This is a genomic window from Pseudoalteromonas sp. Of7M-16 (assembly GCF_022347805.1).
Classification (GTDB): Bacteria; Pseudomonadota; Gammaproteobacteria; order Enterobacterales; family Alteromonadaceae; genus Pseudoalteromonas; species Pseudoalteromonas luteoviolacea_F.
The window spans coordinates 57,672-115,342 of record NZ_JAKRFY010000013.1 but is presented as its reverse complement, the minus strand read 5'-3'; the positions used below and the strand labels follow the sequence as shown (position 1 = coordinate 115,342).

The 57,671-nt window shown below is 40.8% G+C and carries 45 protein-coding genes (2 of these 45 cut by a window edge); 15 read left to right on the top strand and 30 right to left on the bottom strand.

Going from position 1 to position 57,671, the window contains the following annotated elements:
- Together MHN81_RS14680 and MHN81_RS14675 are read left to right on the top strand one after the other, a co-directional pair.
- Positions 1-3,589: the 3' portion of a phage tail protein gene (locus MHN81_RS14680; RefSeq protein ID WP_239426112.1), read on the top strand. It extends 3,158 nt beyond the left edge of the window; the window shows 3,589 of its 6,747 coding nt (coding positions 3,159-6,747); its start codon lies beyond the left edge, outside the window; it ends in the stop codon at positions 3,587-3,589.
- Positions 3,590-3,595: 6 nt separating this feature from the next.
- Positions 3,596-6,193 (top strand): hypothetical protein, encoded by a 2,598-nt coding sequence (locus MHN81_RS14675; protein ID WP_239426067.1) that lies wholly within the window; start codon positions 3,596-3,598, stop codon positions 6,191-6,193.
- Positions 6,194-6,225: 32 nt separating this feature from the next.
- Here the strand turns inward: MHN81_RS14675 and MHN81_RS14670 are convergent, their stop codons facing one another.
- The 12 genes from MHN81_RS14670 to MHN81_RS14615 form a co-directional block, all read right to left on the bottom strand.
- Positions 6,226-6,435 (bottom strand): hypothetical protein, encoded by a 210-nt coding sequence (locus MHN81_RS14670; RefSeq protein WP_239426066.1) that lies wholly within the window; start codon positions 6,433-6,435, stop codon positions 6,226-6,228.
- A gap of 5 nt (positions 6,436-6,440) precedes the next feature.
- Positions 6,441-7,811 carry a tetratricopeptide repeat protein gene (locus MHN81_RS14665; protein ID WP_239426065.1) on the bottom strand — a complete coding sequence of 457 codons (1,371 nt, stop codon included), beginning with the start codon at positions 7,809-7,811 and terminating at the stop codon, positions 6,441-6,443.
- A 222-nt stretch (positions 7,812-8,033) separates the two neighbouring features.
- Positions 8,034-8,183 carry a hypothetical protein gene (locus MHN81_RS14660; protein ID WP_239426064.1) on the bottom strand — a complete coding sequence of 50 codons (150 nt, stop codon included), beginning with the start codon at positions 8,181-8,183 and terminating at the stop codon, positions 8,034-8,036.
- A 234-nt stretch (positions 8,184-8,417) separates the two neighbouring features.
- Complete coding sequence (locus MHN81_RS14655) at positions 8,418-8,609, bottom strand: hypothetical protein (RefSeq protein ID WP_239426063.1); 192 nt, start codon at positions 8,607-8,609, stop codon at positions 8,418-8,420.
- A gap of 5 nt (positions 8,610-8,614) precedes the next feature.
- Positions 8,615-10,213 carry a tetratricopeptide repeat protein gene (locus MHN81_RS14650; RefSeq protein WP_239426062.1) on the bottom strand — a complete coding sequence of 533 codons (1,599 nt, stop codon included), beginning with the start codon at positions 10,211-10,213 and terminating at the stop codon, positions 8,615-8,617.
- A 349-nt stretch (positions 10,214-10,562) separates the two neighbouring features.
- Positions 10,563-12,011, bottom strand: a complete 1,449-nt coding sequence (locus MHN81_RS14645; RefSeq protein ID WP_023399128.1) for a hypothetical protein — start codon at positions 12,009-12,011, stop codon at positions 10,563-10,565.
- A gap of 253 nt (positions 12,012-12,264) precedes the next feature.
- Positions 12,265-13,200, bottom strand: coding sequence for a hypothetical protein (locus MHN81_RS14640; protein WP_239426061.1), 936 nt, complete (start codon positions 13,198-13,200; stop codon positions 12,265-12,267).
- Between the two features lie 156 nt (positions 13,201-13,356).
- Positions 13,357-14,673, bottom strand: coding sequence for a sphingomyelin phosphodiesterase (locus tag MHN81_RS14635; protein WP_239426060.1), 1,317 nt, complete (start codon positions 14,671-14,673; stop codon positions 13,357-13,359).
- A gap of 300 nt (positions 14,674-14,973) precedes the next feature.
- Positions 14,974-15,852, bottom strand: coding sequence for a hypothetical protein (locus tag MHN81_RS14630; protein ID WP_023399131.1), 879 nt, complete (start codon positions 15,850-15,852; stop codon positions 14,974-14,976).
- A gap of 322 nt (positions 15,853-16,174) precedes the next feature.
- Entirely contained in the window at positions 16,175-16,627 is a 453-nt protein-coding gene (locus tag MHN81_RS14625) for a hypothetical protein (RefSeq protein ID WP_239426059.1), read from the bottom strand.
- A gap of 499 nt (positions 16,628-17,126) precedes the next feature.
- Positions 17,127-17,519 (bottom strand): hypothetical protein, encoded by a 393-nt coding sequence (locus tag MHN81_RS14620; RefSeq protein ID WP_239426058.1) that lies wholly within the window; start codon positions 17,517-17,519, stop codon positions 17,127-17,129.
- Between the two features lie 130 nt (positions 17,520-17,649).
- Positions 17,650-18,663 carry an NAD(P)-dependent alcohol dehydrogenase gene (locus MHN81_RS14615; RefSeq protein ID WP_239426057.1) on the bottom strand — a complete coding sequence of 338 codons (1,014 nt, stop codon included), beginning with the start codon at positions 18,661-18,663 and terminating at the stop codon, positions 17,650-17,652.
- A gap of 168 nt (positions 18,664-18,831) precedes the next feature.
- Here MHN81_RS14615 and MHN81_RS14610 point away from each other — a divergent pair, with 168 nt between their 5' ends.
- The 10 genes from MHN81_RS14610 to MHN81_RS14565 all read left to right on the top strand — a co-directional run bounded on the left by MHN81_RS14610 (position 18,832) and on the right by MHN81_RS14565 (position 32,517).
- A complete protein-coding gene (locus MHN81_RS14610; protein WP_023399135.1) occupies positions 18,832-19,728 on the top strand; it encodes a LysR family transcriptional regulator in 897 nt (298 codons plus the stop codon).
- Positions 19,729-20,067: 339 nt separating this feature from the next.
- Positions 20,068-21,006, top strand: a complete 939-nt coding sequence (locus MHN81_RS14605) for an aspartyl/asparaginyl beta-hydroxylase domain-containing protein (protein ID WP_239426056.1) — start codon at positions 20,068-20,070, stop codon at positions 21,004-21,006.
- A gap of 813 nt (positions 21,007-21,819) precedes the next feature.
- The gene (locus MHN81_RS14600; protein ID WP_023399137.1) at positions 21,820-24,567 is read left to right on the top strand and encodes a zinc dependent phospholipase C family protein; all 2,748 of its coding nucleotides are present in this window, start codon (positions 21,820-21,822) and stop codon (positions 24,565-24,567) included.
- Between the two features lie 288 nt (positions 24,568-24,855).
- On the top strand, positions 24,856-25,740 hold the full coding sequence (locus MHN81_RS14595) for a hypothetical protein (protein WP_023399138.1): 885 nt from the start codon (positions 24,856-24,858) through the stop codon (positions 25,738-25,740).
- Between the two features lie 209 nt (positions 25,741-25,949).
- The gene (locus MHN81_RS14590) at positions 25,950-26,333 is read left to right on the top strand and encodes a response regulator (RefSeq protein WP_023399139.1); all 384 of its coding nucleotides are present in this window, start codon (positions 25,950-25,952) and stop codon (positions 26,331-26,333) included.
- Complete coding sequence (locus MHN81_RS14585) at positions 26,330-27,241, top strand: AAA family ATPase (protein WP_023399140.1); 912 nt, start codon at positions 26,330-26,332, stop codon at positions 27,239-27,241. The genes MHN81_RS14590 and MHN81_RS14585 overlap by 4 nt, the downstream gene beginning before the upstream one ends.
- The gene (locus MHN81_RS14580) at positions 27,241-28,191 is read left to right on the top strand and encodes a DUF58 domain-containing protein (RefSeq protein ID WP_023399141.1); all 951 of its coding nucleotides are present in this window, start codon (positions 27,241-27,243) and stop codon (positions 28,189-28,191) included. Before MHN81_RS14585 ends, MHN81_RS14580 begins: the two co-directional genes overlap by 1 nt.
- A complete protein-coding gene (locus MHN81_RS14575) occupies positions 28,181-30,130 on the top strand; it encodes a DUF3488 and transglutaminase-like domain-containing protein (RefSeq protein ID WP_023399142.1) in 1,950 nt (649 codons plus the stop codon). The genes MHN81_RS14580 and MHN81_RS14575 overlap by 11 nt, the downstream gene beginning before the upstream one ends.
- Before the next feature lies 1 nt (position 30,131).
- On the top strand, positions 30,132-31,454 hold the full coding sequence (locus MHN81_RS14570) for a Na+/H+ antiporter family protein (RefSeq protein ID WP_239426055.1): 1,323 nt from the start codon (positions 30,132-30,134) through the stop codon (positions 31,452-31,454).
- 205 nt (positions 31,455-31,659) lie between these two features.
- The gene (locus tag MHN81_RS14565; protein ID WP_023399144.1) at positions 31,660-32,517 is read left to right on the top strand and encodes a 2-phospho-L-lactate transferase CofD family protein; all 858 of its coding nucleotides are present in this window, start codon (positions 31,660-31,662) and stop codon (positions 32,515-32,517) included.
- Positions 32,518-32,544: 27 nt separating this feature from the next.
- Here MHN81_RS14565 and MHN81_RS14560 read toward each other — a convergent pair whose 3' ends face one another.
- The 10 genes from MHN81_RS14560 to MHN81_RS14515 all read right to left on the bottom strand — a co-directional run bounded on the left by MHN81_RS14560 (position 32,545) and on the right by MHN81_RS14515 (position 44,529).
- On the bottom strand, positions 32,545-33,537 hold the full coding sequence (locus MHN81_RS14560) for a substrate-binding domain-containing protein (protein WP_231105416.1): 993 nt from the start codon (positions 33,535-33,537) through the stop codon (positions 32,545-32,547).
- Positions 33,538-33,679: 142 nt separating this feature from the next.
- Entirely contained in the window at positions 33,680-34,357 is a 678-nt protein-coding gene (locus MHN81_RS14555) for a hypothetical protein (RefSeq protein WP_023399146.1), read from the bottom strand.
- Between the two features lie 108 nt (positions 34,358-34,465).
- The gene (locus MHN81_RS14550) at positions 34,466-35,602 is read right to left on the bottom strand and encodes a glycosyltransferase (RefSeq protein ID WP_023399147.1); all 1,137 of its coding nucleotides are present in this window, start codon (positions 35,600-35,602) and stop codon (positions 34,466-34,468) included.
- 150 nt (positions 35,603-35,752) lie between these two features.
- Positions 35,753-36,205 carry a GNAT family N-acetyltransferase gene (locus MHN81_RS14545; RefSeq protein ID WP_023399148.1) on the bottom strand — a complete coding sequence of 151 codons (453 nt, stop codon included), beginning with the start codon at positions 36,203-36,205 and terminating at the stop codon, positions 35,753-35,755.
- Between the two features lie 18 nt (positions 36,206-36,223).
- Positions 36,224-37,615, bottom strand: a complete 1,392-nt coding sequence (locus tag MHN81_RS14540) for a HAMP domain-containing sensor histidine kinase (protein WP_023399149.1) — start codon at positions 37,613-37,615, stop codon at positions 36,224-36,226.
- Positions 37,612-38,277, bottom strand: a complete 666-nt coding sequence (locus MHN81_RS14535; protein ID WP_239426054.1) for a response regulator transcription factor — start codon at positions 38,275-38,277, stop codon at positions 37,612-37,614. The genes MHN81_RS14540 and MHN81_RS14535 overlap by 4 nt, the downstream gene beginning before the upstream one ends.
- Before the next feature lie 18 nt (positions 38,278-38,295).
- Entirely contained in the window at positions 38,296-41,328 is a 3,033-nt protein-coding gene (locus MHN81_RS14530) for an efflux RND transporter permease subunit (protein ID WP_239426053.1), read from the bottom strand.
- Entirely contained in the window at positions 41,321-42,403 is a 1,083-nt protein-coding gene (locus MHN81_RS14525) for an efflux RND transporter periplasmic adaptor subunit (protein ID WP_239426052.1), read from the bottom strand. The genes MHN81_RS14530 and MHN81_RS14525 overlap by 8 nt, the downstream gene beginning before the upstream one ends.
- Positions 42,393-43,136, bottom strand: a complete 744-nt coding sequence (locus MHN81_RS14520) for a MipA/OmpV family protein (protein ID WP_023399153.1) — start codon at positions 43,134-43,136, stop codon at positions 42,393-42,395. The genes MHN81_RS14525 and MHN81_RS14520 overlap by 11 nt, the downstream gene beginning before the upstream one ends.
- A gap of 265 nt (positions 43,137-43,401) precedes the next feature.
- Positions 43,402-44,529 (bottom strand): hypothetical protein, encoded by a 1,128-nt coding sequence (locus MHN81_RS14515; protein ID WP_239426051.1) that lies wholly within the window; start codon positions 44,527-44,529, stop codon positions 43,402-43,404.
- Between the two features lie 371 nt (positions 44,530-44,900).
- Here MHN81_RS14515 and umuD point away from each other — a divergent pair, with 371 nt between their 5' ends.
- From umuD to MHN81_RS14500, 3 genes are all read left to right on the top strand, one after another.
- Complete coding sequence (gene umuD, locus MHN81_RS14510) at positions 44,901-45,314, top strand: translesion error-prone DNA polymerase V autoproteolytic subunit (protein WP_023399155.1); 414 nt, start codon at positions 44,901-44,903, stop codon at positions 45,312-45,314.
- Positions 45,302-46,558, top strand: a complete 1,257-nt coding sequence (locus MHN81_RS14505) for a Y-family DNA polymerase (RefSeq protein ID WP_239426050.1) — start codon at positions 45,302-45,304, stop codon at positions 46,556-46,558. Before umuD ends, MHN81_RS14505 begins: the two co-directional genes overlap by 13 nt.
- 231 nt (positions 46,559-46,789) lie before the next feature.
- Positions 46,790-47,659 carry a hypothetical protein gene (locus MHN81_RS14500; protein ID WP_239426049.1) on the top strand — a complete coding sequence of 290 codons (870 nt, stop codon included), beginning with the start codon at positions 46,790-46,792 and terminating at the stop codon, positions 47,657-47,659.
- A 246-nt stretch (positions 47,660-47,905) separates the two neighbouring features.
- Here MHN81_RS14500 and MHN81_RS14495 read toward each other — a convergent pair whose 3' ends face one another.
- The 8 genes from MHN81_RS14495 to MHN81_RS14460 form a co-directional block, all read right to left on the bottom strand.
- The gene (locus MHN81_RS14495) at positions 47,906-48,175 is read right to left on the bottom strand and encodes a hypothetical protein (RefSeq protein ID WP_023399159.1); all 270 of its coding nucleotides are present in this window, start codon (positions 48,173-48,175) and stop codon (positions 47,906-47,908) included.
- Between the two features lie 187 nt (positions 48,176-48,362).
- Positions 48,363-48,545 carry a hypothetical protein gene (locus tag MHN81_RS14490; RefSeq protein WP_023399160.1) on the bottom strand — a complete coding sequence of 61 codons (183 nt, stop codon included), beginning with the start codon at positions 48,543-48,545 and terminating at the stop codon, positions 48,363-48,365.
- 854 nt (positions 48,546-49,399) lie between these two features.
- On the bottom strand, positions 49,400-49,558 hold the full coding sequence (locus MHN81_RS14485) for a hypothetical protein (RefSeq protein WP_023399161.1): 159 nt from the start codon (positions 49,556-49,558) through the stop codon (positions 49,400-49,402).
- 555 nt (positions 49,559-50,113) lie between these two features.
- Complete coding sequence (locus MHN81_RS14480; protein WP_023399162.1) at positions 50,114-51,046, bottom strand: DUF5050 domain-containing protein; 933 nt, start codon at positions 51,044-51,046, stop codon at positions 50,114-50,116.
- 194 nt (positions 51,047-51,240) lie between these two features.
- Complete coding sequence (locus MHN81_RS14475) at positions 51,241-52,425, bottom strand: response regulator (protein WP_023399163.1); 1,185 nt, start codon at positions 52,423-52,425, stop codon at positions 51,241-51,243.
- Positions 52,412-52,768, bottom strand: a complete 357-nt coding sequence (locus MHN81_RS14470) for an Hpt domain-containing protein (protein WP_239426048.1) — start codon at positions 52,766-52,768, stop codon at positions 52,412-52,414. Before MHN81_RS14470 ends, MHN81_RS14475 begins: the two co-directional genes overlap by 14 nt.
- Positions 52,752-55,388, bottom strand: coding sequence for an ATP-binding protein (locus tag MHN81_RS14465; RefSeq protein ID WP_239426047.1), 2,637 nt, complete (start codon positions 55,386-55,388; stop codon positions 52,752-52,754). The genes MHN81_RS14470 and MHN81_RS14465 overlap by 17 nt, the downstream gene beginning before the upstream one ends.
- Before the next feature lie 504 nt (positions 55,389-55,892).
- Positions 55,893-57,671, bottom strand: partial view of a GH92 family glycosyl hydrolase gene (locus MHN81_RS14460; protein WP_239426046.1) — the 3' portion only. 744 nt of this gene lie beyond the right edge of the window; 1,779 of the gene's 2,523 nt are visible here — the last part of the coding sequence; its start codon lies off the right edge, out of view; the stop codon is at positions 55,893-55,895.

Sequence of the window (57,671 nt, the reverse complement as noted above, 5' to 3'; positions counted from 1 at the left end):
TGCAAACGCGACTATTCGAAATCAAGTCATTGGCTATCTCAATGAAGAAGACGGCGTTAACCAAAAGCTCGCTACCGCAGAACAAAATATAGATGCGCTGACTGGTGAAATTCAGCAATCCGTTACGCAAATTCAAGGCATTCAGCTCGACTTGGCCGACAAAGATTTAAACCAAGTATTAGATGCGTACAACCAACTATTACGCGACAACGCTTTGGCTGAGCAGTCTATCACCCTCGCCCATGCAGAAGATAAACTCTCTGCGATAACAGATGACGTCAGCGCCCTATCTTCGCAATCCACCCAGCTTATTGCACTGCACAACCAAAGTGCTGCCAGCATCAATATTTTGGGCAAAGCCTTTGGTAATGAACGACAAGCAAGCGTTGAGCGCTCAGAGACACTGCGCGCTGAAATCTTAAAAGAAGGCGAAAAGTCCATTGCTGAAGCGAAGGACTTTACCCGTGCAATTACAGGTTATTGTGTGGATAGTGATGGTAATCGCACTAATGAGCAAGACGCCGCTGCCTGTGAATTAGCTGGCCATACGTGGGTAGATGGCCCAGTGGTTGAGCGCTCAATGAGCCTCACCTCTTTACTTGTCGATAGCCGAGGCTATCAAACATCTAGCCAAGTGAACCAGGCTCTCTCAACTTTCGATGCAGTCTATGGTATCACTGCCGCGCTACAGTCATTTTACGACAATGGCACATTAGAAAAAGCCAACGCCGCCGAGCGATTCATAGCCGGTGCTGCCGGTTATATCAAAGACCAAATCACGGTATTTAACGCCCAAGAAGATGGTGTGGATGAAAAGTTTTCTAACGTGTCTAATACACTCGATGCCATTCAAGGCGAGATAAACCGTAATATCGTGCAAGTTCAAGGCTTGCAGCTGGGCGCTGATGCAAAGAGTCTCGATGAAGTCATTACCGCTTATAACGCCCTACTTCAAAATAACGAGCTGAAGCAATTAGACATCAAACTTGCCCAGGCAAAAGACCAGTTAAAAGCCACCACCAGTGAGCTTGAAAGTGTGGCCAGTTACACACTTGAGCTAGGCGCAATACACCAACAAAACCGCGCCATTATCACGTCTGTTGCCAAGGCTTTTGCCAACGAACGCCAAGCCAGTGTCACACGAGATGAGCGCTTTGCTGCGTTTACGCAATCAACACAAGCGGCGTTTAGTGATGTAACCGAAGCCTTTGCAGATATAGACCATGCGAACATTGTGCGAGACCAAACATTCACCGCATTTGCAGCAAACACAGAGACCGCATTTGCGGACACCACTCAGCTAATCTCCAACCTTGATTCAGCGATGGCCAGCCAACGCCAAGACCTAGTTGCCAAAATAGAACAAGATGATACGGCTACTTTAGCCAGCGCCATCACCTATACACGCGCTGCTGTTGGCTACTGTATAGACAGCGATGGCAATCTCACGAGTGAGACCGATGCCACCCTGTGTGTTGCGGCTGGCCATAGCTGGGTGGATGGCCCACTCGCTGAGTTCATCCGCAAACTTCAAATTGAAAGCGCGAATGGTGACACAGCCAGTATTTCAGATATTCGCCAAGCATTTGAAACACAGGACGGTAGGCTTATCGCTCGGGGCGGGTTTTTGATCAACAACCAAGGCCGTGCCACTGGCGTAGTTGGGTTAAACGATGGGCAAATCGGTAACTTGGATTTAGTCGGTGATGTTATCCGCCAAGGGGTCATGGTTGGCGATACCTTCATCCCCACATCGTTTATTGATAATCGCGACCCAGCAAATCCTGTTCACGTGTTTCGTGGGCGGTTAGAGCTGGGTGATTTTGTGGTTGAGTCCGAAAGCGATATTCGAGGCCTTGATGGAAACGATGGGCAAAATGGACTGCCCGGCCCGCCCGGTCGAACCTATTACACTTGGATCAAATATGCAGATGACGCACAAGGAAATGGCTTAAGCGACAGCCCGGATGGCAAAGCATACATAGGCGTCGCTTATAATAAGCTGTCGCACCTTGAATCAAATGACCCAAACGACTATGCATGGTCAAAAATAAAGGGGGAGCCAGGCAATCAAGGTATCCCCGGCGATAAAGGCGAAGACGGGAAAACTCTCTATACATGGGTGGCATACAGCGATAACGCCAATGGCACAAACCTATATCAAACCCCAAGAGACTCGACTCAATACATTGGGATCGCAAACAACAAAACAACGGCGGTAGAATCAACAAACCCCGCTGATTATCACTGGTCGAAAATCAAAGGCGCTGATGGCACGGACGGCATTCCCGGTGATAAGGGCGAGGATGGCCAAACGCTATACACTTGGGTGGCATACAGCGACAGCGCCAATGGCGCGAGCATGTATCAAGTGCCAACCAGTAATACCCAATACATGGGCATTGCGGTAAATAAACTGACCTCGACTGAATCAACCAATCCCGGTGACTATACCTGGGTCAAGTTTAAAGGCGCAGATGGCACCGATGGCAGTCCAGGCGAAAAAGGTGATAAGGGAGATAAAGGTGAAACCGGTGCTACGGGCAATACAGGTGCGCGTGGTGCAGGTCGATTCGTGTCCTCAACCAGCACAGGGAATTGGTCAGACGCACTGGCCCATGCAGCCTGCGGCGGGCGCGCCGTTGTGCATGATGTTGTAACGCTCTACAAGCAAAGCGACCCTTCAATTCAGCATACCAAACATTGGACCGGCTCTGCGTGGCATGACTTTGCGCTGCACATCCATGGCGATCAACTAGTCGATGGCACTGTTATCGCACATGAATTAGCGGCAGCTACAGGCACATTTAGCGGTCGCCTTTTAGTCAGCGCTAGTAATACAAGTGCCGATGTTATTAACGTTAGCGCAAGTCGCAGTGGTCGAGCCGCAATCATTGCAAACTTAGGCAGCTCAACACTTTCAACCGCTTTAGTCCTTGGCAGCAACAGCGGTAATGGATTAGAAGTCAGCGGCGCAAAACACGCTATTCGCGCTATTGGTAATGGTGGTAATCATAACGTCATTGATGTTAGAGCCAACAGCAGTGGGGCAACGGCACTCTGGACGCCACTAAAAGTGTACGCGGCTAACGGCTTTAAACCATTTACGGGTGTTCACGAAGGCCTGCTCTCTAAGCGTATTCAATTAACACCTGGCGATATCGTGTGTGATGATTTACTCGTCAATATGTCCGATATCTCAAATGCCATCTTTGAAATGGTTCCTTCTACAAAGTCAGCACAACGCAATGTGCGAGGTGTTTTTGTCACTCGAAGGGCGTTAACGAATGAGCATTTGCCTGCGGGGCTCAATGGTTTTAACGGCTCGCTTAAGTTCAATGAGTATAAACACAGTCACGACACCATCGAATTCAATGCACTCGGTGAAGGCCTACTCAATGCTTGCGGTCAAGGTGGCGACATCGAAGCCGGTGACTATCTGTGCTCAAGCGATATAGCTGGCAAAGCCATGCGCCAAACTGACCAAAATGTTGAGCGCCCTTTTACTATCGCACAAGCACGCCATAGCGTGACATTCACATCATCAATTCAAATCAAAAAAATCGCAGTCATCTACTTACGAGGATAATAAAAAATGACCTGGTTTAACTCTACAAACGCCAATGTAACAAACGGCAGTAACATCATCAAAATCAATGACAATCAGAGCGTTGCGAACATACGAGCAAGCGATGCATTAGTGTTGGGTGCATTTGCGCCTGTTGAAATATCCAAAGCCTACGTCACAACCCATGGTACATTCATCGAACTCATCAAGCCTTGGCCAAACGCAACCCAAAGCCAAGTGCCTTGTGTGGTTTTGCCCACATCAGGGGATTTTAATACCGCTGTCTTAGCACTGAATAACGCATCGAAAATGGTCAATGACAATTACAAAACCATGATTGATTGGCAAACAACAATGGGGTCGGTACAGTTCAGTGATTTAGACGGAAATACACAAACAGTCAAAACGCTACGGCAATTGCAAAGCGAAATCGATGCTGTAAACCCCTACCCTTGGGCTATGCGAAAGGCCGAGTTTGAAGCACGTCGACAACAAAACTTAAATCAATATGTCGCAAGTGGCTTTGTGCATTTTGGTAAGCACTTAGGATCTGCTAATACCGTCAATGAAGGACTGTGGGAACGTACAACTGAGTCGAATGTTTTACGACTCGGGGCGAGTTATTCAAATGCCGGTGCCTCAGTGACTGATGAACCCGTTCTGCATATGGCTGGTGTCATCGTTCATTTATCTCAGCTATGCAATACCGACGAAGCGTTTAACGCGGTTAAGTTACCCGCTGCGGAGGCAGGCTTGCGAACTTACGATAGTGCCACAGGGTTAAGTGTCACTCATTCATCGCCAGACGTTGCGTTTGCCAGTGAGACCAGCACCAATACAGTCGTCACTGAGCGCTCTGATATGTATGGTTTTGAGTTGTTTCTTAGAGAGCTTAACGACACAGATCCATTTGTCTATAAACATGGCATTATCCAAAGCCAATCTAGCAATATCAATGGCGTCGCCACAATTGCCGATACTGTCCGCCCAGCTACTTATTTTGCGTGGTTTGAAGGAGACGAGACAAGTACAGGAAAAGGGGTTAATTGGATACAAGCCAATGAAGCGCAGCGCGTAGCAATCGCAAGTGACCCGAAAAACAACCTCTATTTTGATGATTCGACGGGGAAATTCTATCAATGGTGTGTACGTGGGCGTAGCTTTGCAGGTTATGACAATGGAGACTGGCTGTTTATCAATTCAACAGAGGCTACCGCCCTATCACAACAAAATGCCAACAGAACACGAGTTGGTGTCCAAGGGTTTGGCAATGCACCTCAAGATACAGCTTCAGGCGCACGCTTTTTTGCATCGACGAACTTCAGCGACCATAATGCACGGCCTTACAAGGGGCTGTATACCGCAAAGACAGACTCTAATGTCTTAGGCGCTGATTGTTTTTTCATAGTTTGCAACACAGTCAATAGATTAAATCGAGGGGCGTATCATCCGAGCTTTAACCCCATGGGCTCGGCATATGTGTGGAATGGCAGTACAACCATTGCATGGCACAACGCATATTTTAAATTAACCCCCAAACAACACGCGTTTACTGACATCGCATCCAATACCGGTGCCATTTCATCTGGCAGTAGTGGACGCCCCGATGAGCGACTACACGATGCCATTTATATAAGTGGGCCAGGTGGCGTATGTCGAGACTTACGCTATCGCGCAAAAGCTTTAACGGATATCGCACTGACGCACGTCGATTTACAGGTGAAAACAGGCCAGTACCGGGGATTACAAACATGCCCTTTCACACAAATTTTTGCCTCTGTGAATGACGTGCCAAGCGGCTTTACTATCATCAATCAAGACACCCCAACAGCTATTGTGGCACAAACCACTATGGGCCCAAGTGTATCTGGAAACATCCCTCATATAGATGTGTTTGGCCCTCCCGCCAAAATTTTACAGTGCCCGGACTTAAAAAATGGCTGGTATGGCCACTGGGTGCCCCATGTCTTACAAGACAATACTGCAACCACTCTACATTTATCTCGTCCGGCAACCAATATATTGTCTGGTATCTTGACTAACGACTCAGGCGCAACTTGGCAAACATGGAGCCCGGCGCTCGATAGTATCAATAACACCACTTACCTCAGTGCCAGCATGACATCCAGCCAATGCATTTACTTGGTGTACTACCACACCCAAGCCTCGATGACCATACACGCAAACAATCAAAGAGCAACGAGTTCTATACAGCCTCGCTCAGTATTTGTGACTGACAGCTGTGAACCTCACTCTGGGCGCGACTTATTGTATTCGCTGACGAATTCAGTGGGCACGTCAACAACGGCGCATAATAAAGCGATTGATTATGCCATCACCAGCATACCTCTCGACCCCTCATCCAGTATCACCCACCCCCCGATTAGCCATACCGCGCCGAGCAATAACAGCAAAGGCGTTAAAGCGCTTCCATACTTTGTGGTGCGAAACAATCAGGTGTTTATCAACTTTGCGTACACCCAACTCATTCATAACGGTTCAAATTGGGGCGACAACAACACGGTTCATATGATTGACGGCCAACAAACACAGTTAGATGCAAATGGCCAAGAGGTTTTATGTGGTACAGCTCAATTGGTAGAGCCATTAGGTTGGATAAACTGAAAAAAGGTTGATTTAACATAAAAACGTAGCTGCTACTTTTTCGGCAGCTCACCTTTATTATCCCCGCCTATTTGTACGGCGTTATTAATATTGTTACCCGATATGCTCTGGTTAACGGATTTTTGCGGCTCACTGCGCCCTGATTTTTTGAAAATAGCGACAAGTACCCCGATAATGCTCACCAACAGAGACAAGGTGCCAATTTGTTCACCGATACTAAGTGAAGTAAACCATTCAATCATAATGATTACTCCTTTGTATTCTCTAGTCCTGCAAGCCATCTAGAAACTTGCGCTATTTGGAGCTGTGCACCCACTTGCTCGAACAATGCTAAGGCCTTTTCCCAATACGCTTTTGCTTGCTTGAGGTCGTCCTGTTGTTCATATATAGCCCCCATATTTGCATACTGAATGGCCAAGCCTTCTTTGCGCCCTAGGTATTCATTGATTTCAAGGCTCTTTTGATAATGCTCAAGCGCCTTATCCAGCCTGCCTTGTATTTGGTAAACATTACCCATATTGCCATAATCTTTGGCCATACCTTCTTTGTTACCTAGAGATTCATCGATTTCGAGGCTCTTTTGGTAATATTCAAGCGCTTTATCCAGCTCGCCTTTTAGGCAATAAACGTTCCCAATATTACCATACTGAATGGCCAAGCCTTCTTTGCGCCCTAGGTATTCATTGATTTCAAGGCTCTTTTGGTAATATTCAAATGCCTTATATAGCTTGTCTTGTATTTGGTATACATTCCCAATATTCCCATACTGGCTCGCCATACCTTCTTTGCGACCTAGAGACTCTTCAATTTCAAGGCTCTTTTGGTGATATTCAAGCGCCTTATCTAGCTCGCCTTGTGTTTTGTAAACAATCCCAATATTCCCATACTGGCTCGCCATACCTTCTTTGTTACCTAGAGATTCATCGATTTCGAGGCTCTTTTGGTAATATTCAAGCGCCTTATCCAGCTTGCCTTGTGTATCGTAAACAACCCCCATATTGCCATACGATACAGATTTTCCTTCACTGTTACCTGCCTTTTCAGCCAAGCTTAAAACATGTTGATAAGCTTGCAATGCGCAGCCTAACTCACCAATGCGATTATACATATGCCCAGCCCTAGTCCAAGCATTTCTATGCTCAGGGTTTAATTGCGTTGCCCTGACAAAATCATCTAGTGTCTGTTGAGACTCATGAAGATAAGTTAACGAACCGCGTTGATAATAATACTCGGCCTGTTTGAGAATGGTGTCTTCGTTAGCATCAATCAGCTTTGAGAGTAGCGTTCGTGCTTCATCAACATCGCCACTATCTATGATTGCTTGTAATGCGGCATCAACATCCTTTGCGGGTAATTCATTATTTTGTTTGCTTTCACTCAAATTCAAGATGATTTCTTCATGAGTTTTTCGCTGCTGCTCGTATTCAGAAATTTCAATGCGTTTTTTATCTAGTTCTACTTTTAATACTTCATTCAATGCTTCTAGCGCTTTTATAGCCTTGCTATCAGACAAGACAATATCACCTGAATTATTTCCTGCAATTTGAACCACAGTTGAGTTATCAGCGCGTGCTGTTTGGAATACGCCGCTTAATTTTTTGAATAGAGATACTATCAACGTTATATCCTTGTATTGCTTCACAATACAACTCTACTCAACTGGATACTAAAATCAATGTAAACATGAAAGATTTAATGCAGAAATGAAATGGTAAACGGGAGAAGGTTTAACTCACTTTGGGATGTCTAAAAACAAATGTATTTTTATCCAAACTCGAAACGCGCGTTACACTGGATACTAAAATCAATGCAAACATGAAAGATTTAATGCAGAAAGGTTTTAACTTACTTTGGAATGTCTAAAAGCAAATGTATTTTTATCCAAATACGAAACGCGCGTTACAGCCATACTGTCAGAGAGGACAATATTGTCTGAATTATCTCCGGCAATTTGAACCAGAGTTGAGCCATCTGTTTGTATTGTGTTCATCAACGCTATATCCTTGTATTGCTTCACAATACAACTCTACTCAACTGGATGCTAAAAGCAATGTAAACATGAAAGATTTAATGCAGATATGAAATGGTAACCGAGGAAAGGTTTTAACTTACTTTGGGATGCTTATAAAACGAATGTATTTTCATCCAAATTCAAAAGGCGCGTTACACCAAGTGGTAATGATATCGTTCAGTACAGAACGGCTAAATTAGTTGAGCCCATTCATTAGGCTGGATTAAGTGAAAAACATACGGCATTACTAATATTGTCACCTGATATACTCTGGTTAACAGATTTTTGCGGTTCACTGCGCCCTGACTTTTTGAATATAGCGACAAGCACTCCAACAATTGTCACCAATAGCGTCAATGCACCAATTTGCTCTCCTGTATCTAGTGAGGTAAACCATTCCATCATAGTTCTTACTCCTGTGCGCGCTCTAGTTCTGCAAGCAAGCTAGATACTTGCTCTATTTGAGGCTTTGCGCCCACTTGCTCGAATAATACCAAGGCATTTTCCCAGTGCGCTTTTGCTTGATTGAGGTCGCCCTTTTGTACATATAGGTTCCCTATATTTCCATGTTGGCTGGCCATACCTTCCTTATGACCTAGACATTCATGGATTTCAAGGCCCTTTTGAAAATACTCTAGTGCCTTATCCAGTTGGCCTTTATGTTTGTAAACAATTCCCAAATTACAATACTGGGTAGCTATATTTTCTTTGTTACCTAACGACTCATTGATTTCTATGCTCTTTTGGTAATATTCACGGGCCTTGTCTAGCTCGCCTTGTGTTTGATAAACAATCCCCATATTACCATACTGATTTGCTATACCTTCTCTACGACCTAAAGACTCATCGATTTCAAGGCCCTTTTGATAATATTCAAATGCCCTATCTAAATCGCCTATTATCCGATAAATATTACCTATATTTCCATACTGGTTAGCCATACCTTCTTTACGACCTAGAAATTCATCGATTTCGAGGCTCTTTTGACAATATTCAAGTGCCTTATCCAGCTCGCCGATTATTCGATAAATATCACCTATATTGCCATAGCTACTAGCGATACCTTCTTTATGTCCTAGAGATTCATCGATTTCAAGACTCTTTTGGTAATATTCGAGTGCCTTTCCTAGTTCGCCCTGTGTTTTATAAATTATTCCCATATTGCCATAGTTCATGGCTATCACTTCTTTGCGGCCAAGATCTTTTTCTATATGTAAGCTCTTTTTGTAATATTCAAGTGCCTTATCTAGTTCGCCTGTTATTCGATGAATATTACCTATATTCCCATAGTCACTGGCCATACCTTCTTTATGACCTAGTAATTCATGGATCTCTAGGCCTTTTTGGTAAAATTCAAGTGCCTTATCTAGCTCGCCTTTTGTTTTATAAATAATCCCCATATTGCCAAATGATCCGGCTTTCCATTCATTATCGCCTGCTTTTTCAGCCAAGCTTAGAACATGTTGATAAGCTTGCAATGCACCGTCTAATTCACCAATTCTGGCATAAATATGGCCAGCCATAGTCCAGGCTCTTATATGCTCAGGGTTTAACTGCGTCGCCCTGACAAAATCCTTTAGTGTTTGTTTAGACTCATGAAGATAAGTTAACGAACCGCGCTGATAATAATACTCGGCCTGTTTAAGAATGATGTCTTCGTTATCATTAATCAGCTGTGAGAGTAGTGCTCGTGCTTTATCAACATCGCCACTATCTATGATTGCTTGTAATGCTGCATCAACATCCTTCGCGGGCAATTCGTTATTTTGTTTGCTTTGGCTTAAATTTGATATTATTTCTAGATAAGTTTGAAGCTGTTGCTTGTATTCAGAAATTTCAATGTGTTTTTTATCTAATTCAGCTTTTAAAGCGTCGAATGCTTTTTTTGCTATTGGATCATTAACGACAATATCACCCGAATTATCCCCTGCAATTTGGATCACAGTTGAGCTATCAGTGCTTGCTGTTTGGAATACACCGCTTAATTTTTTGAATAGAGATGCTATCAACGTTATGTCCTTGTATTGCGTAACAATACAACTCTACTTAACTGGATACTAAAATCAATGTAAACATGAAAGATTTTATGCAGAAGTGAAAGGTAAACGGGAAAAGGTTTGAACTGGTTTTTGGATTTCTAAAAGTAAATGTATTTTATCCAAGTTCGAAACGCGGATTACGAGTGTTCCAATAACCGACTATCAAAACTTCAAATCAACTGGTATTGAAATCGCTCATTACGGAACGGCTAAAATAGTTGAGCCATTAGGTTGGATAAAAAGTTTAGCTCAAATTTAAACTTACAGTCATCGCTGGAAATACAGCCTAACTGTCAGTTCAAGTATGAGCTAGTAAATCTTAGCTCTTAGCTTTAGCTTTTTCTTTGTTTGAAAAAATGTACACACAATCAGAGAAGATCCCCTTCATGTCCTTGAATGATTGAGCTATCTTCTCATCTAATGCCATTCTTACATAATAAGCCAATGCGTTCTGATCCATGGTGATCGTTGTTCCTTTCATATTGTAATCATACTTGTTTGTAACAGCGTCGCGAACCTTGGATATATTTAAAGTGGTGTAGGCATATTGATTTACATCGTCATAGTCTTTCAATACGTCTTGCCACTTTATAGATGAAGCGTACATGGATAAGTCATTAACCTGGTAAATATCTAAAGATTTAGTAAACAGCGGCCTGATTTGTGTTACGCCCTCAGGTGTAACATAAGGTGCGATATTACTCTCAATAATCTCTTCTGTAGTTTTGGATTTAGCATAAAATTGACATTGTTCAATAATCCCATCATCAAAAACTTTGGTCACTAAGTTTTCTACGGACTCGGCTAAATCGGCTACTTGAGAAGCATGTTGGCTACTTTGTGTTGTGGGCAGTGTCGTTACTGAGTTTTCTATCGATAAGCTTGAGCTGTGTTTAAGGTTGTTATAAACATTGAGCCATTCAGCTGCATCCTTTTTTGCTATGTCTAAGCTGGTCTTTGCCAATATTTTCTGATCATGAGCTTCCTTGTATTTTTTACAGCTTTCTTCAAGCGAACTGTCTGGGCTTTCACATTTTTCGTTAGCATCGGTTATTGCTTGTTCACGTTTGCTATTATCAGGCGGCGTATTGTTCCCAGGGTCGCCCAATCCACCCGACTTGATAGCTTCAAAAAAATTAACTTCTGACTCGTCGTAGTTTTCTTGTTTGTCAGCCAATTCACTATTAGCCTTATCAAGATAAACTTTCGCTTCAAAGAGTTTACTGCTGGCTTGTGCTCTAGCGGTTGATGATATCGACAATTGGGAGGGCTGAGTAGCTTGGGTCAATTGCTCTATTGCCACTAAAACGACCATACTTCGCTGGTATTTCTCCAGCATGTCTTTATAGTCTTCTTTCGTAATACCGCCAGAAATAAATGCCTCACAATTGCGATACATTGCATCGCGCAGCAATTGAATTGCTTGCGTACGAATACCAATAGCTGCACTATTTTCTCCCGTGGCTAACTTCAATGCGGCGGTTAATTGTTCAGCTTTATCAGCCGATGCTTCTATTGCAGCGCTATAGGTCGAAAATGTATCTGGGCTTGGCTCTGCACAGACGCTAAATAGGTGCTCCTCAATTGCATTACCATTGCTGCTATTAGTCTTAGGGCTGTTGCTTCGATTAGTGATTAAGAAACGCTGTTTGGCATCAACACTAATAACTTTTCCTTTATCATTGAGTGGTGTCGTTCTATGGATTGAGTTGATATGAGCACATCCTGACATTACTAACATTAGCGGTAGGATTGCGTAAATCTTCATATAAGTTCCTGCTTCATTAATGTTCCTATTACTAGAGTGTTATATTGGTAGTTTGAAAAATCAATAGTTAACAGCTTTCATTGGTAAGTTTGAATCGTCTTCCGTGCCTTAATCTTTTAGCTGTAGTGTTTACAAATCAACAATACCAATATTTATTTTATTGTAGCTAGGTGGCCTAGGCGGAGTTGTTGATTGGTGTTAACTATACCGCCGCAATTGTCACTCCACCAGCAGTAGCTTATATGCTTGTCATTCAATTACGTTGGAAAAACGCTTTTCTAAATGACTTTAGCTCGGTGTCATAATGGGTTTGCCACTGCTGCGCTGACAAATGCGCATATTCCGAACCTTTGAGCATTTGTAACTGTGCTTTCTTTTCACTGAGTGCTTGTCGGTAGCTGAGTACGGTCTCTTGTTGGTTAAGGATTTGCTGTTGGCGAACTAAAACTGCTTGCGCTTGTTCATGGTCGAAGTAACGCCGAGCAAGCTGACTACGTAGGTGTGATAGCTCATTTGGCGTCATGCTCGTGCCTAAAATCTCAATTGCGATGCTATATTGTTCTTGTGCATCTGACGAGACTTTGCCTTGTTGGCTCAAGATATCAAGTTGCTCAATAAATTCATCGGGTGTCATTTCCTGACTTAAGTCGGTTAATTCGGCAAGCGTTGCTCTGGTGTTGTAAAAAGCAAATTCTTCATGAAATAGCTCAGTGGCTAGGTCACCCCAAACTTGAGTGTAGATACGCTTGATCCTGCTGACCTTTTCAACTGTGGTGGTGTTAAAGTCTTCACTTGCAGTCAATTGATCAAATTCTTGTTTTTTGGCTGGGTATTCAGCAACTAAAAGGTATCTATGCGAGCTTGCGTGAGTATGGAGTTCGGCAAGTAGTGCGTCACATTCTGATTGTCGCAAGCAGTTTTGCCAAAATGACTCTATTAGTGGTTTCAACTCATTTAAATTAGTCTGGGCTAATTTATTGAGTAGCTCCTCGCTGCTATTTTCGTCGTACGCAGGTGGTAATTTTTTGGGTGTTTCAGATAGTGGGTTGGGTTCTTGGTCCTTGGTATTTTGAATCGCCTGTATGTTGTGGGCATTGTGCTCTGTTGTCTCATGTACTTCGTTTTGATAAATAGCGCCAGTGGCAGCTGCAAGGACGGCAAGACTCAAGAAAATGTTTGTTTTGTTCACTGTGTCACCTTGGTTAAAAATCTCGGCTTCTCATTCTAATAGTTAGGCACAACTGTCATTATGCAAAAAATGCTGGGGTTAACCTTTAGGGTTTTACCTTTTCGTTTCAATTGTGTTGGAGCGAGCTTTTTAATAAGCCCACTCCAATAAGCTAAGTTACTTGATCACTGCTTTTACTGGGAAGTGATCAGACAGATCCCAATGCTCCCAAATACTCTGATCAGTGCTGCGAGGCACTTTGACTTCATTCACATTGCTTTGAGTTGCTTTGTATTCGTCACTGACAACAATGTAATCGAGATACTCAACCGTATCGCCCGCTTTTTTTGCAAATGAATTTACACGAGGATCAAAAGTTGAGCTGGTATAGCCAGCGTATTGAGGAGCGGATGCAGCTAAATTTGCGAGCATATTGGTATAGTCTCCAGGGAACTTAAGTTTATTGACGTTAAAGTCGCCTCCATAAACAACAGTTTCATTGCTTGGAATATTTAAACTCGTTGCCAAACTGCGTATTTGTTTAAACTGTAATTGTCGGTGTTGACGCGCTGTATCTGTATCACTCGACGCAGTATGAGTCGCAAACAGATGGTACGCTTCGCCGTCTTTTATGATTTCTGCGTAATTAACGCCTTTATCAGCAAAACAATCTGTACTAGAGCAGTCAGGGAAAACATATTGCGCTTGGTTGACGATTGGATAACGGCTGACAATGATCACCCCTCCGTCGTAAATATTGACGCCAGACTTATCTAACATTTTGGTTTGGTATGGATACTCAGTGGCGATTTCGCGCAGGAAAGATTCTCGTTGTGAATGAAAGACTTCTTGAAGTAGCAATGCATCGTACCCTTTTAGATAATCAGGGATTAAAGTCATGCGATCGGAAATATGGGACGCAATCACAGGGAGCGCCCAAATGTTGTATGTCATGACTTTAAGTTGCTCTGGTGCTGGGTTGGCAGTTTCGTCTTGGTTTGATGGTGTAATGGAATAATAAAAGTCGTCATATCTGGCCGTTGCTTTGGCCTTAAAAGCGACTTCTGCCGGTAATGATGATACGCCTAGGTTTGATTGATATCTGTGGATGTTTCTATCGCTAAAATTGCCGGAGCTAAAATCTTGTCCATGTGCACTGTGCGTGATCGTGGAGCCGTACCAAGTGCCCTTCATATTTTGTTGCAAGTTGATAACCTCGCCTGATTGCGTTGTCACCTTTGTTTTAAATTGGTAATTGTGACCAGACTTAGCGCCATAATAGCGATTAAAGCTTAAAACCATACGGGTTTCATAAGGGTTTAACTGCGTTGTGTGTTGAGACCATTCATCTCCATACTCCATTAAATCGGAGCCAGTATGTTCGACCGAGATATTTAAAACTTGGTCGCTATTGTTCGTTACATAGATGTCACTGTCGGCAAGTACCGACGTGGAAAGCATTGCTGCTACAAGACATAATGATTGAAATTTCATATATTTTTCTTTTTAGTGGTTAAAGTTGCGAAGAATTATTCACAAACAATATTTCAATATCATGTCTTTTCTGTGAATTGGTATAGACCAGCTTGTATTTGGGATTAAAATTTACGGGTATGTTGGGTTTACTTGTATAGTTATGATTTATTTGAATTATTTTTATCTACTGACAGGTTTAACTAACTTTAAAATATAAAGCTTTTTCTGCCATGAGTTTTTGTATGAACTCGAAAAGGTTTTATACCTCAAAAGTGAGCCTTACGAGGGGGCGAGGACTACCTATTTTGAATCAAGGTTTTACTTCTTTTCGTCCAATTTATATCTGTACTTTTCAATGATAGATTGCGTAACTGTGTATTCGCTCGGTGGCAAAAAATTCAAATGGGCGGCGACAAAAGGCTCTGTCTTGTATATTTTGCGCATAGCTTTATTAATTGTTTTTATTAGCGCCTGACTGCTAGGTGTTTTATTACACATGACGTGGCCGAGGATAATAGTCGGCGTCCCTGCTATTTTATACGTACGATACCTTGCCCCATCATTTTTAACATGGCGAAATACCTCTGCCGGGTATCCAAGTAGATAGTCGACTCGCTGTAAGCGGAACATTCTGTATATGGTTTCGTATTGTTCACTGCCACTTCGTATGACTTTGTTACTGCTATCGACTTGCTTTAATTGGTCATCTAAAAAAGGCCCGTAAGACATATTGTCAGACAGTGCGATCAACTTACTGCTGTATACTTTGAACAAGGTTTGCAATGAGCGTATTTCACCATTTGAGTTGAGCACTGCATTTGTCAGTTTTCTTGCCGATTCATGCTGATATAACCTCCGGCTGAGGTAAAAGTTTACCGGCAAACTAAATAAAAAAGAGGCTTCGCGTTCAGCCGTTTTGATGCGATTAATGGTGCAAATCGCGCGGGTCTTAGACTGCATCTCTCGCAGTGCTCTGTTGTAACTCGATAGCACGAATTCTATTGAATCATTGCCTAATGCATCAAATAGCAACTTATTTGTTGCCCCGGCAATGTTTGAAGGTGCAGTTAATGAAGTAAATACTTTAAGTTCATCTTCCTCATCAAGGTATATGCGGGCTTTATTGGCCAAGCATTCATTTGTCCACATAAAAAAAGGTAGCATACATGCCCAAGCCCATCTCTTGGCGAGTCTCATTTTCCCACTCCTTTTCTCAGTGAAAGCCGCAAGTGCTTTCGTTCAATTACAAAGGCGTAAGATAGATACCAATCATTAGTTTAGTTAACGTATCGACAATTTAAAAGGCGGCAGTTTGGTTACTGGGTTAAGGTATTTTGGTGTACTAAACGAAAATGCTACGCTGAATTACAAGATCCGAATATTTGGTCCGCACAGATTACTTAGCGAAAAGGATTAGCCAATTCCCCTTTTTCTTCTCGCTATTCAAGTGGTTGATTCGCAGTGTTCCTTGTTTAGAGCTGCTGAGCATGTTTTCAGTGCTCAGCTGATATTGACAAGGTTAGTGCCATACAGAGACTGGGAACGACAACCTCATAAATGTACGGGAGATTAAATCAAGTTTAACGCCAAAGTCGATTATTTCTTCGCAAGTCCAACCGTCCGGGTGCAACCAGTTCTCCTCTTCCAAAGCACATAATATTGCTAAATCCTGGTCTATATACCCTAATGGTGCTGCGGCTAACCCCCACAGCATCACTAGTTTGCCCTCTGTCTCATGGTTTCGCGGGTTGTTAGACTCGAGTGTGCGAAAGTACTTTTTGGTTTCCATTAAAGCTTTTGATACTTCAACCAATATCGCGTCTCTAATGTAGTGATTATCCATCGGAATTGCATATAACTTGACTGCCACCTCATTGAGTTTTTCGATAAGTTCGTTATGAGACTGACTATGATGTCTTTCAAAAAGCTCGATGTAAGCATCTTGTGCGGTTGTGGTCGCTTTAAGAGCCATATCCCTACTCCCAGTTTAGTTGGCATACTTGTGAATAATCGTGATTTACACCCTTATGTTTAGCAACAAGGCTAGTAAAGTTACAAATAAAACTATTAAATTATTTCGAGCAATTTGCGAGAAAGATGTAGGCAATTGAAATTACGACAGTAGTTTTTTGGGGACTCATTTAAGATACGAGCACCCCTGTGTAAGTCTGGTCTCAATCCAGTTCGATGGGGTTGGTTGTAGGAAAACGAATGCCAACATTTAATGTTTATAGATATGCAATACACTCTCTTTGCATTTTATCTGTCCAGCATCAAGTAGTATGTCTACTAACTGCGCGCTGTTTACTTCCCCGTAAGGCGTCTCATGCTGATGACTGACACTAAACGCAGCAAGCTTGAAGCAGTTCAAAAGTGAAAATTATATGGGGAGCTGTATTCGTAGCTATGCTGTCTATGGTTTGATTTGTGCTTTAACGTGTAGCTAAGTGTATTTACGACTTTTAAAGATTCTACTGTTCGTAAAACATGCCCTTGTGCGCTAGCCAAGATTTAGCGTCACCTAAGTTTAGAAAGATTTGTGTATCAACATTAGGCATTGCTTCGTGGATCATTTCAACTAAGGCTTGCTGATATGAAGCGCCACAAACAACAGCTTCGTACTGCTGATTTTGCTCATTACTCCACTGGCTATAGCGTTTTATATGCGCCCAAGCCTCTGGGACCAATAGTTCAAATTGTGTTAAGTTGACTAAACACGCCCATGGTTTGCCAGCAAGTAGGTGAACATTTTTTTGGTACTCATCGCTCCAACGCAAAGCGGTCTCAAGATTCCAAGCACCCATGGCGTCAACAACAATGGTTTGCCCTTTAATGTACATCTCAAAGTTACCATGTTCACGCATGCAGTCCTCCCAAGTGATATCAAAACACTGACATGAGCGTCATTTTGGAGCTTATGCCAGTGTTAGTGAAAATGCAAAGAAGGCGCTGTGTAAATTGCTTAGTTGAGGTGAGTTCAGTTGTGAGTTTTAGTTACCACTGAACACAAATTTTACCAAAATGTGAGCCTGATACTTGATATCGAAACGCATCGGCAAGAGAGTCGTAATCGAAGACTTTGTCTATTACAGGTCTCACATTATTGGCTTCGAGTGCTTTTACATAATCTTGTTGTTGGCTTCGACTCCCCACCAGCAGACCTTGTAGTCGTGCCTGTTTAAACATCAATTGTGCAGTTGGCAGATTGCCTTCAAAGCCAGTTAATACGCCTATTAGGTAGATATTTCCGCCAACAGCAACGGATTCAACAGATTGGGCAAGTGTGCCCGGTCCACCTACCTCAATTATGTGTTCTGCGCCCTTCCCATCTGTGATAGCTAATACATCTTCAGCCCATAGCGGGTTAGTTTTATAATTAATGATGTGATCTGCACCTAGTGCTTTTGCACTTTGCAGCTTTTCGTCAGAGGAGGAAGTGACAATCACCTTAGCGCCAAACATTTTACCGATTTGCAGTGCTGCTAAAGATACACCGCCAGTTCCCAAAGTAACGATTGTTTCACCGGCTTTTAAGTTACCGTCGCTCACCAGTGCGCGCCATGCAGTTAAGCCTGCGGTGGTTATCGTTGAAGCTTCAAGGTGAGACCACCCCATAGGAGCGAGCGTAAATGCAGAGGCTTCCCTCGTTACATACTCAGCAGCCATACCGTCTACTCCATCACCTGGCGTCTTAGCAAAATCTCCAACTGCGTGGGTTGGGCTTCCCGAAAGCCATTGTGGGAAGAATGTCGAAACGACATGATCGCCCTCTTTAAATTCAGTAACACCTTGGCCGACTTCAACAACCACACCCGCACCATCTGAAAGCAGCACTCGCTCTTGATCGAGTGGTAATTTTCCGTCTGCAACTAAGTAATCATGATAGTTCAGAGAGCTTGCCAGTATCTGTACTTTGATCTCTCCTTTTGCCGGAGCTGGAGATTCTGTATCTTTAGATACATATATGTTTTCCAATCCACCCGCTTTTTTTACCTTTATTGACTGCATTTATTTGTACTCCGAACATTTAACTTAGTTGCTTTAAGTGGTTTATGAATTGGCAAGCCTGAACTTAGACCAACCAAAGTAAGGCCATTTTAATAAAACAAAATAACTAGAAAAATATTGTGCTTATTGTAATATTAACAAGTAAATAATTGTGAGTTGATGTGGTAAATGACTGAATTGGATAAGCTGGATGTCAAGCAAATGCGCTTGCTTCTTTTGCTACTCGAAAAGCAAAGTATTAGCAGAGTAGCCGAATCTTTGAATGTCAGCCAACAAGCTGTGAGTATTCAACTTAAGTCTCTAAGAGCAATTTTTAACAATCAACTTTTTGTGCGTCATGGTAGAGGTATTGCGCCCACGCCTAAGGCATTGTCGTTAGGTAAAATGCTTGAGGGGGTTTTAAACGTATTGGAAGGCGCGGTTCTTACTGATGACTTTGATCCAAAAGAAGTTGAGAGGACAATCGTGATTTCGTCCACTGATTACGCACAGCAAGTTGTGACTACGGCGTTGTTTTGCCATTTCAGGAAAATAGCGCCAAATATCAAACTCATTATTAAAGACCTAGAAATTGAAACTCTAACCGAGTCGTTGACAAAGGGCACAGTCGATTTTGCAATCACTATACCTGAGTTTTTGGACCCAAATATCCCGTATAAACGCCTCTACAATGAAAGCTATCAACTCGTGACCAGTGCAAGGAGTGCATTGAGTGAGCGTATCAACATTCAAGAGCTTAATAACTTGAATCACTTAATTGTGTCTCCTGCCCGTGCAAATCTAAGAGGTTCCTCCAGCGAATGGTTTAAAAAGTATCAGGTTGAGCGGAATATTGTCGCATCGATTCCATCATTTAAAATTATGAGTGAATATGTGTACCAATCTGATGTAGTAGCATTTATTCCAAAAAGAATGTTGCCGGATCCAAAGCTTAAAGAAATAGAATTACCAGACTACCCACCTGGTTTCAATGTAGTGCTTGCTTGGCACCAAAAAACAGCAAATGATCCTTTTTATAAATGGGTTGTAGAACAAATCGCCGTGATTTGCAGCAAGCTAGATTAAGAGTTTAGGTCAAGCCTATTACTGTTTTATTCGTCCAGCAGATACCTACTTATTTCTAGGAATATATGGTCCCCGTATTTTCTTAGGTCACCTTTAGCCCGCACTTATTAAAAGTTAATCAAACTGAGCGTATTGTCTGAGACATACATGCCCTGAGGCCCATGGTGATCCAACGTACAAAACTGTCCATGTGTAAGTCTCTAGAAAGGTTCAAAGGTTATGTTTAGGTAAAACATAGTATGAAACGGGCACTTACTTAGGAAACTAAATATGTGTGAACTTTGAATTATCTGTTCTGGCGGTGGTGGAATGATTAGTTTTTATATATTGATTCTTATAATGTCTTTTACAACCTTATCAATATTATATGTATATAAGTTTAGGGGCCAAGCAAGGTTTGTTAGTTTTGTTGAATATTTGCGTAAGGGCTGGCCGATATTTGCTCCATTAAATGTGCTTTTATATCTCTCTACAAAACGAGGCGCGAGAAGTGCTTTTGTTGACCCAAGTCAGTTTAAAGGGTTAGCAGAATTACAAGATAATTGGCAAGAAATAAGTAAAGAAGTGAATAAATTATATCACTTAGGCTACTTTGAAAAGACGACTAGCAAAGACAATTTAAGCTTTTATGATGTCGGGTTTAGGACATTTTATAAATACGGTTGGAGTAAATTCTATTGCACTTGGTATGGTACAACCCTAAATTCAGCTAAAGATTTATGCCCAAATACAATAAAGCTGCTAGAGCAAATTCCAAGTGTCAATGGGGCAATGTTTACAATTTTACCAGCCGGGTCAAAGTTAACCCGTCATCTCGACCCAATTGCTTGCTCGTTTAGGTATCATTTGGCACTAGACACGCCAAATAGCCCAGACTGCTTTATTAATGTCGACGGAAAAAAGCAAGTATGGCGAAATGGTGAAGCATTTATTTTCGATGAAACCTACCTACATTTTGTCGAAAATAATACTGACAAACCTCGACTAATTTTAATGTGTGATATCGAGCGACCATTGGGCTTGTTTGGCAGAGTGTTTAATCGACTATACAAAAAGCTAGTGAGAATGATGTTAGTGCCCAACTTGCCAGGCGATCAAGCAGGTGCAGTCAATGGTTTGTTTAGTAAAATTGCGCCTATTTTAAACAGTGCAAAGCGGTTAAAACAGACCAATAAAAAAATATACTACCCTATAAAATGGGCATTTAATACTTTGCTCATAGTTATCTTAATGGCGCTTATTTATGCCTCTTTGACTTTGCTAGAAACGGTATTTTAGATTTTGAGCCTAGCCAAATAGCATATAACATGTGTTGTTTGGCTTTGACACTAGCGTGCCTTTTACAAGACTGTGTGTCGGCTGTAGTGTTGGTCGATCAAATGGATGGCGAAATAAGAGAAGGTAAACCCCGTTAGGATGTGGTTACAGATTCCGCAGCAAGTCGCGTACGGCTTGTAATGAAGGAAGCTCTAACAACTGTGCTAGGTGTTACTCCATTGGTGTGGGATGTATTCTTTTCGTCTATGGCGGTGGTAATTGCCTTTGGATTAACCTTTGCTACTGTACTTACTTAAGTATTGCTACCAGTGATATATGCTGTGTTTATTAATACTCAATCTCACGAGATGTCTAACACCAACAAAACAATTAAACACTCATAAAAGAAGTATGTTGTCTAAAACGAGCAACACTTTATCAATTATTGGAAGCACCTTTAATACAAAATAATGCGAATTAAGAAGTAGTCAACACTACTTTCTTGCATTCAATGGTTGGTATTTAATTGGTCAATTGATGTTTTATAGTTTTACCGTAAAGAGGAGCAAAAGCAGTTATCTTTTTTTGATTTCACTGTTTGTATGCTTGAGAAAATTCTAGCTTGAAGTCACTATTCATCGATCTTAACTGCTAATACTGTATCGACTTTGGGAGCGAGTGACATACTTAATATTTTTGTATTTTTAATTGATTTTATTCGTTTTCGAGTTTTGGCTAGATTATATAAAACTATTTATAAAGGTTTTATCAGGCATTGCAAAATAATATTGTTTATATAAAGTTGCTGCCAAATTTAATGATTTAGGAAAACTATTGAATAAGCTCATATTTTCAGCAGTAATGTTGCTTTTTTCATTTTATACAAATGCTTTTAAAATTGATACGCATATCTGGATAGGCCAACAGATTATCAATGATCTTCAAGATGGAAAGCTCACCTTAAAAGTCGGTAGTGAATATTTAAATATCCCTGTCTCAGCAGCGACTAGAGATGCCATTTTAAATAATAAGAGCGAGTATCTACTGTCCACTTTAGGGCCAGACGCATTTCCCGACGTAGTGGCCGGTCAATTACTGATCCACCCCGGAGGTCTTGCCCCTGGTGCGTGGCAGACCAATGACTGGTTAAGGTTTCTGTACGATAAAATCACTGAGGCGGACAATGCGCATTACCAATATCTAACTAGTGAAAAAAAAGACCCCAATTATGAAGATAGACGAGAAATCGCACGTGTGGTCGCTTATGGATTTTTAGCTCATGCTGCTTCAGATGTATTTGCGCACACCTATGTAAATCAGTATTCCGGTGACGTATTTGAGCTGACGGATACAGAAACAGTGGTGGAACAACGTCATTTTTTACTAGAATCATTTATTGGAAAATACACCCCGCCTTTGAAAAACCATAACAATGCATTATTGGGTAGTAATTGGCAGAATGTCGGGGCGAGTCAGGCATATTATGATTATATTAGAGATAGCCTGATATATGATGATAACGCTTCATTTCAATATTCATCTCAGGCTGCACCACATTTGAGAGCTGTAAAGTTGTTTAAAGATGCCGTTAACACAATGGCGAATGATGAAATGTGGATTGCCGTCGACAGCTTAATCATCCGAGCGATAGCGTATTATTATGATATTGACCTATCTCAAAGTCAGGCGGAGGATATTCAGAAGTTGCTTCAGCAAGTTCTTGATGAAGGAAACATAGTAACTGAGAAACTTGACGCGTTAGATATTAAAATTAACCAGTCCCTTTTGAAAGTAGATAGCCAAATTTACGGTGAGTTCTATCGTATTAACAATAAATTCAAAGAGCAAAAGCATCGTTATATTAGCCTTAAAAATGAGTTAGAAACAACAGTCCTTCAGCTCGATGCGAAACATCATGAGGCAGCATGTGAATTATTTTTAAATGAAAAACTTTTAGACCCTGCTGGACTCCTTAAATTTGTTAAAGAGACAGACCCTGGTCTCAAATTAATAAAATCTATATTTGGTAGTGATTTTAACCCACTAGATCCGGGTGGGTTTCTTGGAGGGAGTTCGAAGCCAAAGTGGAGCCACGCCTTTACAGGTACTAAACAGCAACTTTTGCTTGAGAGGAATTTTTTACTAGATGGAAGAACCTTTGAAGAGTATGAAAAGGCATTCTTGGCTCAAGAAATAGAACGGGATATTGTCTATGCTATTCTTTTTCCGAGAAAACATCTAGAAATGCTGGCTCAGAAAATCGCATTGATTGATGCTGCGGTTGTAGATCTATTGCCGGGCGAAAAGATAACGGTTACGCTCGCAGGTCAAGGTGGTGGAATTAGTGATGGCCGTGGTCATGCGTTTTGTAAAAAAGTAACTGGTGAGTTGTTTAGCAACGTGATAAAGCTCACCAATAAGAAAAATAGCCTAGCTAAGAAACTTGTCGATACCGAAGCAGAATTAAAAAATACCATTCCAGATTTGCAGCGTGAACTAAACAGCGCTATGACTTCTATCATTGAGGTTAAAGCGGCGATTCAAGCGCTGAACCACGCCGCACGTGAGACTACCAGCCCAGTTCAATCTCTATTGAAAAATTGGGCGAAGGACATAGATAAAGCAAACTCCGAGTACGTTAAGGCTGCATCACAGGCAATTGTTAATACGATTAACCCTAATGCAAGTGCTATGGACCCATTGACGCATTGGCTCAAATGTTATCAGCCTCAGTTGATCGGCGTTGCCAGCCAAATCAGCGGATGCGATACCATGGCAAATGTTGGCAATATAAAAACTGCGCTGAGTAATGTAACAACGATTGTTGCAGAAGCCGGAAGTTTGTCTGCGGCTCTTGGTGCACCTCACCTAAAAGAGATTAAAGAGCTCGAGCAGAAGTTGCTTGATGCAATGAAGGAAAAGTTAGTAGAGCGTTTAACAAAAGAGTTCATTGGTAAGTTGCCGAAACCATACCAAGAGTTTATCGAACTACAGAATAAGCCGATCACTGACGCTTTGATTAACCAAGCATTTACGCGCACAGCGCCCGGAAAGTCTCTGGTTGTCATCGACGATTTTGCACAGAAACTCCGTGAGGAAATGGCGACTACAAATGGACAGTTCAACCCACAAAACTTTGCTGTAGTTGCAAACGCGATCACTTTGACAAAGCTAAGCTTATTGGATGAGCAAGGCATTACTCAGTTATATCAGCATATTGGGCAGCCTATTGACCCAAGTGTTCGCGATAACTTAATTGTGGATTCTTTTGCAAATATAGACGGAAATCACCAGTGGTTAGATGTATCACCACCGTTGCCAAGAGGAGATAAAAACTATACACAATCTCCTTGGACAAAATACTCTTCGGAGCAATTATTCAGTATTTGGAAAGAGCCGGTTCGAAATACTTTGTTCAGAAGGTTATTCGTGGGTCCACTATCACCTGCTTTGATTGAGCAGGGGGCGATGTCTGGCAGTTATCCTTATCACACTTGCAATGCCAACCCGTTTCCTTCAGGAGAGAGGGATAAAAGTTGCTTGGCGCCATTGCTTATAACTGTGGGTCAAATGATTCTATAATGACAGTAGAGCGCGGTAACCACGCCGTGCTCTACTTTTGCCTATGTAATAGTTATTGTCTCCAACAAAGTCAAGCTTCCTGGTCGACCTAAGCCCAAGAACAAACAAACCGTTTTCTAAACTTTTTGCAGAATGAGTTAAGTATCTCCTATATGATGTTAGAGCCGTCTTTTAGAATATTTGTAAAGGTGAGTTAACCCTATTCACCGCATATTTCCCCTTTAAATGTGGGACAAGCACAAATCTCGGCTACAATTGAATAGATGTTAATAAATAGAGGCTTGAATAGTGCGTTGCAGTGATAAGTTTGCATACTTGTTAGTCGTGGCATCTTGCACCTTTTGCAGTAATTCGTCAGCTCAGGGTATACGTATCTTTCTTGATGATCAGCTGGACTTTGAGCTACTGAGTACTAAGACTCGGCAGCCAGAAAATATTGCTGGTGCGACCAATCAGTTGGTATTGTCTCAGATAAAGGATATTGATATACGTTATGTGAAATCTAGCCGTAAGCGTGCCTTTAAATCAATACAACAGACTCAAGTCCCCTCTTGTATTATTAACATGATAAAAAATGAACCGAGGAAATTACGGTATCTCTTTAGCCTACCAGTTAATTTTTATTGGGCGCACAAGCTCTATTCCCATCATGATTTATCCAAGGCTTCGAAAGCAGTATTAAACGCAGAGGGCGAAATCACCTCCTTACTTGACCTGTTCAAGGTATATGATAATAGTGCGATTGTTATCGCCGAGAGCTTCTCTTACGGAGATTTTTTGGACGCGCAGATCTCTGCCGTCAACAAGGAAAATATCATTCTTCGTGGAGGTGCGGATCACTATGAAACTGTATATAGAATGTTCATCTCTAAAAGAGTTGATTTTTCATTAAACTACCCTTCTGAATTTCACCGTTATAGCAATAATGTCAATATACCTGTTAGATCTTACCGTGTTGCAGGTTCACCTAAAGTGGTTATCGGTCAGTTTATGTGCAATAAAACCGATGAAAGCAATAAATTTATCGCAAGAGTGAATGAAGTTTTGTTACAAAGTTATGACAAAGAGGCGTTTTTAAAAGCGCACTATGACTACTTGCAAGCATCAGAACACAAAAAACTCAAAGCATATATAGAACAATATGTTGCATCACTTCAGCCTACTCGACGTTAATTAAATCAAAGCGTTAGGTATGTAACTTACCAATAAAATATAACCGCAAATCAGTATTAAAGCTTGGTTGCTCTTCTTTTGTATACTATATTCAAGAATGAGTAAATAATTGTACTAAGTTAGGTTGCAGCCTTGATAAAAATAAACCATTGAGCTCATTGTCGCCATGCCTTAGTATTAAGCCAGTCGTTGTCAGATAGCATTACAATATGGAACTTGTTAGACCTTTAGAACCTATACTCATAATCGATGATGTTGAAGAAGTACGAAGCTACTTAATTGATATTTTAGAAAACTTAGGATTCGAAGAAATATACGAATCAAAGGATTTTACTTCAGCTAAACCGTTACTCGAATCAAAATCACCCAATGTGCTTTTTTTAGACATAGAGCTGCCAGATACCGATGGCACTCAAATTCTTGAATACGTCAATGACCAATTCCCCAATACACATGTCATCATGTGCTCCGGTCACAACAGTCTAGAGAATGTTCAAAATACTTGGGAGTTAGGCGCAAAAGGCTTTATTGCGAAGCCATTTAACGCTAAAAAAGTAGATACAGTGATGAAAAGATTAGAAATGATTGCATGAACCCAGTTACAAATAAAATAATAGAAAATCTTTCTCAATTGATTTTGGGAAAGAATGAGCAGTTGAAGTTGGCTTTGTGTTGTTTATTGAGTAAAGGTCACTTGTTAATTGAAGACTTGCCTGGAATGGGTAAAACGACCTTATCGCATGGGTTGGCCAATGTTCTTGGGCTAAGTTATCAAAGAGTGCAATTTACCAGTGATCTGCTTCCTGCCGATATCACAGGGTCCAGTATATTTAATTCCCAGACCCATTCCTTTGATTTTCACCCAGGTCCAATTTTCAGCCAAATATTGCTAGCAGACGAAATAAACCGTGCTAGCCCAAAAACCCAAAGTGCACTTTTAGAAGCGATGGAAGAGGGGCAAGTAACTATTGATGGCCAGACTCACCCATTGGCGCAACCATTTTTTGTAATTGCTACACAAAACCCGTTGCATCAGTCTGGAACTCACCCTCTGCCTGAGTCTCAACTAGACCGTTTTTTCATGCGAATAAGCTTGGGTTACCCGGACGCGCAGGTCGAAAAAAGTCTTATAGTTTCAGGAAATAAGCGGACATTGAACATGAATGACTTGAGCTGCTCCATTAGTGATGAACAACTTTTCGAGCTGCAAAATGCGGTCATGGACGTTAAATTAGCTGAGCCTATTGTGCAGTACATCCTTGATCTAGTGAGCTACACGCGAGACTCGGGCGAATTTAGTGATCCACTCTCTCCACGTGCGAGTATTGCACTCGGATTGTCTGCTAGAGCTTATGCGTTGATTTCTGGTAGAGATTACACGTTACCGGATGATGTTCAAGCAGTCTTTGGTTGCGTCGCAGGCCACAGATTAAATATCCCTTGTAGTGAGCAGGATTCTGCCGTTGAGGCAATTTTTGAAAGAGTTGTGGTGCCTTTGTAATGGCAAAGTCGCTTTATAAAGGCTGGATTGATAAAGTCATTGCTAAAAAGCACAGCGCCAACAGCATCACCTTTTCTCACGATAATATTTACGTAGTACCTTCACTACGCGGACTCTTTTTTTTATTGTTTGCGTTGTTAAACTTCATCATCGGCATCAACTACCAAAATAACCTTATTTTAGGGGTTGCCTACTTGATGCTAATGCTCCAAATCTCTTCTTTGTTTTACGGGTATTTTAATTTACACGGATTGAAGCTGGAATTACTTGATGTAAAAAACAATTATAGTGGCAACCATAATGACGCAAAATTTAAACTCTCAGCGTCGAAAGAAGTCTTTTCGTTGAGCATAAGTAATGCTAATTGGCAAAGCTCGGGTGTGCTTGATAAAAATATTTTTGAGTCGACTTCCAGTCTAGTTGTGAACTTGAGCCTAGAAAAAAGAGGCAAATACACAGGCGGAAAATTCAAAATACATAGTTGTTACCCGTTTGGTCTGGTAAACGTATGGAGTTATCTGTTATCGGATAAAACATTTTATGTATACCCAACACCTCTAAAGTGTGAGTTAGATTTACGTGAATCTATTGATTCGGATGATGATACTGATGTCATTGCTCAAAAGTCAGATAGCCTTGATGAGTTTTCAGGCCTGAAACCCTATCAACAAGGTATGAACAGGAACCGGATTTCGTGGCGGCACTTTGCAAAAAATCAGGAATTACTGGTTAAAGACTATGTAGGTGATAGCCATGGGATCACCTTAGTGTTGGATTTCTCCATGATAGAGGGAACAAAAGAAACACGGCTATCTAAGCTGTGCCACCAAGTTCTTGAGGCAGACAGGCTGGGGCACGAATTTGCACTAAAGCTCCCAGGTAATCATATACCCGCCGCAAGTGGAGAGCGTCATGCGGTGCAATGTTTGGAGAGCTTAAGTGAATGCTAGCGAGTTAGTTCAGCGAAATACACTTATTACCTCTTTGGTATATTGTGGTATGTCCCTGTTATTGTTTCAAAATCTGGGCTATGTTTTTTGTGTTTCAATATTATTGATTTGCATTTTTAAAGTGAGTACCTGTGTGGGGGCGGTAAGAAACCCGTCTCAGTTGGTGGTTAACTTACTCGCAGTCACGGTTATTATTGTGGTGTTTTTGTCTCTTGGGTTTAGAAATACCATTGAGATGTTTGTCGCTATGCTGCTCGGTGCGTGCTCATTAAAAATGCTGCAAGTGACCACGGAAAAGCAAGCTCAAAGTGTCTACATTCTCAACTTTTTTACATACCCCTGTTTTTATTTGTTTTCGCAGAATATCTTGGCATTTTTGCTGATTGCAGCCATGCTGCTGCTAAATTTGTCACAGCTTTTTAGTGTGACACACCATGTCGCAATAAAAAAATCAGTACACAGCTCGGTTCGCAAATTTGTGTTTAGTCTACCTTTGGCCATTGCCATGGTGATGTTAATACCAAAATTACCGCCTTTTTGGCAGTTACCAAACGCTAAATCAGCCTCAACAGGGCTTTCCGAAAACGTTGACCCTTTTGAAATTTCGGATTTATCTCGTTCTTCAGAGTTAGCATTTCGGGCATTATTGCCGATATCAAATGAATTCAAACCGCCCTTTTATTGGCGTGCAATTATTCACGATAGTTTTGATGGTAAAAAGTGGGCTATGTCTAGCCTGCAAACAAGGCCTTTGTACAAAACCTATGAGCCTGTGGCGCAACCTTACTCTGTTATTTCAAGTCCATCCAATACTCGTTGGTTGTACACTTTGGGTGAAGGTATCCCTGCGAGCAGCGGTATTGCAGCAAATCATTTTGGTGCGATTTACCAGAAAAAGCAAAGTACTAAAGCGATTCAATACGATGTCTCGCCGGTAAAGTTAGACGATGCGCGGATCACCCGATGGGAATATAGACAAAATACTCACCTACCAGATGGAATAAACCCTAAAGCTATCGAGTTAGCCAAGCAATGGGACCGCACCACAGGCTCTACCGCAGAGTTCTTGGCAAAGATGGAGGCATTTTTTGTAGCGCAAGGTTTCCAGTATAGTCTGTCTCCGCCAAGCATTAACTCAAACGACGCTATAGACGAATTTTTATTTTCCACTCAAGTTGGGTTCTGTGGACACTATGCGTCGTCAGCGGCGTTTTTGATGCGTTCAGTTGGTATACCAACTAGGCTAGTGTCTGGTTATCTAGGTGGTCAGTTTAATGAAGAAAGTAGTTATTACGCGGTTTATCAATATGATGCGCACGCTTGGGTTGAATACTATGTCCCGCAATTTGGTTGGCAAAGGCTAGATCCAACAACTTGGGTGGCGCCCGAGCGAATGCTGGGTTCGCTTTCTGATCTAACCGATTTGGAGCAAGAGTTTAAAGACAATTTAGGCTTTAGCCTTCAGGCATTCTCTAATATTGCAGCGATAAACTGGTTGCGTTTGCAGCTCGAGCAAATTGACTTTCAATGGACCCGCTGGGTATTGAATTTTGATGACAAAAAACAAACCTCGTTGCTCAAAACTCTGTTTGGGCAAAAGCACAAATTACTTCCAGCTCTAAGTGTCGTTTTGTTGTTAATTGTTGTGTTTGGCGCGTGGTTTATCTATATAAATCTACGAGCAAGGTTTAAACAACCCAAAGAAATAAGAATATATAATAAGTTGTTAGTGTTGGGTGAACTAAAATCTGATAAATTAACGCCCAAGCAAATATTCGAATGCTTAAAAACAAAATGGCCGCATGCCAAAAATGAGCTCTCTGAGTTTTACGATATGTTTGAAAGCACACGATATAACGAGGTGCAACTGTCATCACAGCAGTATCGAAAGCTTTCTAAACTGAATAGACAAATAATAAAAAAGGCAAAAATAAAATAATATGAACGCAGTACTCATCGGGGTCATTTTGATGTTGGGCCTCTCTTTATTTCGGGTTAACGTGATTGTAGCAATGACGATTAGCGCTCTTGTCGCAGGGTTAACAGCGGGGTTGGGGTTAGAAAAAACGCTCAATGCGTTTAATGATGGCCTGTCCGGTGGCGCTGAAATTGCGCTAAGCTACGCCATGCTGGGGGCGTTTGCGGTTGCAATTTCCAAGTCAGGATTAACACTTATTTTAGCTAACAAATTATTAGGGCTAGTCAATAGTAAAAACAAAGACTCGGCTTCGTATTTAAGTATGCTTATTCTTGCAGTGATTATGTGTTGTGCGATAGCGTCTCAAAATTTAGTGCCTGTACATATCGCATTTATTCCAATCCTTATTCCTCCGCTCATTGTTATTTTCAATAAACTAAAAATGGATAGACGTGCTATAGCCTGTGTGCTCACATTTGGTTTGGCTACTTCCTATATGGTACTACCTTACGGATTTGGTGGTATCTATTTATATTCAATTTTACACAAAAACCTTACAGATAATGGTCTTGAAGTTATAAATACCGATGTACCTTATGCGATGGTGATCCCCGCGATTGGTATGTTAATTGGGTTATTAGTTGCCGTTTTTATCAGTTATAGAAAACCCAGAGAGTACCAATCTAATGAGATGACATCTGGACAAAGCGATTTGGTAGTAGAAGACCAAAGAAAAGTATTGATAGCTGGTGGTATAGCTGTGTTTTGTTCTTTACTGGCGCAAAATGTTAGTGGCTCAATGATTTTAGGCGGACTTGTAGGTGTGATGATGTTCGCTCTATTTGGTTTGATTAAATGGGAACAAAACTCGGATATTTTCACAAAAGGTGTGGCAATGATGGCCATGATAGGTTTCATCATGATATCTGCTCAGGGTTTTGCGGCGGTAATGAAAGAAACCGGTGATGTGGCTTCGTTGGTGGCAACGTGCGCTGATCTTATTGGCGATAGTAAGCCTGTTGCCGCAGCGGTGATCTTACTGGTCGGTTTACTTATCACTATGGGTATCGGTAGCTCATTTTCAACCGTGCCTATTATCGCAACGCTGTTCGTTCCCCTATCCCTTGAAGTTGGTTTCTCTGCGATGGCTACTGTTGCCTTAGTTGGAACCGCTGGTGCACTTGGTGATGCAGGGTCTCCGGCTTCAGACTCAACACTTGGTCCAACTTCCGGTTTAAATACCGATGGTCAACATGATCATATATGGGATTCAGTCGTACCTACATTTATCCATTTCAATATCCCGCTGCTTATATTTGGCTGGATAGCGGCAATGGTGCTTTAAAAAAAGGGCCTGCAGGCCCTTTTTTTATCTCTAATCTTACCTGTTTAAGGCTGTTATTTTTAGTTTAAAAAATCCATTTTTATGTTGCATCGCAAACTGCAATTTATGACCTTAACCATGAAAGTTAAATATTAAATTTCAAAGGCTTATCGGTTGGCTCGTTTCGTGCAAAACGTCTTCTGAAAAACAATTTGGAGGAGATGGTATGAATGTAGTGTTTTTTGGTGCTGGGCAAGACATGCTCGATTTAATGAAGTCTTTAAAGCCACTTTGTCAAAACCTGAGTGCAATTTGCGCCACACCTGAGGCAAGTTTTGATATTGATAATAAGTGCGCGTTACTCTCATATTCACAATTGGAAATTTTGCAAAGTATGAGTTTGGCTTTGAGTACGTCAAAACGACAGAATAAGACTCACCATGTGGCCAATTTAGAATTGCTTTCATTGATGTGTCATACACCAACGGAAGCCCTCACTGTGTTTAATCAATCCATAAACAACAGCACTAATAGTGTCTTGCCAATGTCGGATTATGCGACGGATTTAATTGCGATTACGTATGGTGGTGAGACCGTTGTCGGTGCGAAAAATATTAATAACCTTAATGCACTTCCCAAAGAAGTATTTTTATCAAAAGATGTTGATACATCGCTTGATGCTATCGCGGTTATTGAAGATGCTGATCTAATCATTTTTGGGCCTTGCAACCCATTTACTGATTTGTTGCCTTTGCTACTTATCCAAGACATAAAAAATGCGGTGCTCCAGACAAATGCGAGTCGTTTATTTATTGATATGCCCCACTCTACTAGTCAGCTCTTGAATAGTTGTACATCTGCAGAGTATTTACATTGGATGAGTTGCCAATTAGGGTATCAATTTTTTGATATCTCAATTTCAAATCAGTTTTCAGATATTATTAGTTACCATTATAGAGAGAGCATGTCTTCCACGGCAGATGATACTTACCATAACAATGGATTAGATATGATGCATACGCTGTTTGAACTACCAAGTTTAAAGTCTTCAAATGCGCTAAGCGTCACTGCGGTTAAGTATTAAGGGTATGCTCACTGGATTGTGAGCCATTCATCTATTGTTAGTACATGTCATTGCATTATTTTTATTGCAATAGTGGAAATCTAAGTAGTATGCGCTTTGAGGTGGTTTTTTATTAAATTTAACATAATTATAAAGCAGTTCAGCGCTTTGTAATCCCATATGATATGGCTTTTGACCTATGTTAATTGTGGAAAGCCCGAGCCCTAGCGCTTTGACTTGAATTTCTTCGGTATCTGCGGAAATAACAGTGACAGCTTGCTGTAGCAATTGTTGTTTAAAGGGTTGTAATGCACTGACGTAATTGTCGTTAAACTGAGCGAACCCGGCGACAGCTATAAAGATTGGTGGCGTATCAGTGCTCAGTATGGCAAGCAGTTGGCTCAAGGCTTCATCCCGTTTACCCATGGTATAAAGTGGGCACCTTTCATGCTCTATCCAACCCGACTTCCCCGTCAGCTTTTTATCTGCTGTGCCGGATAGTGCATACCTTACTCCCCGAATTCTTTCATTTAAATTTGGGGTAGTGTAGTGTCCTGATTGAATGCACACAGGTTGAGGGGATTGCTTTTTGTATTTTTTGGCGGCCTGTCCTAACGCAACACCAAAATCAAAATTATTAGTTCCAACATAGGCCAATCTATAAGCATGTTGATCGCTCAGTAAATCAGAATCAAAGGTAATTACTGGGATACCTTTTTGCTTGGCCTCTTTTAGTGCCCCCGAAACCAAGTACTTAGAATCAGTTGTAGATACTAAGATACCATCGACACCTTTTTCGACGTATTCTTTTACAATAAGTACTTGTGTACGGACATCTTGATAATCATCTGCGCCATCATATAGACAAGTCAAATCGCTTTGTTGGCGTGCAAAGTCCTTACAGCCTGCAAACGCTTGCTGATAAAAGCTATCATTTTGCGTTTTGCCTATTAAGGCAAATGTATATTGAGCTACTGCATTTGTGCTTATTAAGGATAAACCGAATAGCAAATAAGTTGATATACGCTTCACTTCAGTCACTATTTCTAAGTCCTTGACTAAATTATGCTATGTATTGTTTGTAGTGCAAATATTTTAATGCTTTTTTTAATTAGCGCAATGAGTTATACCGCAAAGCTTGCCATCGGGCGAGTACTTTTCAATTATTATCGCGTGGTACAGGTTACTCGTCGTTAGTGTTAGCCGCTTTTTTTCTTTGGATGGCCATCTCGATTATTGAAATGTGGCGTGATACTTTTGACGTTAACAAGCGGCTAAATGCACCAAAAAAGTAAATGATTGGAATAACGTACGCTATCGATAAAACCCAATCAAGCTCAATTTCACTGAGTTTATCCAAAGAGATCAGGAGTGCTAGAATGCCAGGTGCAAACCCTATTCGTTCGATTGAACCTACAAGTAACGCGGTTTTTTGTTCAAATAAGTGTTTCTGTGCTTGTACCTCCAGCAGCACAAGTTCTAAGTGGTGTTTGCTTCTGGTGCTCAGGAAATCAACATATTTTTTGTCGAACTCTTCGGTATTTTGGGCGTTTGCATAAATTAGATTAAATGGGTTTTTGAAATGGGATTTTATCTCGTCTTTTTTCAAAATAAATAGTAACGCAGGGTGAGCAACAATACCAAAATAACCCGTTAAAAGGAGAATTAGTGAAGTGTATTTATATATTTCAAGCTGACTGATCTGCCACACAAATGCAACCAAGATGGCAGCTAATATGAGAGAAAGATAGCCAATGTACAGTTTGATTTCTATGTGCTTGGGGAGACTTCCCCCTTGCTTACACAAAATAGTCTCGCGTCGGCTTAACCCTTGCAATGCTCTATATATTGAGTCTGACAATGCAATGTTCCTTGTATTGAACTTTATTTATTTCTGAAGCAGCCTAAAGTGCTCCTTGTCTTATAGGTATAGAACATAAAAACAATATTTGATGCGAATTTGTTGTAATCACAGCGCTTGGATCCATCGTGAAAGCGCTCTAGATTGGTGCTTTACATTGAAATTCTCTTCTGCATATTTACGTGCATTTTGACCAAGTAAATGTCGATGATAGGTACTTAACTGCATAAAAGCAGTTAACATGTTACTCATTGCAGTAATGCTATTTGGGGGGCATTTCATTCCTGTATTAGAGCTGGTAATTTCCTTACATGCCGCGATATTAGATGTTAGTACAGGCAATCCACTGGCCATCGCTTCTTTTATATAGGTGATATTATCAACTTGCGCGATACTGCCGTTTGAGCAGTAAGGCGAAACAATAGCACTATACTGAGGTAGTTTTTTAAGGATCCATTTTCGAGACTTGTTGCCAAGAAAGTGGACTTTACGATTGAGCCTTTTTCGGATCAAGTCACTGACTAAAGCCTTTTTAATCGGTCCTTCCCCAATTATATCTAGCTTTACATCTAATCGTGACGGTAAATCAGCGAATGCGCTTAGTATTACCTTTAGCCCCGACTCATCGACAATGTTGCCAATAAATACCAGATGCAGAGCTGTCTTGTTCCTTTCGTATGGCTTGTACTTAGAGAGATCTAGCCCCCTATTTAGTACTAATGTTTGCTCGTCAGCAGCGAGTCGTTGGCATTCTAGCTCTACCAGTGGTAAGTCACATTGCTCTACGAGCTTTTGTGTATGTTTCTCTATTCTGCCATACGAAGAGACATCCCAAAAACTTGAAAGTGACGCGTCGGCGCATTTGCTACCTAATAAACTAACGTAATAATCGTGCTGATTAAATATACAATGTAAATGTTGAATATCGAGTTGTTTTAGTTTTTCTGCGAGCATTAAACCTTTTGAAACAAAACTATAAAAATTTTGGCATTTCAGTTGTTTCCACATAGAATAACAGGTGCCTAAATCTGAGAAGCTTGCAAAAAAAGGCGTTGTTGACAATAGACTCGCCTTTGCCACATACGTTATCGAGACAGATTTGTGAAGGTTGCGAATATTTTTATACCTAACAGGTGTCAAGACTGTAACGCGATGACCTATTTCAGCAAGCGCGTTGGCTTCATTTAAGATCATCGCCACTGCGTTTGGCTGCTTAGATGTCGTGTATATTCCAATATGCTTCATTTTACTAACCTTTGTCTGCTGTTTAAGGTTAGTAAACAAAAAACAAGCCAACTTTAACTTGCTGTTTCTTATGCTGAAAAAATTTTAAAGTGGCTGGGTTGTGCAAAATGCGACGCATTTTTCAATGGCCGCTTTAAAAATGCAATGTATCTAAGCTTGGTTAATAGTTATCGACATCGGAACAAAGCGAATGCCATTGAATTGTCCCTCTGGCTCAGTTTCGGTAAATCCCTGCTTTTCATAGAAGCTGCGAGCATTGAGTGATGATCTTAGTGATACTTGCTTACCCTTGGCGTAGCTGAGTAGCTTATCTAATAGTACTTTACCAATACCACTTCCCTGTTGTCCCTTATCAACGAACAAATGAGTGATGTAGTTCCTTTCTCTGATTGCTGCAAAACCGACCACTCTGTCTTCGTGAATGGCAATAAATGTATTAAAAATTGATTGATTCAATGTTGCTTCAAGATCGGGAATGACTCTGTTAATAAACTCCGTTTGACCTTGCTCGCAAAAGTGCGGCAATATGTCGCACTTAGAAACTTCAGAAACAAGCTGAGAAACGGTGTTGAGATCACTTTTTTGAAATGCTCTTATGTGCATAGCTAAACTCCTTTAGCGCTATGATGATGAATTAGGTACAACCCTATCATGAAAATAGACTTGAAAGGTAGCCCCACCTAACTCATTGTTACATATAACATCTATCTTAGCATTGTGGGCCGAAACGACTTCATGGACTATGGCTAAACCTAATCCGCTTCCCGTTAATGTAGACTGCTCCTTACGCCAAAAACGCTCAAATAGTTTAGCTCTATCTTCTTCTTTGATCCCCGGTCCTGAATCTTTAACGGAAATACGACCGTTAGCCACTTCTACGATAATTTGAGCACCGTCTTGGGCATGTTTTAAGGCGTTTTCAAGTAAGTTCTTCAACATGATGATTAATGCTGCTTGATCTCCTATCACCGATGGGTTTTCGTCGATTTCTTCCAAGGCGAGTTCTTTTTTATGGGTCACTGTCAAAGGGCCTAGCAGCATACAAACATCTTTAGCAACATCAGTAATATTGACAGGTTTGTGGAGGTAACTGTTTTGGTTTTGTGCTCGCGACAAATCAAGTAACTGCTCTACTACGCGTGTCATATAAGAAATGTCGCTCATTAGCTCGCATGCAATTTTATCAGGTACGTTAGCAAGCTCAAGGCGCGTTCTCAGTACTGCTAATGGGGTTTTTAGTTCGTGTGCTGCGTTTGCAACAAAGCGCTTTTGTTCTTTGAAGCCTTTTTCAACCCTGTCCATGGTGTCATTTAGTGCGTTTACAAGGGGCAGCATTTCACTAGGAACCCCCTTGTGGTCGAGTCTGCGATCAAGTTGCGCAGGTTCAATACCATCTAGTTCCTCGGCTACCTTGTTGACGGGCTTAACAATTGCTTTTATTGAGACATATCCAACGCATATAAAAATTAGAAATGCGGCAACCATGGTCAGTGTTAGTACTTGTCCGAGCATTGGTAAAACGGCTTCGTTGGCTAACTCCCCTATTAAGTCGTCTCTGGCAAGGTCGACGTAGAGTTCTTTTCCTTGAACTGATACCGCCATGCGATATCTATCAATGCCATTTGAGAATGAATAACCTTCAGGCAGGTCCATAGGAAGTGCCAATAAGGCAACGGATGTTTCCAAGTGTGGATTCGAGGTTAGAATCACAGAGTTATTACTTCTATCGATAACTTTGAACGCTAAATTGTTAAAAAGCGCGTCATAGCCCCACTTTTTCGCGATATTGCTTGAAGAATAATTGAGCCTGCCCTGAGCGTCAAAGTGCAGGCCATCTGGTATATCCTCAGCCATACCATGCATACTTTTTTCAACGGCAATATTCGCAAAGTTGATAGAAAATAAGAACAGAATAGCGCCGATTAACGCAAAGACGACTCCTCCCATTACCCCGAACAATATAAAAAGCTTGCGAGCTAAAGAGCCTTTTTTAGTAACACCAACTTGATTCATGACAATATGTACCCTATTCCACGTATCGTTTTGATATCTGCACTAGCACCTGCTTGTTCAAGCTTTTTTCTTATTCGGTGCATAGCAACTTGAATAGCATTGTCAGTTACCTCGAAACCGAGTGCATATATAGCGTCATAAATGGCATTTTTACTGACGGTTAAACTGGCGTGGCGTATCATATATTCTAAAATAGCGACCTCTGTTTTACCCATATTGACATTATTATTATCGACCATTACCCGCCTAGCCTTGCTGTCTAGCGATATATTTCCTCGGGTCAGTATATTTCCGGAGTATTCAACTGGTCTTCTTAAGATCGCACGAAGCCTTGCTTTGAGCTCATCAATTGCAAAAGGTTTATTGAGATAGTCGTCAGCACCTAAGTCTAGTCCCTTTATCCTATCTTCAACACCTCCTCGTGCAGTCAATATTAGAATTGGGATGGGATTTTGCTGTGCTCGAAAATGCCTGATAACGTCAATGCCATCCGTATCGGGGAGCCCTAAATCCAACACCAAAGCATCATATTGCCAGCCTTCTAAAAGACTTGTCATCTCTTTCGCACAATTGGCAATGTCGGCTGCGTGTCCGTCTTGGAGTAAGGCTTGTTGAATAAATTCGGCAAGCTGAAGATTATCTTCTGTGATTAAAATGCGCATGGTGGTCGATTATCCTTTTTATTGTAAGCTCACATTTATTCGATTTTTATACCGATTTGGTTCAATTAACCAACTCATTAATATTGGCATAATATACAACATCATCAATGTCGAGCTTATTAATCCACCTATAACAGTCCAAGCCAGTGGAGGCCATAACGGGCTTTCTCCAGATGTGAGAGGTAACATGCCAATAATGGTGGTTATAGTGGTCAACATAATAGCCCTTAGCCGATTTGAAACTGCAAGCCTTATTGCTGCATCTTTATTGTGGCCATCAATTATACCTTCTATTGATTTTTCTATGAGTAATATAGCGGTATTTACCACAATCCCCACCAGTGCGAGTATGCCTAGCAGTGACATAAAACCAAAAGGAACTCCTACTAAGGACAGCATTATTGGCGCACCAACTATACTAAAAGGAATAGTCATCATAACCAATACAGTTAATTTGTATGAATTAAATTGCAGAATAAGGGCAATGAACAGCAGTATTATTCCAGCGGGTAGCGCTAGTAATAACGCGCTATTTGCCTCTTGAGATTCTTCTAGCTCTCCGCCAAACTGCAAAGTGACGCCATGCTTTTTAGCAATGGCAAGTAATGCTGGCTGGAGTGATTCAAGTAATATGCTCTCATCAGTGCCTGATGTAACGTCAGATAGTATCCGAAGCTCTTCGCGGCCATTTCGACGTGTTTCAACGGCCTTTTCACCGACCAGTTGCGCGTTTACAAACGCTGAAATAGGTAAAAATTGATTCTTATGGTCAACGATTTGTGTCGACATAATGCGCTCTACAGTTTGATTTGAGCTGGTATCTTGCAGCAGTAATGTTATGGGTTCTGTTTTAAAAGTTAAGTCGCTAAGGTGTAGCCCTGTTCCTTGCCATGCAAGATAATCGGCTAATGCACTCTCGTTTAGCCCCACCTGCTTCAACGATTGCTGTTCAATCAGCATGTTCAATTGCACTACGCCGTAGCTGTAGTCTCTTCGAACATGTGCGGTGTCAGTTTGTTCGTTTAACAACATAAATACGTCTTCGGCAGCTTTGAGGTTTGCTTCTGTTTGATTGCTTATAAGCCTTATCTCGATGGGACTTTCGATTGGCGGCCCTTGGCCAAATTCTCTGGCAAGTATCAAAGCGCCGTCGAAAGCTTGGGGCAACAAAGTATTGAACTGCTCTACTACTTCTCCAACAATAGTTTCCTCTGTGACCTCAAAAACGACCCTAGCAATATGGCTTTCTCCAGGTTGTTGAACAAGGTTGTAATAAAAGCGTGGGCCTGAAGAGCCGCTAAAAGTGAGCGTTTGGGTTACGAAATCGAGTGTTTGAATATATTGGCTTATTTGCTGCGCAAGGTTTGCCGTCTTGGTTATATCGCTTCCCAGCGGCAGTTGAATATCAACATAGCCTTGGTTTCGATTTGTTTTTGGAAAAAACTCGCCGGTCGCGGATGGTAATAAAGGGATCAAAATCAGAACGCCTAGCATGACAATGATGACAGTTTTGGGGTTTGCTAAGGAAAATTGCGCAATGCGATTTCCGATGACGGAAAACTGACTTTGCCTTTTTGCTGACTCATGGCGACTCTGAAATAGACAGTTTGCCATAACTGGTACGAATGAAAGTGCTATAAGATAACTTAAACTGATACAAAGAATAACTAGGATTGGGATCGTTGATATAAAGTCGGCGACGCTACCTTTTGCCAGCAACATGGGAAGAAAAGCTGCAATGGTAGTAATTGTCGCGGTTGCTAAAGGTTTGTAAAGGTCCTTTACAGCTAGCTTACTGGCTTCTAAATGGCTTTTCCCTTTATCCATTAGCTGTAAGATCTTTTCTGCCATAACGATGCTGTTGTCCACCATAAGACCCAGAGAAATTACCAATCCTGCTATTGTCATTTGATGTAAAACACCACCAGCTGCGGTAAAAAAACCAAGGGCAGACAATGCGATTGCAGGAATTGTGACAACCACGACAATAGCTGTTCTGACAGACATCAGTAAAATTAAGATAACAGCTACGGCAATGCATCCAGTTGCCAAGGAGTTGAGCAAGTCAGATTTCCGTTTTTTTGTCCATTTAGGTTGAAACAAAACGATTTTTGCGGGGTTATTGGCAAACCTCAGATTGAATTCTTCTACGACTTGCCTGATTGCATCTCCCACTTCTGTAACTCTAACAGTATTTGCAGGAAGCGAAATTGCTAAACCGACCACTCGTTGCCCATTAACCATAAACTGCTCTGGTGCTATTGGGTTTGGGCGATAATAAATATCAGCGATGGTCGAAAGAGATACTGGATTTGCATTATCAAGGGACACTTGACTATTCTTGATATCATCGATTGATTGAAGTCTTCCCAAAGGGTTGGTGTTGGTTGTTATTCCACCAGCTTGGAAACTCGCTCCACGCCCAGAAGTGCTTGAAAGCCTTTGGGCAATTTGTTCTGGCGTTACACCAAACTCTTGCATAGCCTTTAGGGTGTAATCAATTACGATCTGCTCATGGGGATCGCCAACGAGATTTACACTACGAATAGTTGAAAGTTGCTCCAATTCGGTTCTAAGCTCAATGGCTAATGCCCTCTTTGCCAATATATCACTTGGTTGTGTGATAGCGATTACGATGCCTTGCGTATCCTGTGCTCTGTCCACAATGTTGGCAGAAATGCCTAGCATGTCACTTTGTTTACTTGTTATATCGTCTTTTATTCGCTCCCATACCGTATCGGTGTCATAAATATGTTCGTGTAGCTCGATGTTAATCACCGCGTTACCGTTTTTAATACGAGACTGATAGGTGCTCACTTCATCAATATTGCTCAAGGTACGCTCCAAAGGCACAACAGCGGCATCTCTAAGTTGTGCAATGGTCATATTGGGCGCTGTGAGTGAGACAAAACCGTTACGGTAGGGAAATTGAGGGTCTTCTTGCTCGCTTGCACTGAACCAACCCGCAAACCCAACCAGTGCAAGGATAAAGACTATACCCACGATGAGGCGTGGGTTTTGATACCAGTAATGTTTAACGCTATCACTCACCTTCCACCTCCAGTACTGCCATCAGGTTGCGATTTATTTTTGTCTCTGGTGTGGTGTCAAATTGAATCTCATCTAAGCTAACCTGAGCAGAGACTAGTAAATTGTCGCCTCTGCTACCTTGCACTTGAACTTTATAGAAAGCGTGGGATTTATCTAGCATGTAGCTATTGCCATGCGGACCAAACCGAACAGCGCTAGAGTGAACGCTGTATATGACATTGTCTGTAGCATTGATTTTTAATTGGGCTGTTAGACCTAATAGCTCGGGCGTAGTCTCTGCAATATGAACTGTAATTTTGAACAAAGAAGGACCCAGCTTACTTGGGATCGCTTTTTCAGCAACTGTCGCAGCTATACTTTTATTAAGTGCACCTATGTGGATCGGTACTTCTACGCCGGCTAAAAGTGTCATGGCATCTCGTTCAGGTATTAAAAATTCAATTTTGAATACCCCTGTTTCTTCAACCCGCACAATAGGTACCGACGAAGATACAAATTGTCCTTCTCTGGCATACAGTGCTGCTACAACGCCGTCGTGAGGCGCGTAAATAGATATATCATCGAGTAGATTATTAGCCTCCGTTAACTGTGCCTTCATTTGTCGAACCTTTTCCTGTGCCACTTGTGCTGTTTTTTGTGCGTATTCAAGCTGTGCTTCAGAGGACAAACCTTTTGCTCGCAAGTCTGTAACTCTTTGGTACTCGCTTATTGCCTCTTCGGAGGCTGCCTGCGCAGCGCTTAAGGTTGCCTTTTTCTCTAGAACTTGAGTACTTAATTTAGGAGAGTATAGCCGTGCGATGAGGTCTCCTTGATTGACAAGTTGACCCTCCTTTACAGCAATCCATTCGACGCGACCGCTATTGAATAGCGCCATGTCGTACCCCCTATTACTTTGCACTTTTCCATAAAACACTTTGCTTGGTGATGGCACTTGTATTGCGCTGACCGTTGGCTGAACAGAAGGGCTAGATTCATCCTCATTAGTTGCTTGTGGGGCTTGACTACACCCTGTTACAGCTAATAACGCGCAGAAAAAGGCTGGGCCATATTTCGACAAAGTAGGCTTAAAATACATAGACATACCCCAACAGTAGTTGGAATGTGCCAGATTTATCGATAAGTGGGGAGTCCTTGATTGTTGTATCAAATGACATGTAGCTAACATCAGCTTTAATCATATGATTTTGTCCGAAAAACCAATCACTGTTGATCCCGATTTCTAGGTTGGTAGCGCTGTCAACTTCGTAAAATGAGCGGTTGGCAGTAGCCTCTGACTGTTTTACACCATAGTAATAATCAGTTAGGTCCTTACTTGCAAAATTGGCTGCAATGTAAGGCTTGATTTGACCCTTATTGAATCTGAAGGGTACGCCATAAGTTAATGTAGCCTCGTATCCTTTATGAGTGCTGCTTGCATCCTGTGTGTATTTTATCGCAAATTCACCAAAGTCAGTGTCAAACTCAGCTTCGAGACCTAAATCGAAGCTCATGTCTCTGTCTTCCATGCCCTTAAATAGATCACTGTCATCTTGTTCGTAACCATCTAGTCGCATCATGCCAATCGCCGAAATCTCAAATGATTCGTTACGATAAAAAGTATAGGATGCATAAGGCCCGAGTAGCCTGAAGTCACCGTATTCAATCGCAATTGCAGGAACGAACTGAGTTTCGTTGCCGACATCCTTATACCCTTCATCTTGGGTGATAAGCGCGCCACCTAAGCCAATCTTTAGTTCACTATCTTCTTCTGATTGAGCTTGGTAACTCACTGCGATTGTTAGCGCTAGCAAAAATTTGGAAAGTTTCATATATAGTCCTTAAAAGTTTTGTCTTGGTGACGTTTTGTTTTAAAAGTTGTCTCTACAAGGCAAACAATAATTCAGGAAACTTTCTCGAAACTTACAAAGTGGTAATTTATTAGCCTATTACGGAGTTACTTATATTGATGGGTTGATACAGGCATTTTTGAAGTTTGCTCAAAAAAGGGAGAAGTTTTCTAGCATTGAGCTTAATAATTGAAAATGACAATGGGGCAAATATACCATTGTCATTAGGTTTTGATGTATACGAGACTTAATATTCTACAGACATGGGAGGTAACTGGAGGAGGCTATCATCAGTGCCCTCTAAAGCACTAAAGTTTATGTTTTCAATGATATTTGCGTTTAAATATTCGGACAGTGAGATCCCCTGACGAGTTGCATCTTGAAAACTCCCATATCGATTTGTTTGGACCGCAAAATTCATGGACCAGATCGCGTGAGTTGCTCGTTTATATGATGCTCCTTGTTGAAAAGTTGCGTGTTGCCAAGGGATTTCCCACTGAACTTTAGTTTGGTATTGGTTTGTGAAAGCGTTTTTGCTGTGTGTAAGAGTAAAGAAGTTTGACAGGAATGCTTTTGCATTAGAGCGATCTTTACCTAAACCAAATAGGTCATTATCAAGCCATACTTCAAAGTCTGTTGGAAGTACCTTATTTATACTGGTTAGGTCCTCGCGAAACTTAAGCTCATTGATGTATGCGTTAACTGTAAACTCACCTTTAAAAGGCAGTGCAAACTGCAAAGGACCGTCTTTGTCAAAGTTAGGGTAGTTGAGGTAACTATAGTCGCAGCGAATACTATCGTGGTTCATACAGTATTTTATTACGCCATCTAAAAGCCCATATTCATTCCCTTTTAAATCGATTGGTTGCTGAACTACAAGGCTGTAATCTTGGTTATCAGTTACGCTTTCCAGTAGCTCTAATAGTGCCTGTTTATTGTATCTGAGTGAGTTTAGGCGGTAGCCTGGTATTGAGTCCATGGAAATTAAAGAAATTTCAATGAAATCCGAGTGCTGAACTTTCTCAAGGGCTTCGGAAAGTGGGATGGTTGCTTTTAACGTTGTCTGGCTATGTGTTCTTGGAAATGTTTCGTTGTAAGCGAGAAGCCCTACCGGTGAAGCTTCAATGTCAAAGTACAAGTACTGAAGACCTTTTGGGGCCGCTACAGTTGCTGACAAATGAGGTTCACCATTTATTTCTTCGATATTAAACCCTAAAAACCTAGTCTCAGGGGCGCTATCTGCTACTTGGCCTGTTATAGCTTCATCTTCCCAAGCGTGGTTTTCGTTATGGCTGCGTGCCTCAAAAGGGGCTGATAATACACTGTTTGAACTGATGGCTACGGACATTAAAAACAGACACTTTATTAATTTCATTATCTTTTCCTTAGTTAATTCGTTGATAAAGGTCCACATTACAAACTGCCTTTATGGCTTTGCGTGGAATAAGTGGTGATGGGTTTTCTAAACTTCTGATTTGTATTGCTTTATAATTTCACATATCAATATCTTTGAATGTATAGGCCTTTTTTGTGACCCCTCTTTGACCCCTCAATAATGGGGTCATTAAAGGTAGTTAAAATCTTAAACTAAAGCACTAAGCATTTTCGGTTGCTAACTTACTATTTGAGCAACTACTTTTCAATTATGAATATAAAATTTTAATTAACTGTTAAATGTAACTATTAAACTTGATCCTTAAAGCTCTCCCAACCTATACTGTATATGTATACAGTATAGGTTGACGTATGAAAGTAATACCAATTAAGGCACAAGCTGGGATCACAGGATTTGAATCTCCCGCGGCCGAATACAGAGAACTAGGACTGTCTTTAGATCAATTATTAGTGCGACACCCAAATGCAACGTTTATCGGACTAGCGTCAGGCGACTCAATGCAAGGTGTTGGGATTTTTGACGGCGATCTACTTGTTGTAGATAGAGCTGTCCAGCCGCAGCAGAACGATGTGATAGTTGCGAATTTTAATAATGAGTTTGTATGTAAACTTATAGATATGGAGAACAGGCTATTACGCTCTGCATCTCCCATATATTCTCCAGTCCGAATTAGTGATTGCGATAATTTCCAATTAGAGGGTGTTGTCATTGGTTCAGTGCGTATGCACCGTTCAAATTCGGAATTGACTAAATGTATGCACTAGTAGATGCGACATCGTTTTATGCGTCTGCGGAGAAAGTATTCGATCCAAGCATACGCAAAAAGCCCGTTGTTGTTTTATCGAATAATGATGGGTGTATTGTGGCTGCATCGCCAGAGGCCCGGCGTTTAGGCGTTCCAAAGTTTGAGCCATACTTTAAATTCAAAGATGCACTTGTAAAGCACGGTGTAGTGATCAAATCATCTAATTATGAGCTCTATGCTGACCTGTCAGACAAGATGATGAACGTCATTAATCAATTTAGCGACAACCACTATATCTACTCTATCGATGAGTCATTCCTAAAGTTTGACGGGTATTCTGACGTTGTTTCATCTTGGTATGACTATGGTCATTTGATACGCCGTTCCGTTTGGCGAAATACTAAATTGCCCGTAGGAGTTGGCTTTGGCCTAACCCCAACGCTTGCAAAAGCAGCAAATCACGCAGCTAAAAAGTTTCCAGATGCAACAGGTGTTGCAGTAATCGATAACGAGCAAAATCGCAGACAGATACTTTCTAAAATTAGCGTAGGCGATGTTTGGGGAATTGGCCGCAGACTAACAAAGAAGCTTCAGCTATTCGGCATCGAAACGGCGCTAGATTTAGCAAAGCAAAACCCACGACTGATGCGCCAACAATTCAGCGTTGTGCTCGAGCGTACTATCGCAGAGTTAAATGGTGAGGAATGTCTATCTTGGAGCGAGGTAAAGCAACGAAAGAAGGAGGTCTATAGTACCCGAAGCTTTGGTGAGCGCGTTACTGACCCAATTTCCCTTAAAGCTTCGCTCGCTTCACACTGCTCTATCGTTACCAAAAAGCTACGCAAGCAAAAATCACTGGCAAAACGCATTGTGATATTTGCCCATAGTTCACCACACGAAAATGACTATTTCAAAAAGTCATTTATTAAAGAGCTTCCCGTATCAAGTAATGATGCTACGGTGTTTGCCAATGCTGTTGAGAGCATATTTAGTCAATTATATAAACCGGGTGTACGGTACTACAAAGCTGGCATAGGTGCTATTGAGCTAGAAGATGATGTATTTCAGCAATCTGATATGTTTAATCAATCTCAAGACAAGCCGGAATTAATGAGATGCTTAGATGAAATAAACAATAGGTATGGCTCTGCTGCTGCGCGTATTGGGTCTGAGTTGCAAACCCAAAAATGGGAAATGCGCAGAGAGTTTTTGTCTCCACGCTATACGACAAGGTGGCCGGATATTCCTGTAATTAAATGCTGAGTTTTTATCCACAGATTTTGTGTGTAGAGTGTGTTTAACCCTGGTTGGTCAACAAGCAATATTCCAACACAACCAAGTAACAAGGAGCCTCTACCTTTCGTTGTTTTATTATACTGTGCTGGAACAACGGCCAATTAGAAAAAGTTTCCCACTACAAATCACAAATCCTGCAATGACTCGTCACTATTGATATTAACTTGATTGGTAAATAAATTGATGGTGATTTAGATTATGCAAACCACACAACCTCTCCGTTCAAAAAACACGGCCTCTAGTAGAGGGGTCGATAAAAACATTAGAAACACTACAACCCACAAGGATGGCCTAGAAAAACTGTATACGGAAAGGTCCAATCTTGATGCTGACAATGAGTTTGCATCAACAGCTAAATCGATTTACGCGGGTAATAAAGCGATTTTTGGTGACTTGGTGGAGTTGTATAGACCAAAAGCTGTAGAAATAAAAGAAGGGGATTCAGAACAAGTTAAAGCCCAAAAAAACCTTTTATTGGCGATAAATGCTCCTTCCCGCCTTGGACCCACGCGGGTCAAATCATACAAAAAATCAGATAAATGGGAAAAAGAAAAGCCACTAATTGATTTTGTTAAAACTTTAGCCAAAGAAAAGTACAATGTTGTGTTTGATTATGAGCTTGCGAATCCTTTCCTTAATAAATCTCCGGCACATACAGCTCTAAAAAAAGATAAAATAAGCCACACACTCTTTAAAAATCAATATAGTTACTCACCCATGAGTAAGTCTGAAAAGCTTGTAGTGCTAATGCATGAAGTAGACCACATGAAAAGGAAAAATAAAGCCTATGATCAAGGTAAGGATAGTTATTTTGGTGATAGTGAGTTTGGTAAAGCGCGAGAAGAATTTGAAGCAACAAGAACTGAATTGAATAACTTAAGAACATTAAAAACCAAAGGAGGTGTTTTTGTAAATCAGCAGTATTCGCTAGGAAAGTTAATAGAGCATGCAAACACAGCCAATAAAAATGCTAAACCTGAGGATAAAAATCTGGTTAAGGAAATGGAAGAAACAGTAGCGAGTGAAACACGGAAAACCAGAGAGTTTTATGATGGAAATCTCCCTTAATAAATAGCTTTGCCTCCTTTTAATTGGCCTATTTTAAGCGGGATTCAAGCTAATTTGGCCACCGTTTCATTGAAACAATCTAAGGCGCTAAATACGCCTTTGATTTAAATTACTTTAAGTGGATCGGGAATGCTACCCGGCCCAGAACCGCACAAGCTAATAACAATTTGGACTTTATTCAACCTTGATAATTGCCTTTGAATCATAGATAGAGCTGTTTTACTCTTTATCTTATGACCTTCATTCTCAGAAATATCCTGAAGCCTTTTTATTATCTCCCAGCTCTCGCGCACGCTTATAACTACCATATGCTTGGTTAGGTGCATCAAGTTCCTCGCAAAAGTCATCTGCAAACTTGGTACTGGATTTAGGGCTGCTACCTTGGTAATCAGCTTTGATCACTGGATACTGGCTTAAGGGAGTATCGGCATTAGTTACAGCCATAATTTGCCGAGCGAGCATATAACTCGCACCTAATACATAACTGACTATGTGTAAGACTAGAGTGTAAAGCATCTAGATAACATTAATTGTTAGTGATGATACACGAATTTTTAAATTGGAAACTGGTGTTGATTATATTGATAGGTGCTATTCGATAAAGATAAGACTTATATGGGGAAACAAAGTAATTATAAGGAGGCGACAAAAACGCCTCCCAATGCCTGAAAATAACAGGCATATTTAAAGTATTCGTACTTTATTAAAAAGTAACTGGTACACCACCACTTGTAACTGTTTCTGATGGTTGGTCATCAATAATACAAGCTGGGCCACCAGAACATGCACCACGACCACCACCAACATTAGGTGTCATTGCTTTATTAAGCATGTTTTTTGTTTCAGATAGGTTTTTGATTTTTTTCTTCATTATTTTTAGTTTCATAACGTTCTTCCTTTAATAAAACACTTGTTTTTTAATCTGGTTTTGAATTTAACATGATTATTTATAATTGCAATGGTTTATCTTGCGATTTATGAAATTAATATATGTTTGGTTGGTTTTTGATCAGTTTGTATGTGGTGTTGTTTGTTTTTAAAATTCATTTAATATTAGTTGTTTGCATGGCTTTATGTTGATCGGTTTGAACAGTTTGGTGTTTAGAGTTGAACGTGTAGTGTTGTGCTAAAAGCAATATAATTTTGTAAAAAATGAATTTCAAACCATTATAAAAATGTAGTGGATAATTGGTACTTTAAAATAGTTTACATTTTCATGGTTAGATCTTTTAAGTGGGTAGCTTGCAAATTATGCTTTAAAAAAACTTTAGGTAGGTATTAAACGTGTTTTTAAATAAAGGTAGGCTGAAGAATATGGCCTATCAAATATTGAAGCCTTTTAGAGTATTGTCTGTTTTTTATAACATCTGGATTGGCTATGTGTTAGCTAAAGTGCGTTTGTCACAATAATGAGGTTTCGATTTGTGGGTTTATAATGTGCTTGCAAGTGCGTTAGGTTTACTCCGGGTTAAATATAGAAAGTATCCTAATTGATTGGATGCAATAAGTAAAACACGCCAAGAGGTTTTACTTTAGGCTTTCCATAGGCTGCGCAGCTTCCTCAATGCTCTTAATTTACAAAAAATCTAAATTAGAATGATGTTTAAATTGGCAAGTCCATAATCGATGTGGTTTAGCAGGCACACGAAAAGTTAATGTTGCGCTATTTCCTTTTATGGTTCAAAACAAGATTAGATAAAGAGGTGCTAATACACCTCTCCAATCTCTTTTATGTGGCTATTAGCACATACAAGCGTAGAATCTATTACCAGTTTCAGATTCTGCCGGGCGACATCTGTAAGTGCTACCAGCTCCACCAATGTTTGGTGTTGCGTTGTTGTCTAGAGTTTTCTCATTGCTTAATTGCTTAAGTTTTTGTTTTTTTAATGCAAGTTTCATTACTTATTTCCTTATTTTAGCTAGTTTTTAACTTTAAATAACTCGTACAGAGTTGGTCTGCAAAAGCTATTTAACATTAATAGCATCATTGAGTAACATATTACAAGTTTTAGGGTAGCAAAATTAATTTATGCGGAGAGAACGTTAAAATAAGCGAGTTTAACTAATTGTAATCCCATGTTTTAAATGCTTATTTATTTCTGGTGGCGGTCTGGGTGTCCGATGCCGTTTAGTAGTTTCTACACAAAAAACGCTATTTCACTACTCTGGCTGGGGGTTTTTCTGGCTATTTATAAATTTGAGTTATATTAAGGTTAAACCTTATTGCTAAATATGCTGAGTTTAGAAGAAAAATTGTACATGTTGTTGTACATTTTTTCCCGCACTTTGATTTTTTACTCTTACACAATGTTGTTTTGTGTTGTTCAGGGCTACAGATGATATTTATCGGACACCACAGGCTGGTTTGATAGCATAATCATGAAGCCCTGACTGGGAGTGTACGAGTCTAGCTAAGGTATGTTAACTATTACCGCCTTATATATTTGAAGGGATTTATTGGTTTTCCTTCAGTTTCGATAATAGCTTGTCATCGAGTTTAATTACTGAGTTAACTTGTGATCCACTCGTGAGCCTCTTAGTTAGCGAGGAGCCGCCTCGATGTATTGAAAATACATCGTAAAAGTCACTTTCGTTTTGCGATATAAAATAGATGTAATTACTATCTGCTGACCAAGCTGGATCCCAATCTTCTACGTTATTGAATGTAAGGCGTCGTTGGGCAGAACCATCTATGTTCATAACGTAAACTTCTTGGTTACCATCTCTATTGGACAAAAACGCAATGTACTTGCCATTAGGTGAAACTGCGGGAGAGCGATTATTTGAATTTGTATATGTAAGTTGGACCTTATTGTTGCCTTGTATGTCAGCAATGAATAGTTGGCTTTGCTTAGAGTTTGATTGGAATACGATTTTGCCATCAGGTAAAAAGCTTGCGGCCCTTCCATTTAAGGTGCGGAGTTGGCGTTGATTATTCCCATTTGCATCCATAAGCCATATTTCTTCTTGCCACTGGTCACTTGCATCTTTATATTCTCGTGAGAAGATGATGCTGCTCCCATCTGGTGACCATGATGGCGCACTATCCCAAACAAACTTCTCTTCAGTAAGCCTTTTTACGTTGGCTCCGTCTAAACCTACTGTATGAATGGACCATGTTTTGTTGTTATCGTACTTGCTATAGAACGCGATGCTTTTGCCATTCGGTGAAATGGATGGATATCCGTCATTATTAGTTAAATCAATCACTTTAAGCCGGTTTTGGCCATATTCGTCACTCAGGAATACAGACCGGTTATTCCCTTCTTTAGCTGAATAGATAAATGAATACCCATGCGGTTCAGCACTTTGATTGACAGCACAGCTACTAAGCAGTACCAAAGTAATAGCAGCCAAGGTTGTTTTACAACAGATATTTTGTGTCATGGTTACCTCGAATTCGTGTGTTTGTTGGTAAAAAACTGTGGAGGTCTTAGGTTATCTGTTGCGACGCTCAAAATGATGACGTGAGATTGACGTACGGTTGATTTTCAGTTGAATTTTATATAATCATATTAAACAATGGCTTACCGCAATAGTCAGCAACTGCCCTAAGCGTTAAAAGTTTGTTTTGTCTGTATTTAAGTGCCAATTGCTTTGTTGACGACCGCTAGGATTTCTTTTTTCGTCGATGGTTTTAGAATATATCCGTCGAGACCGTGCTCGGCCCACTTTTTTACTAATTGCTTATTTTTGTTCCCTGTTAACGCAATTACTGGTGTCTTGATATTTTTTCCGACGTTTCGAATATGTTTTGTTGTATTTAAGCCGTCTAAATTTGGCAAAAAGAGATCCATTACAATTAAGTCATACTGAGTACGTTTTATTTTCTTTATGGCGGCGAGTCCGTCATCGACTTGCTCAATTTCATAACCGACTGTGCTTAGCACATCGCTAATCATTTCTCTGTATATATGGTTGTCTTCAACTAGTAAAATAGAATGCTGTTGATTAGCATGGGTATCCAAAAATGCATTGCCACTCGATGAGTCAACTGAGTTATCCTCACATTTTGTATGGATTGGTTGTTGGAGTTGCTTCATTAAAAGGCTGTTTAAATCTTGCGACTGTTTTAACCCATTCACTAGATCTAGGAGTTTGGTTGAAAGGGATGTCTCGAGTGCGTTTAGCAGCGGTTGAATGTGCGAATCATTAATTTCTGAAATGAGTTGTTTGTCGATATTGTCGGGCATTTGAGACAAAATATCTTGGTTTATGGAGTTCACTTCTTCCTTGCTCTTGCTAATTTCTTCAACAACCGAAGTCTTGTAGCTTAAGCCTAATTCAATCAACGAATTAAGCTCATCATTTTGATCTTTGACTATTTTGTCTAAAGACTCGATGTAGGAGTCAGTATTAGTAAATTGTTTTAGTCCCTCATAGACAATGAGTTGTAATCTAAATTTTTCATATAGAGGTTGGTATACAAAGTAGCTATCAAATAAATTCTTCAAGCAGCATTTAAATGCCAAACCAGACTCTCGGTTACTGCACAAAAGGACACTATAGTGATTTTTGACTAATCTATTCTCTTTTATCAGTAGGTTATATAAACAAATACTCTTTTTTACGTCAGACAAAGCAAAAAGAATAACTTTAGGTGCTAGCTGCTCAATGTCATCTAACGCAGTTTTTCTTACGACCAAGCAACGAAAATCCTCGGTTTGCTCTGCAATGAGCTCTGTAATGCCTTGAACATCATCTTCTCGATGTGTCAGTACAAGTACTGCCGGGTGGCGTTTTGCAATGCGATTAATGCTGGTCATGGGTAAGCTCCTTTTTTATCGCGTTAAATTCACTATTAAGCTTTATAATGACTTGTTTAATCGCTGCTTTATCTCTTTCGAGGCTGTAGCTTTCAATCGTTTCCAGAAAATAGGCACTACGCTCTGCCCCGACTGCTTTAGCTGACGTTTTTAAAAAATGTGCTTGGCTTTTGATCTCAGAAAAGTCGTCGATGTTAAAAGATTGGATAATGGTTCTTAAAATAACTGATGATTGTTTGAGAAATTCAGTGTGAAACTTTTGAATTTTAGCAGGTTCGTCACCCACTAGTTCAATAATAGTGTTGTGGTTTAGCGTTTTTAATTGATCAAGCTGTGTGTTCATACCAACGCTCCAAAATTGATCTGATGTCGGTGAGTCTTACTGGTTTACACAAAAAGTCATTCATGCCAATTGAAGTACATAAATCCCTTTCGCCTTGCATTGCAGCTCCTGTCACAGCAATGATAGGGATTGGTGGTTTCTCTCGTCTAGCTTCTTCTGTGCGGATCTGTTTTGTCATTTCATAGCCGTCTACTTCTGGCATGTGGCAGTCAGTTAGGATCAGTTTATAGGTATGGCTGTGCCAGTAACTAAACCCTTCTGCACCATTATTCGCTATGTCACAAAAAAGCCCTAATTTCGCCAGCTGAGTTTGGATCAACTTTTGATTGAATGGATTATCTTCGACCAACAAGATATCGTGGTGTCCAAACCCTTCGTCGTTTTTCATCTGGAAAGGAGTTTGCACTTGTTGTGAGTCGCTGGACTCAATAGCAAATTCAAGCTCATCTAAGGCTAGATTGTCTTGTTGCTGAATTTTGATTTGTGTCTCAAGTTGCGTGTAGGTAAGTGGTTGATTTGAAAACACAGCCAAATGTGGGAAGGTTAACTCAAAATTAGCTACATGCTCTAAATCGGTATAAACCATTAAGGTATCTAGTGAGTTTAGCGTATCAATATGTGTTAATAGTGATTTGAAATCACTAGTTAAAATTATATTGACTCCTATGTTTTGATCAAACATGAGGTCTTGGCACTCTAGGGGGACAATCGTTACCGTATACAGGGACTGAAGCAGTTGAATAACATGTTGGTTATCATGAGATAGTTTCCCTAGAGTGAAGCAGTTGAGTGCACTTTTTAAAGGGGTGTCTTTTTCGCCCAGCTCAACCCAAAAAGGCGCTTTTACCGTAAATTGGCTACCTTTATTTAGCTCACTGGTAACGATGATTTGTCCACCCATTAAATCTATCAATTTTCCGCAAATTGAGAGCCCTAAACCAGTTCCTCCAAACTTCCTAGTGGTCGACTTTTCGGCCTGTGTAAATGGAGTAAATAGCTTTTTTATTGTTTCATTACTCATGCCCACGCCGGTATCTGAAATAGAGACCGTTACTTCACTTTGATATATGTTTAAGCGCTTAAAGCTCGATGTAACGGTGACCTCTTTCGAACGTACACAATCACTATTGGTGAATTTGATTGCATTACCGAGTATGTTGAGGAGAATTTGTTTAAACCTATTTATATCTCCTTTAATAGGCTGAACTTCATTTTGATTTTCGTAAACTTTTAATTTGATGCCCTTGTCTTTTGCCGATGCTGTAAATGTGCTTACCACATCATAAATGACAGTGGGCAAGTTAAATACGGTGGTTTCTAGTTCCAGCTTTCCTGCTTCTATTTTATTTAAATCCAACAAGTCATTTAAGATGGTGATTAAGTGATCGGCAGATTTTGAAGCTGTATACACTAAATCTTTTGGCTCGCAGCTTAACGAAAAATGAGAAAGCAGATCCAGAGCACCGATAATACCATTGAGTGGCGTTCTGAGCTCGTGGCTGATCATAGATAAAAACTCAGATTTGATTTTGTTCGCACGTTCGGCTTTTTGCAGAGTATTATGAAGTTCCGCGGTCCGGTCATTAACGCGTGTTTCAAGCTCTGAGTTTAATTTTTTCAGCGCCTGTTGAGTGTTATGTATTTCTGTTTGGTCAACGCAGACACCATCTATCCTACAGTGTTCCCCTTTATAATTTTTGCCGACTCTGCCTTGGGCAAATACGTAAATGACCTCGCCGTTTTTTAAGATGCTTCGATAATGTTGTTTAAACTCAATGCCCGTTCTCAAACTTTCATCCAAGGCTTCTTTCACTCTTGGTTTGTCTTCAGGATGAAGAAGTTCAACCCATTTGTTTAGATCTCCAATATCTTCGGGCTCAAGTTTGAAAATCGTATTGGCTAGCATGTCCCACTTCCAATGCCATTGGTTTCCTGACTTTGTTGCCCGCCAGGTTCCAATTTTGCCTGCTTCAATTGCCAACTGCTTACTTTCATCCGCGTCGTTCAGAGCAATCACAGTTGTTTTTTCTGCTGTGCAATCTTGCAATGTGCCATTTATCCATTTTCCATCGGGTTTATGAATACAACTTCCTCTCAAAGCGAACCAAGACTTTTGCCCTGAAGACTTTAGCCTAAATTCAAATTGAAGCGGCACACCAAACTGAACATGGTTTTCAAAAAAAAGAGGAAATAGTGCTTGGTCATCTTTATGAACAAGTGAGAGTAATTTTCTCCAAGTCAATGGGGTTTGTACCGCGATACCCAGTAGCTTTTTTGCAATGTCTGATAGATAGAGAGAGTGCGACGCAAGATTGTAGCGCCAAACGCCGATATTTGAACTAGCAACGGCATCAATCAAAAAACTCATTTCTTCTTTGTTTGAGTCATGTGTCTGAATCAAAAAACAATACCCGGTCTCGCATGGAAATCTTTTAATGCTCAGAGGGATGTTATTATAGTGGCCAAGAGAAAAGTTACCGCTAATTAGCTCTAGATTGAAGACCTCATTGAGGTCCATTCCAATTATGTTGTCTTCGCCCAGCAACGTTTGCAAGGCGGCGCTAATAAATTGGATTTGTAGACAGTCATTGGTAACCAAGTGAGGGACTTTGCTATCCATTGTCTTCCTTGCCGCCTAATGGTCTGTGGTATATCTAAACTATAGCAGTAATAACGTATATAGGAGTTTTTTATTAGTAGAAGGCTGTTTTGGCGCTGTTGTTGTAGGTCGTTTTAACCACAGACATCTGAGGAGCTTGTAAACTTCTGTTTATTTGAGAGTCTTTCGCAAGTTTCTGATTTATTGGTTAAATCGTTGAAGCTATAGATATGATCAATCTCACGATGCGTTTGGACGCAAAAATCCAACGGTTTTTCTTGGTTCGGCTTAATTGTACTAACTATTTATATTAAAAAATTATTAATTCCACGTTCTCAATTCTCCGCGATAATAGATATAGCGAGGTTAACTAATATACAGACTATTGTGAGTCGGCTTTTGATCGAAAAAGATTAAACAATGCGGAGTTAAGTAGGTTGAAAATTTGGCACGAATCAGACCGTGCCAAACTTTTATCTAAGGTAAAGACAGTATTTTGTTGTGTGTTTTATATAATACACAAGTTTAAAGAATCGACTTTTCCTCAAGGTTTGTTGGAGCGTAGCTCGGTGGTCTGTGCTCAACGGCTTTACCAAAATCTTGGTTTGGCTCGCTGCTCAAACGAAAATCCAAAGTGACCGGTTTGTTTATATATGTTTCGTCAATCCAGCTTTTCAAGGTGTCATTACCGTTGACTTTTAGTGAATCAATATAAATGTTTTTACGAGACGCACTTGGCGCATTTATAGTCAAATTACCGATTTTAGCCTGCGTGAATTGAGGGCTAGATAGCACTAAATCTGCACGTCCAGGATACTTAGGGTAGATCCCAAGACTTGCAAAAACATACCACGATGACATTTGCCCAAGGTCATCTTGCCCCGGTATACCGTCAGGTGTGTCTAACCAAAGTTGTGCCATGGTTTCCCGCACAGTTTGCTGTGTTTTGTATGCATTTCCAGTATGTAGGTACATCCATGGCGATAATATTGAAGGTTGGTTTGAGACATCTGCAAATTGTGCTGAATCGCGATAGAGTACCCAAGTGCCATCGGCTTTTCTAAAATGACTATCAAGCCTCTCACTCATGATACGATCTCCACCTAGGACGGTAGCGAGACCAGCGCCGTCATGGGGAACCATCCATAGGTACTGTGCGGGACTTCCCTCTACAAATAAATGGCCTGAATAAGCATCAAATTCTTGCTTCCATGTTCCATCTTTGTTTCGACCTTGAATGTAGCCCAAAGAGTCAGTCGCCGAAGGATTGTAGATATTTCTCCAATACCCTGCCTCATCGACAAAGCGCGAAGCATCGTCTTGCTTTCCTAATCTGTTTGCCAACTGCGCTAAAGAAAAATAGCTTGATGCTTGCTCAAGTGTTTCTGAAGCGCCTTCCCAGCTGTTAGACTGTTCAGATATATAACCAATGCTTTGCCATTCATCCAATGATGGCTTTTGACCGCGACAAAAAACAGGACACCCGATGTCAGTTAAATCAAATTCGGTTGGCTGAGTTGCAGCCTTACGCAGTGAGGTATATGCACCAGATACATCAAAATTGTCTGCACCAAACGCAACAAAATTGGAAATAGCGATTGTAGAAGGGTCACCACTCATCACGCCAGTTGGACCTGCATTATGAGTCCAACGATCCCACACCCCATCAAATTGATTTGCTTGGTTAAACAACGACTGTGCGATATCGCTTCCCCGTTGTTGATCTAATAAAGTTACCAATTGCAGCTGGGAACGATATACATCCCAGCCAGAAAAGTTAGCGTATTGGGCTGTTTGCGTCGATGATATTGTATGTACTTTTTGATCAAAACCTGTGTATTCTCCGTTTACATCCGAGAATACATTGGGGTGGAACAAACTATGGTACAAGGCGGTATAGAAAATGCGCAGTTTGCTTTTGTCATCAGAGACAACTTTGATTTTTGAAAGCTCTGATTCCCACGCCTGTCGCGATTGTTTACGCAGTGCCGCAAAACTTGTATCACCTTGCTCTTTTATTAGGTTTTCTCTGGCGTTTTCTAAACTGACATAAGAAATACCAACGCGCATTTGGACTGTTTCCCCGTCATTCATGTCTAGGTTAACCCAAACTCCTGAACCTTTACCAATGTCCGGCCAGCCGTTATCACCATAACCCATTGCGCCTTTTGAGGAAGTTGCACCATCGGACAATTCTGCATCTTTCCAAGCTCCAGAGCCTGATATTGGCTTATCAAGTTTAGCGACGAAGTGAAGTGTGTAATAATCTCGTCGATTGTGCTCACCTAAGTACCCACAGAAGTT

Coding starts and splice junctions, on each gene's coding strand:
- MHN81_RS14545 (WP_023399148.1), bottom strand. CDS start 36,205: ATGCACATAAGAGCATTTCAAAAAAGTGATCTCAACACCGTTTCTCAG.
- MHN81_RS14605 (WP_239426056.1), top strand. CDS start 20,068: ATGTCTTTTACAACCTTATCAATATTATATGTATATAAGTTTAGGGGC.
- MHN81_RS14655 (WP_239426063.1), bottom strand. CDS start 8,609: ATGATGGAATGGTTTACCTCACTAGATACAGGAGAGCAAATTGGTGCA.
- MHN81_RS14610 (WP_023399135.1), top strand. CDS start 18,832: ATGACTGAATTGGATAAGCTGGATGTCAAGCAAATGCGCTTGCTTCTT.
- MHN81_RS14525 (WP_239426052.1), bottom strand. CDS start 42,403: ATGTATTTTAAGCCTACTTTGTCGAAATATGGCCCAGCCTTTTTCTGC.
- MHN81_RS14565 (WP_023399144.1), top strand. CDS start 31,660: ATGAATGTAGTGTTTTTTGGTGCTGGGCAAGACATGCTCGATTTAATG.
- MHN81_RS14615 (WP_239426057.1), bottom strand. CDS start 18,663: ATGCAGTCAATAAAGGTAAAAAAAGCGGGTGGATTGGAAAACATATAT.
- MHN81_RS14585 (WP_023399140.1), top strand. CDS start 26,330: ATGAACCCAGTTACAAATAAAATAATAGAAAATCTTTCTCAATTGATT.
- MHN81_RS14625 (WP_239426059.1), bottom strand. CDS start 16,627: ATGGCTCTTAAAGCGACCACAACCGCACAAGATGCTTACATCGAGCTT.
- MHN81_RS14490 (WP_023399160.1), bottom strand. CDS start 48,545: ATGAAACTAAAAATAATGAAGAAAAAAATCAAAAACCTATCTGAAACA.
- MHN81_RS14645 (WP_023399128.1), bottom strand. CDS start 12,011: ATGAAGATTTACGCAATCCTACCGCTAATGTTAGTAATGTCAGGATGT.
- MHN81_RS14675 (WP_239426067.1), top strand. CDS start 3,596: ATGACCTGGTTTAACTCTACAAACGCCAATGTAACAAACGGCAGTAAC.
- MHN81_RS14660 (WP_239426064.1), bottom strand. CDS start 8,183: ATGAACACAATACAAACAGATGGCTCAACTCTGGTTCAAATTGCCGGA.
- MHN81_RS14635 (WP_239426060.1), bottom strand. CDS start 14,673: ATGAAATTTCAATCATTATGTCTTGTAGCAGCAATGCTTTCCACGTCG.
- MHN81_RS14515 (WP_239426051.1), bottom strand. CDS start 44,529: ATGAAATTAATAAAGTGTCTGTTTTTAATGTCCGTAGCCATCAGTTCA.
- MHN81_RS14670 (WP_239426066.1), bottom strand. CDS start 6,435: ATGATTGAATGGTTTACTTCACTTAGTATCGGTGAACAAATTGGCACC.
- MHN81_RS14540 (WP_023399149.1), bottom strand. CDS start 37,615: ATGAATCAAGTTGGTGTTACTAAAAAAGGCTCTTTAGCTCGCAAGCTT.
- MHN81_RS14630 (WP_023399131.1), bottom strand. CDS start 15,852: ATGAGACTCGCCAAGAGATGGGCTTGGGCATGTATGCTACCTTTTTTT.
- MHN81_RS14535 (WP_239426054.1), bottom strand. CDS start 38,277: ATGCGCATTTTAATCACAGAAGATAATCTTCAGCTTGCCGAATTTATT.
- MHN81_RS14495 (WP_023399159.1), bottom strand. CDS start 48,175: ATGCTTTACACTCTAGTCTTACACATAGTCAGTTATGTATTAGGTGCG.
- MHN81_RS14485 (WP_023399161.1), bottom strand. CDS start 49,558: ATGAAACTTGCATTAAAAAAACAAAAACTTAAGCAATTAAGCAATGAG.
- MHN81_RS14505 (WP_239426050.1), top strand. CDS start 45,302: ATGTATGCACTAGTAGATGCGACATCGTTTTATGCGTCTGCGGAGAAA.
- MHN81_RS14475 (WP_023399163.1), bottom strand. CDS start 52,425: ATGACCAGCATTAATCGCATTGCAAAACGCCACCCGGCAGTACTTGTA.
- MHN81_RS14470 (WP_239426048.1), bottom strand. CDS start 52,768: ATGAACACACAGCTTGATCAATTAAAAACGCTAAACCACAACACTATT.
- MHN81_RS14590 (WP_023399139.1), top strand. CDS start 25,950: ATGGAACTTGTTAGACCTTTAGAACCTATACTCATAATCGATGATGTT.
- MHN81_RS14500 (WP_239426049.1), top strand. CDS start 46,790: ATGCAAACCACACAACCTCTCCGTTCAAAAAACACGGCCTCTAGTAGA.
- MHN81_RS14550 (WP_023399147.1), bottom strand. CDS start 35,602: ATGAAGCATATTGGAATATACACGACATCTAAGCAGCCAAACGCAGTG.
- MHN81_RS14465 (WP_239426047.1), bottom strand. CDS start 55,388: ATGGATAGCAAAGTCCCTCACTTGGTTACCAATGACTGTCTACAAATC.
- MHN81_RS14580 (WP_023399141.1), top strand. CDS start 27,241: ATGGCAAAGTCGCTTTATAAAGGCTGGATTGATAAAGTCATTGCTAAA.
- MHN81_RS14520 (WP_023399153.1), bottom strand. CDS start 43,136: ATGAAACTTTCCAAATTTTTGCTAGCGCTAACAATCGCAGTGAGTTAC.
- MHN81_RS14570 (WP_239426055.1), top strand. CDS start 30,132: ATGAACGCAGTACTCATCGGGGTCATTTTGATGTTGGGCCTCTCTTTA.
- umuD (WP_023399155.1), top strand. CDS start 44,901: ATGAAAGTAATACCAATTAAGGCACAAGCTGGGATCACAGGATTTGAA.
- MHN81_RS14620 (WP_239426058.1), bottom strand. CDS start 17,519: ATGCGTGAACATGGTAACTTTGAGATGTACATTAAAGGGCAAACCATT.
- MHN81_RS14480 (WP_023399162.1), bottom strand. CDS start 51,046: ATGACACAAAATATCTGTTGTAAAACAACCTTGGCTGCTATTACTTTG.